Genomic DNA, 57,671 nt, shown 5'->3' on the forward strand with positions numbered 1-57,671 from the left:
GCGATAGGTGAAAATATTCAAGCCAGTATTTTAACGACCTTGATGCTGAAAGAAATCGGCGTAAAGAAAATTACCGTAAAAGCGCAAAATGACTACCATGCCAAAGTATTGAATAAAATCGGCGCAGATAAAGTGGTCCACCCGGAACGTGATATGGGAATACGAATTGCCCATAATATCCTTTCTAATAACGTACTGGATTATTTGGAGCTGTCTGATGAACATTCCATAATGGAAATCAAGGCGAACCACAAGCTCGCCGGTTATACATTGATCGGCCTCGACATTCGAGCACGCTATGGCATCAACATTGTGGCTATAAAAAGAGGGGAAGATATTATTGTATCTCCTCAAGCGGACATGGAAATCGAGCAGGAAGACATATTGATTATTATCGGTTCCGATGCAGACATCAATCGCTTTGAGAAAAAAATGATGAATTAAAAAAAACACTGTCGGCTAGTTTTCGGCAGCAGAGAAGTCCTGTGGGAGAAATCAGTTCCAGTACAGGGCTCTCTTTTTATTAGATGAGAAAATAACAAAAAAGGTGCATCGGATTTCAATCCGATGCACCTTTTTGACAGCCAATAAAGGCATTAGTATTAAACTTCCATAATCACTGGCAAAATCATAGGACGGCGTTTTGTTTTCTCATACAAATACGGTCCAAGAACGTCAGAAATATCATTTTTCAATTCTGCCCATTCTGTATTTTTGCTATGAATTTTTTTGTTGAGATGGCGATTCAGCATTTGCTGTGCCTCGTAAATCATTGTCCCAGACTCTCGCATATAAACAAAACCGCGAGAAATGATATCTGGTCCCGAGACCATCTTATTCTTCTGCATATCAACACTTACGACTACGATAACCAAACCTTCTTCAGAAAGTACACGGCGGTCACGCAGGACGATGTTGCCGATATCGCCGATGCCACTGCCGTCGATGTAAACATCACCAGAAGGGATGCGTCCTGCAACAGAAGCTTCGTCCTGCCCAAGAGCAAGAACTTCACCGTTCTCCATGATAAATGTGTTTTCGAGTGGAACATCACATTCCACTGCCAAACCTGCATGAGTTTTTAACATACGGTACTCACCGTGTATCGGCATGAAGAATTTCGGTTTGATCAAACGAAGCATCAATTTATTTTCTGGCTCAGAGCCGTGACCGGATGTATGGATGTTGTTAAGTGATCCATGAATTACATCTGCGCCGGCACGGAATAATAAGTTGATCGTCCGATTGACGCTGCTCGTATTGCCCGGAATTGGGGAAGACGAGAAAACAACTGTATCATTTGGCTGAATCTGGATTTGGCGGTGAGTTCCGCTGGCGATTCTGGAAAGAGCAGCCATCGGTTCACCTTGTGAACCTGTGCAAAGAATTAAGACTTCGTTTGCAGGCAAGCGATTCAAAGTTTGAGTATCTACGAATGCATCTTCCGGAGCGTTAATGTAACCAAGCTCACGGCCGATTGTCATGGCATTGTCCATGCTGCGTCCAAAGACAGCAATCTTACGTCCTTGTGCGACTGCTTCATCGGTCACTTGCTGCAGGCGATAGATATTCGAAGCAAATGTCGCGAAAATCAAACGGCCATCAACTTTTCTCATAATATCTTTGATCGAATCGCCGACTTTCCGCTCTGACATCGTGAAGTCAGGAACTTCTGCATTGGTGCTGTCGGAAAGAAGACACAATACGCCTTCGCTTCCGATCTGAGCCATTTTCAACAAGTTGGCAGGTTCGCCTACTGGAGTGAAATCAAATTTGAAATCTCCTGTATGGACAATATTGCCGGGTGGAGTTTTTACCACAACACCAAACGCATCTGGAATACTGTGGGTGGTGCGGAAAAAGCTGACGGCTGTCTTACGGAACTTGATCACGTCTTCTTCTTCGATTTCCGTCATCTTCGTTTGACGCAATAAACCGTGTTCTTCCAATTTTTTGCGCAAAAGGCCAAGAGCCAATTTTCCACCGTAGACAGGAATATTAATCTTTTTAAGCAAGTAAGGAATACCGCCAATATGATCTTCATGGCCATGAGTAATAAAAAGGCCTTTGATCTTATCAACATTTTTTACTAAGTATGTGTAATCCGGAATAACATAATCGATTCCGAGCAAATCGTCTTCCGGGAATTTAATGCCTGCATCAATAAGGATGATTTCATCCTGGAATTGGACACCATACGTGTTTTTGCCGATTTCACCCAGTCCGCCTAGGGCGAAAACAGCTGTTTGGTCGTTCTTAACGAATTTCATCGTTATTCGATGCTCTCAACTTCATAATTTTGGCTCGCTTGTTCATACTCGAGGTGATTGCCTTCTAGCAATTGAACAAGTTCAATATTGTAGTTGCGGTCTTTTAAGTGGTGTCGGACTTCGCGCTCGGATGCTGCTTCCACATAAAGAGTTTGAGTATTTTCACGAACTGGTACTTCAAAACGGTTTTCTTGGTAGTATACTTTAAAAATCATTGTTTGCTCTCCTTTTTCCACGCTCAAATAAATGCACTTCCTTTATATTATCATGTCATTGTACTAAAATAAAGAATAGCCCTCCTTATTTATAAAGAAGGGCTAAAACGTTTATGCAATTTTCTTTTTGTTCATGATGCCATTGAGCTGTCTGAGAAGCTTTCTTTTCAAACGTTTCAGCATGGCTAACCACTCCTTATGGCAAGTATACTGCGTTTTCTGATAATTGTAAAGGAATCGGTCCCTATATGTGGGCCTTATCACACAGATTGGAGACTACAAAATGCCTAAATTATTATTACTGGATATTGATGGAACTTTATTGGATTCACACAAGAAATTGCCAGCTTCTGCAAAAGAAGCATTACAACAAGCTCGCTTAAATGGCCACGATTTGGCAATTGCTACTGGACGCGGCCCATTTATGATTACAAAAATTTTGGAAGAACTGAATATTGATACTTATATAACATTCAATGGACAGTATATCGCCCATAAAGGGCAAGCTATCCATAAACAGGCGATTGATTCGGATCTGCTTAATAAAATTTTTGAGTTTGCTGATCAGCGTAATCATCCGATCGTTTTCATGAATGAAATGAAAATGGTTTCTTCTATTGATTTTCATCCTGACATCGATGAAAGCATCAAGACTTTGAAAATGCCGCATCCAGAAGTGGAAAAAGATTTTTATTTGAACAATGATATTTACCAGGCATTGGTGTTCTGCGAAAAGGAAGAAGAACAGCAATACCATGATGCGTTTAAGCAAGTGGATTTTGTCCGGTGGCATCGGGTATCGTGTGACATCACACCAAAAGGCGGAACGAAGGCAAGCGGGATCAAACATTTGATTAAAGCTACCGGCCATTCAATTGATGACACGATTGCTTTCGGCGATGGCTTGAACGATTTGCAGATGATGGACATTGCAGGATATAGTGTGGCGATGGAGAATGGTCACGAAGAAACAAAAAAACGTGCATCATATGTGACAGAACACGTAGATAATGATGGCTTGGCAAAAGCTTTCAAGCATTTGAAATTGATTTAAAAAAAGAGACTCAGCTTAATCAGCTGAGTCTCTTTCAATTGCAATGGCATTTTCAATTTCCGCGAACGGGTTTTTCGAATCAATGTGGTCAAAAAACATGATGCCATTCAAGTGGTCAAGCTCATGCTGAAAAGCAATTGCAGGAAGACCTTTTAAACGCATTTTAATTTCTTCTCCATCTAAATTGAATGCTTTGATGGTGATTCGTGCGTATCTTGGTACATAACCCGGAATGGCACGGTCTACAGACAAGCAGCCTTCTCCGGCCGCCAGGTAAGCTTTTTCGACCGAATGGCTGACAATTTTCGGGTTGATTGCGATTAAGCTGAGGTTTTCTCCCGTACTTTCATCAAAATGCAGGGCGAAAATTCGCTTTGCTTCATTTACCTGAGGTGCGGCAATTCCGACTCCAGGGCGCAAATCATATTTTTCAGCCAGTTCATCATCCTGGCTATTTATTACATATTCTAAAAGGTCCTCACCCAGCTTCCGATCTTCTTCAGAAAGTGGGAATTTCACTTCTTCTGAGCGTTTTCTGAGTGTAGGATGACCTTCACGTATAATGTCTTTCATTCGTATCAAGTGATTTCATCCTTTCAATTGGCTTGCTATAAAGTCTAGTATAGCGCAAATCAGTAAGTTTGAAAAAAGAAAAAGCTGTCTAGATGGAGTTGTGTTTTCTGCATTCACATACTATAGTTAATTCATGGTAATTAAGGGGTGAATTAGATGAAAAAAGTGGGGTTAGCCGTCAGCTTTGCGGTTCTTCTATTATTAGCTGCCTGTTCAGGAACAGGCATTCGAGAAGATTTGGATCAGGTATTGAACGATACCTTTGACGCAGAAGAAGATTACCGCGCAGTGCAGGATGATCTGGAAGAACGTGAAAAAGCAGAACAACAATTGTTTGAAGAGATTATGGCATTGACACAAGAACAGCAGGATCAAGTAGCTGAGCAAGCAGAAGAAGCGATTGCTTCGGCAGATGAACGCCTCGAATTCCTGCAAACCGAGAAAGAGTCGATGCAATCGGCTGAAGAGAATTTTGCCGATATCGATGGAGTGATCGAAGCGGCTGAAGAAGAATCTGTGAAGGCAGATTTGGAAGCGTTAAAAGCAAAAATGCAGGAACGTTTTGCAGCTCATGATGAATTTGCGAATGCCTACGAAGAGTTAATCAGCCAACAGAAGGAACTGTATGAAATGCTTAAAGATGAAGAAAGCAACTTACAGATGCTTCAGGAAAAAGCTGCAGAAGTAAACGAACAAAACGAGCAAGTGCAGCAAGCTGTTACAGAGTTCAATCAGTTAACCCAACAGGTTAATGAAGTGAAAGATCAAACGGTAGAAACTTTAAATGAAAGCGAAGAATAGGCGGCCTTTATGGCCGCTTTTTCTGTGCTATAAAAGAAGAGGGATATCAATTCTGTATTATAATACAGGGATAGAAATTAACTAATACAGTTTAGAAAATTTGAATTATCTCGCAATTACTATTGTCCAAAAATGTTAGGTTCTCTATGATTGACCGAGTTATTCTTGTAACGTATACTAAAAGGGAATGCGAAATTGTATCATAAATTATATGTAATTATTTTAATACAGATAAAAAGGAGAGTTGCTTTTATGGCTGCGAAAAAATTACAGCAGTTCGATCCAGTGGAAACGCTTAACGCAATCGAAGAAAAGTTTGAAATGGTTCAGATACTGAACGAAGAAGGCGAAATCGTAAACGAAGAGGCAGATCCGAAACTTTCGGATGAAGATCTTCAAGAATTGATGAACCGGATGGTGTACACCCGAATCCTAGATCAGCGTTCAATTTCGTTGAACCGTCAGGGACGTCTTGGCTTCTACGCTCCAACAGCAGGGCAGGAAGCTTCTCAATTGGCTTCTCACTTTGCCTTGTCGAAAGAAGATTTCATTTTGCCGGGCTATCGTGACGTTCCGCAATTGATTTGGCACGGATGGCCGCTTCATCAGGCATTCTTGTTCTCCCGCGGACATTTCATGGGGAACCAAATGGCTGAAGGCTTGAACGTTCTGCCTCCACAAATCATCATCGGTGCTCAGTTCATCCAAGCTACCGGTGTTGCCCTTGGTATGCAAAAACGCAAAAAAGAAGCAGTTGCTGTGACTTACACAGGCGACGGCGGTTCTTCGCAGGGTGATTTCTATGAAGGAATCAACTTTGCAGGTGCATTCCGCGCACCAGCTATTTTCATCGTGCAGAATAACCAATATGCAATTTCAACGCCTCGTGAACTTCAGACTTCAGCAAAAACTATTGCTCAAAAAGCAGTTTCTGCCGGAATTCCAGGAGTTCTTGTAGACGGTATGGATCCACTAGCAGTTTACGCAGTTACTCGTGATGCGCGCGAACGTGCGATTAAAGGCGACGGACCGACATTGATCGAAACACTTTGCTACCGTTACGGACCTCATACGATGGCCGGTGATGATCCAACACGCTACCGTACTTCAGATATCGACAGCGAATGGGAAAAGAAAGATCCGCTTGTCCGTTTCCGTAAATACCTGGAAGCTAAAGGCATCTGGGATGAATCGAAAGAAAATGAAGTAATTGAAAGAGCTAAAGAAGAAATTAAAGCAGCAATCAAAAAAGCTGACGGCGCTCCAAAACAGAAAGTATCAGACCTGTTGGAGATTATGTACGAAGACGTGCCGTTTAATGTTCAGGAACAGTTGGATATTTATAAAGCAAAGGAGTCGAAGTAAGCCATGGCACAATTAACAATGATCCAAGCGATTACCGACGCTCTGAAAACAGAGATGAAGAACGATGAAAACGTTCTTGTTTTCGGTGAAGATGTAGGAAATAACGGCGGTGTATTCCGTGCAACAGAAGGTCTTCAAAAAGAATTTGGAGAAGACCGCGTATTTGATACGCCTTTGGCAGAGTCAGGAATCGGCGGCTTGGCCATCGGTTTGGCTTTGCAGGGATACCGTCCAGTTCCGGAAATTCAGTTTTTCGGATTTGTCTTTGAAGTAATGGATTCGATCAGCGGACAGATGGCGCGTATGCGTTTCCGCAGCGGCGGCAGCTTGAGCTCACCCGTAACAATCCGCTCTCCATTCGGCGGCGGCGTTCATACACCTGAAATGCATGCCGATTCATTAGAAGGATTAATGGCAGCACAGCCTGGCTTGAAAGTAGTTATTCCTTCAACACCTTACGATGCAAAAGGCTTGTTGATTTCAGCCATTCGCGATAACGACCCAGTCATCTTCCTTGAGCACATGAAGCTTTACCGTTCATTCCGCCAGGAAGTGCCGGAAGAAGAGTATACGATTCCTCTTGGCAAAGCTGATGTAAAACGTGAAGGCAAGGACTTGACCATCGTTGCTTATGGCGCCATGGTTCAGGAAAGCATCAAAGCAGCAGAAGAACTTGAAAAAGAAAATTATTCGGTTGAAGTGGTCGATCTTCGCACGATCCAACCGCTTGATATTGAAACAATTATTGCTTCAGTAGAAAAAACAGGACGCGCAATGGTTGTTCAGGAAGCTCAAAAACAAGCAGGAATTGCAGCAGGCGTCGTAGCTGAAATTACGGACCGCGCAATCCTTACATTAGAAGCGCCTGTTCTTCGCGTTACTGCACCAGACTCTGTCTTCCCATTCTCGCAAGCCGAGCAAGTTTGGCTGCCGAATTCGAAGGATATAGTAGAAACAGCGAAGAAAGTACTTACGTTTTAATTAGACAGAACCGAAAGGGTGATATATATGGCTTTTGAATTTCGTTTACCGGATATCGGTGAAGGTATCCATGAAGGTGAAATTGTAAAATGGTTTGTAAAAGCGGGAGATACAATCGAAGAAGACGATATTCTTGTTGAAGTACAAAATGACAAGGCCGTCGTCGAGATTCCCTCACCGGTTTCAGGAACAGTTGAAGAGGTATTGGTTGAAGAAGGAACCGTTGCTGTAGTGGGCGATATTTTGGTCCGCATCGATGCGCCTGACGCTGAAGAAATGAACTTCAAAGGAGATCATGGCGACAAACAAGAAGCCGCTCCTGAAGTGAAAGAAGAAACAGAAGAGCTAGTGCAATCCGGTACTGCTGAAGCAGGCCAGGACGTTGACAAAGCACCTGCTAAAGAAGAAGAGCCGAAAGAACAGACGGGCGCTGGAGCTCAGCCGCAAGCTGATGCAACAGAAGAATCTGATCCGAACGCACGCGTCATCTCGATGCCGTCTGTCCGCAAATTTGCACGCGACAACGACGTTAACATTAAACAAGTGACAGGTTCAGGCAATAATGGCCGGGTACTAAAAGAAGACGTAGAAGCCTTCATGAATGGCGACCAGAAAACGGCAACTGCTGCAGCTTCTGAAGAAGCACCGCAGGAAGCAGCAGAGGAAACTACTGATAAAGCGGCAGCTGCACCAAAAGCACCAGCAGCGCCTGAAGGTGAATTCCCTGAAACTCGCGAGAAGATTTCCGGTATCCGAAAAGCGATTGCTAAAGCGATGGTTCATTCAAAACATACCGCTCCTCACGTAACGTTGATGGACGAAGTGGATGTCACGGAATTGGTTGCTCACCGCAAAAAATTCAAGGACATTGCAGCAGAAAAAGAAATCAAGCTTACTTATTTGCCGTATGTGGTAAAAGCTTTGGTTAGCACATTGCGTGAATTCCCAGCCTTGAACACATCATTTGATGATGAAACAAGTGAAATTATTCAGAAGCATTACTTTAATATCGGTATTGCAGCTGATACTGAAAAAGGTTTGATGGTTCCAGTCATCAAAAACGCAGACCGCAAGTCGGTATTTGCAATTTCTGATGAAATCAACGGCCTAGCTACAAAAGCACGTGATGGCAAATTATCTGCAGCTGAAATGAAGGGTGCTTCATGCTCGATTACAAACATTGGTTCTGCCGGTGGACAATGGTTTACACCGGTCATCAATCATCCGGAAGTTGCCATTCTCGGAATTGGCCGAATTGCGGAGAAGCCAGTAATTAAAAATGGTGAAATTGTGGCGGCACCTGTGTTAGCATTATCATTGAGCTTCGATCACCGAATGATCGATGGTGCAACGGCACAGCATGCATTAAATCATATTAAACGTTTATTAAGTCAACCTGAATTACTATTAATGGAGGCGTAAAACTTATGGTAGTAGGAGATTTCCCAATCGAAACAGACACGCTCGTAATCGGCTCAGGCCCTGGCGGTTATGTTGCAGCTATTCGTGCAGCACAAACTGGCCAAAAAGTAACAATCGTTGAAAAGGAATATATTGGCGGCGTTTGTTTGAATGTCGGTTGTATCCCTTCGAAAGCGATGATTTCTGTTGGGCACCGTTTTGAGGAAGCTCAGCATTCAGAAGACATGGGAATTGTCGCAAAAGAAGTTTCGCTCAACTTTGAAAAAGCACAAGCGTTCAAAGATGGCGTCGTGAAGAAATTGACTGGCGGCGTTGAGTCTCTTCTAAAAGGCAATAAAGTCGAAATTTTACGCGGTGAAGCTTATTTCGTTGATGAAAACACTGTACGCATCATGGATGATAATTCTGCACAGACGTATAAATTCAAAAATGCAATTATCGCAACAGGATCACGTCCTGTAGAAATCCCGACTTTTAAATTTACAAAACGCGTGATTAATTCAACTGGAGCTTTGGCACTCACTGAGCTTCCTAAAAAACTTGTCGTTATCGGCGGCGGGTATATCGGTACAGAGCTTGGTACTGCATTTGCAAATATGGGTTCTGAAGTAACGATCCTTGAAGGCGCTCCGGATATCCTTGCTGGATTTGAAAAGCAAATGACAGCCATCGTCAAAAAAGGATTGAAGAAAAAAGGCGTTGAAGTTATCACTAAAGCATCTGCTAAAGGTGTAGAAGAATCTGATTCAGGAGTTAAAGTATCATACGAAGCAGGCGGAGAAGAAAAAACGCTTGAAGCTGACTATGTACTAGTAACTGTTGGCCGTCGTCCAAATACAGACGAGATGGGCCTTGAAGAATTGAACTTGAACATGTCTGACCGTGGCTTGATCGAAGTCGACAAACAATGCCGCACAAACATCTCCAACATTTATGCAATCGGTGATGTGGTAGCTGGCCTTCAATTGGCTCATAAAGCTTCATATGAAGGTAAAGTTGCTGCAGAAGCAATTGCAGGCGAAAAGTCTGAAGTTGATTATATGGCTATTCCGGCGGTCTGCTTTACAGATCCGGAACTTGCTAGCGTTGGCTTGTCTGAAGAACAGGCAAAAGAAGAAGGATTCGAAGCTGCGGCTGCGAAATTCCCATTCGCTGCAAACGGCCGTGCTCTTTCCTTAAACGCAACTGAAGGATTCGTGAAACTGGTTTCACGTAAATCTGACGGCTTGCTGTTAGGTGCACAAATTGTTGGAGCAGGCGCATCAGACATGATCGCTGAGCTTGGTCTTGCTATCGAAGCAGGAATGACAGTGGAAGATATCGCAATGACAATTCATGCTCACCCAACACTTGCTGAAATTACAATGGAAGCTGCAGAAGTAGCTCTTGGAACACCAATTCATATTGTTAAATAATTAAGTAGAAGTCGCTTATGGCGGCTTCTTTTTTTTGGAAACTATCAGATGGTCATGGTAAGATTTGTTTAGAAAAGAGGTGTTTGTGTTGATACATAGAAAATGGATAGCTTTTGCAGCTGTCACGTTATTATTAACAGCATGTACAGATCAAAATACTGCTACTTCAGACGAGAAAGAACCGGCAGAAGAACAGGCAGTAAGCAAAGAAGAGCAAGAAACCGAGGAAGTTAAAAAAGAAGAAGCTGCGAAAGAAGAAGCGGAAGCGGAGGAAAAGCCAGAAGAAGTTGCGGCGGCCGACCCCCAATACCGCATCAATTCGGCTAATTGGTCCGCACAACCGATAACAGATGCTTCGGAAAAAGTAGTGCTGGTGACGATCGATGATGCACCTGATAAACATGCGATGGAGATGGCGGAAACCTTAAAAAGCCAAAATGTGCCTGCAATCTTTTTCGTCAATGGCCACTTCTTGGATACGGATGAAGAAAAGCAACAGTTGAAAAAAATTCACGAGATGGGCTTTGCAATTGGCAATCATACCAATAGCCATCCAAACTTAAGGGATTTGACCGAGGAGCAGCAAACAGATGAAATTCTACAGCTGAATGAGACCATTGAACAAATTATCGGAGAAAAGCCGAAATTTTTCCGGGCACCGCATGGAGCAAATACGGATTTCAGCAAACAGCTTGTCCAAGATCAGGGAATGGTCCTCATGAATTGGACTTACGGATATGATTGGGAACAGCAGTATCAGAATGCCCAATCATTGACGAATATCATGATCAATACGGAATTCTTGAACAATGGAGCCAATCTATTAATGCACGACCGTGAATGGACGTCAGAAGCACTTCCAGACATCATCCAAGGGCTAAAGGACAAAGGCTACGGCTTTGTAGACCCGGAAGCTATAGAAGGCATATAAAAACGATCCGCAGGCAATCTGCGGATCGTTTTTTCAACTTGTAAGAAAAACTTGAAAACTTCAAGCACTCTCACCTATCTTTTTTATCTTATCGCTTGCTGCTCTTTGATGACGCGCAGCATCTGCAACGTATCATCTTCAGGCCCTTGTACAGGCAAACCGGCAGCTACGTTCATATGGATATAATTGATATTTTCTTCTGTGATAATTTCACCAGGAATAAAAATAGGAATGCCTGGAGGGTAGACCATAATGAATTCAGCCGAAATGCGGCCGACAGCATCATTAATTGACACGACTTCAGTTGTCGCATAGAAAGCATCGCGCGGTGTCATGGCAAGCTTAGGTATATCCGGCAGCAAGACAACCGGTTCAATGACAGCAGCCTCGCTATCCAATGCTTCACTCATGCGTTGAAGAGCGTTAATAAGCAAATTCAATTCTTTGCGCGTATCGCCGATCGTGACAAGGCACAAGATATTATATAAATCGGAAAGCTCTATTTCAATATTGGCGTTTTCTCTTAGCCATTCTTCAGCTTGGTGGCCAGTAATGCCCAAGTTCTTCACGCTAATCAATAGTTTTGTCGGGTCCATGTCAAAAGTGGCCGAGGAATTCAGCAATTCCTTGCCGACACAATGCAAGTGAGGTATTTTATTGATGCGTTTTCGGGCGTCCTGCGCCAACCGAATAGCCTGGTCAATCAAGTCATAGCCGTGAATCGCCAACTGGCGGCGCGCTGTATCAAGTGAAGCCAGAATCGGATATGACGTTGATGTAGTGGTTAACATGGATAAAGTGGACTGAACGCGTTTTGGCGATACAAGTCCTTCCCTTACATTTAATACGGAACTTTGGGTCATAGATCCTCCTAGCTTATGGACAGAAGTGGCTGCCATATCGGCTCCTGCAGCCATGGCTGAAACAGGTAACGATTTATGAAAATGAATATGGACGCCATGTGCTTCGTCCACCAGAACAGGCACGCTGCGTGAATGTGCAATGTCAACAATCCGTTTCAAGTCAGCAGCTACGCCGAAATATGTTGGATTGATGACCAGTACCGCTTTAGCATCGGGATATTCGCTCAATGCTTTTTCGACCGCTTCTGCAGAGATGCCGTGCGAGATGCCAAGTTCAGGATCTACTTCCGGATGGATGAAAACAGGAATGGCACCTGCAAAGACGATAGCGGACATGATAGACTTATGGACATTTCGAGGCACCAAAATTTTGTCGTTGGGACCGACCACGCTCAAGATCATCGTCATGATGGCGCCGCTTGTGCCTTGTACGGAAAAGAATGTATAGTCTGCGCCAAATGCTTCGGCAGCTAGCTCCTGTGCATCTTTAATGGCGCCTTTTGGAGAATGCAAATCGTCCAGAGGAGCGATATTGATCAAATCGATGGATAGAACATTATCGCCGACAAATTCCCGAAAAGCGGGATCGACGCCTTGGCCTTTTTTATGGCCTGGTATGTGGAATTGGATCGGGTGCCGGTTTCGATGCTTTAAAAGCGCATCAAATAACGGAGTTTCTAATTGAGACAATGATAAGCCCACCTCACTAAATAAAATGAAAACAAAAAGAATTATAGCATGATGCTAACCGCTATAGTATAAAAATAAAAGGATTTAACCTTATGAAAGCGAATACATGATATACAGAGATAAAAAGGAGTGAGTTCATGGAATTTAAGACGAGAGTGACTGAGTTATTAGAAATCCGCTATCCCATAATTCAGGGAGGCTTAGCTTATTTAGCCTATGCAGAACTGGCAGCTGCTGTTTCAAATGCCGGCGGGCTCGGACAAATCACTGCAATGAGTCTGTCCACCCCTGAAGAACTTCGGGAAGAAATTCGAAAAGTAAGAAAATTGACGGATAAGCCTTTTGGTGTTAATTTTGCGATCGGCGATCACGGCCGTGCATTTTCTCATATGCTGGATGTAGCGATTGAAGAAAAAGTTTCGGTCGTCTCCATGACTGGGGGGAATCCGACACCGATATTCGAACAGTTAAAAGGGACGGATATCAAGAAGCTGGTGCTGGTGGCTGCCAGAAGACAAGCTCAAAAAGCAGAGAGCTTGGGAGCTGACGCTGTAATGGTGGTAGGCCATGAAGGCGGCGGCCATTTAGGCCGTGATGACATCGGGACAATGGTATTGATCCCGCAAGTGGTTGATGCCGTAAAAATACCGGTGATTGCATCAGGCGGAATCGGGGATGGGCGTGGATGGATGGCTGCTCATGCGCTGGGAGCTGAAGGGATTGAAATGGGCACACGCTTTATTGCGACCAAAGAATGTGTCCACGCATCTGATGCTTATAAAGAACAGTTAATCAACAGCACGGAGAACGATACAGTCATCATTAAGCGCAGCATTGGCGCTCCTGCGCGGACATTGCGCAGCAACTGGACTGATCGGATTTTAGAGATTGAGAGCCAGACACCTACCTATGAAGCTTTAAAAGAATACATTAGCGGTGAAGCCAATAAGCGTTTCATTTATAATGGAGAAAAGGACCAGGGCTTTGGCTGGGCTGGACAAGTGACGGGATTGATCAAAGATGTACCAACAGTCCAGGAACTGATTGAGGATATGGTCAATCAGGCTTATGAAATCCGAAAGAAATGGTCTATCACTGAATGAAAAGAGGGATGAAGAATGGATTATTCCTATCCATTTTCAATTGAATGGTCGACGGAAGAAATTATTGATGTCGTAAGTTTTTTTGAAGGAATCGAAATGGCTTATGAAAAGGGTATCAACAGACAAGAATTGATGACGCGTTACCGAAAATTTAAGCAGGTCGTTCCTGCCATATCGGAGGAAAAAACGTACTTCCGCGAATTTGAGGAAGAAAGCGGATACGCCAGTTTTCCGGTCATTAAAGCGATGAAAGCCGGGAACGGCAATGACATCATCAAAATGAATAAAAAGTGACAAAAAGAACCTGCAGCCTTTAGCGGCTGACAGGTTCTTTTATCGGTTGAAGCAAAGTATGGTAAACAGGCAGCAAAGCAGAAAACGTTTCTTCTGCAAATTGCAGAAACTGTTCCTTATTTAAACGGGAGGCCTGTTCTTTCTTTAAATGGCGGCCGATAACGAATTCACCTTTTTTCACATCACGCAAGCGGATCAGTAATTTCTCTAGACCTTCCTCACCCAATTCAATCAAGGCGTCGGACTGAGGTTTCATATGATCTCCCGAAGCGACAAAATCGTCCGGTAATTGGCTGAGTACATCAGACTGCAGCAGATTATTAGCCATTGCAGTTTTATTCGGTGCTTCGTAAATTACCGCCAATATGACAAAAACATGGCTTTCCCACATGCCGATTTGAAAATGGGGAACAGCTTTGTATCCTCTTTTATAAGGAGCAAAAGCCACCCAACTGTCATTTGGTGGATTCACGGTTCTTCGCATATGCTTGGCGACATGCGGAAAAAACTCATCTCCGGTTTTTCCAGAGAAAAAAGATGAGAATTCAGTGCCCAGTTCCTCGAACTTCGGACGGACATATTCGGTTAATGCAGACATCCTGGCATCAAGGCCAGGAGTGTTGAAAACTTCGAAATCTTGCTCACTCCAATAAGGCGTCAAATAAATATCCTCCTTTAATTTAGGTATACAGGTTTCATTTTAACGAAGTTTGGGAAAAAAGAATATAAATACGATTTTGCCAATGGATTTCATTTGAATAAAGTGGTATTATAATAATTGTAACACGATTAGTCAGAATTTTCGGAGTATGATGAGAAAGGGGTGCTCATTATGAAACAGATGATTCAGATAATCCGCAAAGCGGATGTAGAGAAGGAATACGTACATGTATTAAAATTAGAACTAGATTATGAACTCGCTTCATTGTATGATGCCATGCAACAGAAAGACGATCATCAAATATCTAAAAGCAAGCAGCGGCTTCAAGAGATACACGTAGAACTGGAGGCCCTTCATGCGCTCTAATCCTTCTATACATTAAAGGCATCTGCTGAAGTAAGACAGCAGATGCCTTTTTCGTTATACTGAAACAAATGAGGAGGGATACCTATATGGATTTACACGCTATGGATCTGTACATAAAATCGTTGATTAAAGAAGCGGGGCATCGAATCCGCAATTCTTTTTTAACGGATATCACCATCGAATCAAAATCGAATGCCAATGATTTGGTCACAAACATTGATAAGGAAATTGAGCAATTCTTTATTGCTCGAATCCGCAAAGATTTTCCGGAGCATCGAATTTTCGGAGAAGAAGGATTTGGGGATGACATCCAAAGTTCAGAAGGTGTTATTTGGATGCTAGATCCGATTGACGGTACCATGAATTTCGTTCACCAAAAACGCAATTTTGCCATTTCACTCGGTGTGTTTCAAGATGGTGTGGGTCAGCTGGGCTATATTTACGATGTCGTGAATGATGATCTATACCACGGCGTCAAAGACAACGGAGCCTATTATAATGATGAGCAGTTAAAGCCGTTGATGGAAACAGCAATTTCGGAATCAATCGTTGCGATGAATGCAACATGGGCAGTTCCGAATCGTTACCTGGATCACGAAGGAACTATTCAGTTGATTCGTGATGTCCGAGGAATGCGCTCTTACGGTTCAGCAGCTCTCGAGCTTGCCTACTTGGCAAGCGGACGTGTCGATGCCTATATCTCCATGAGACTCTCGCCCTGGGATATTGCCGGCGGAATGGTCATAGCACAGGAAGTAGGAGCGGTGACAACGAATTTTAAAGGCGAACCTGCTAATCTATTGGAGCAGGATACTTTTATAGCAGCCAATCCCGCCATCCACCAGGAACTTTTAGAAAAATATATACGGTTCAAGTAAAAAAAGATGCGGAATTCCGCATCTTTTTTTATAATTATAATAATCCGGCTTCCCGCATCTCTTTTTTCTTCTTGAACCCCATGCCCATGATGAGACACAATGCCAAAATCGCCGCTAAAATGCCCGGTACACTACGCAGGCCAACAGCCAAGCCGATTCCGACCATCGCTAATATTGCTGCCAGGGAATACAGTACAAAAATCCATTTGGTGTTTTTTATCATGCTTATCAATCGAATTTCCTCCTGTAGCTTACTGCCTGAAATAAAATCTTAGGGTTTTACACCTATATGTGCTATACTAGCACAGTTATAGACATGAAAAAAGAATATTGGAGTGAAAACATGACTAACTTACGTAACGACTTAAGAAACATTGCAATTATTGCCCACGTTGACCATGGCAAAACGACTTTAGTGGATCAACTTCTACAACAATCCGGAACTTTCCGTTCAAATGAACACGTTGATGAACGTGCCATGGACTCGAATGATATTGAAAGAGAACGCGGAATCACAATTCTCGCGAAAAATACTGCAATCCAGTACAAAGACGCAAAAATTAACATTTTGGATACTCCTGGACACGCAGATTTCGGCGGAGAAGTGGAACGTATCATGAAAATGGTTGATGGTGTTCTTTTAGTAGTTGATGCTTATGAAGGCTGTATGCCACAAACACGTTTTGTTTTGAAAAAAGCTCTTGAGCAAAACTTGAAACCAATCGTTGTTGTTAACAAAATTGACCGTGACTTCGCACGTCCTGAAGAAGTGGTTGACGAAGTCATCGAATTGTTCATCGAGCTGGAAGCAAATGACGACCAATTGGAATTCCCAGTTATCTTTGCCTCAGGTATGAATGGAACAGCCAGCCTTTCAGCTGATCCTGCTGATCAGGAAGAAAACATGCAGGTCATTTATGATGCGATCATGGACCACGTACCAGCACCAATCGATAACAGAGATGAGCCACTTCAGTTCCAGGTTGCTCTACTTGACTACAATGACTATGTTGGACGTATTGGTATCGGCCGCGTATTCCGCGGGACGATCGAAGTTGGACAATCTGTAGCATTGATGAAACTTGACGGAACTGTGAAAAATTTCCGAGTAACTAAAATTCATGGTTTCATGGGACTTAAACGCATTGAAATCCAAAAAGCTGAAGCTGGCGATTTGATTGCTGTCTCAGGTATGGAAGATATCAATGTAGGGGAAACCGTATGTCCTGCAAATCATCAAGAAGCATTGCCGATCCTGCGCATCGATGAGCCAACCTTGCAAATGACTTTCCTTGTCAACAACAGCCCATTTGCTGGTAAAGAAGGTAAGTGGATCACGTCAAGAAAAATTCAGGAACGCCTGGATGCTCAATTGGAAACAGACGTTTCCTTGCGTGTAGATCCAACAGATTCGCCTGATGCTTGGGTTGTTTCTGGACGCGGAGAGCTACATTTGTCGATTTTGATCGAAAACATGCGCCGTGAAGGATTTGAAATTCAAGTTTCAAAACCTGAAGTTATTGTACGTATGGTTGACGGAGTTCGCTGTGAACCAGTAGAACGCGTTCAAGTAGATGTACCAGAAGAATATACAGGAAACATCATCGAATCATTGGGTGAGCGTAAAGGCGAAATGCTGGATATGATCAATAACGGAAGCGGACAAGTCCGTATGGTATTTAATGTACCGGCTCGTGGATTGATCGGTTACACAACTGAATTCCTGACACAGACTCGTGGGTACGGAATCATTAACCATACATTCGACAGCTACCAGCCAGTTGCTTCTGGCCGTGTTGGCGGACGTCGCCAAGGTGTATTGGTTTCTATGGAGCGCGGAAAAGTTTCGACTTACGGCTTAATGGGGATTGAAGACCGTGGAACTTCATTTGTTGAAGTCGGTGCTGAAATCTATGAAGGAATGATCGTCGGTGAACATAACCGCGATAGCGATCTGACCGTAAACATCGTAAAAATCAAAGCTGCAACAAACATCCGTTCAGCTAACAAAGATCAGACAACGACAATGAAAAAAGCACGTTTGATGAGTCTTGAAGAAGCGCTTGAGTACTTGAATGATGATGAGTATTGCGAAATCACACCACAAACGATTCGTTTGCGTAAAAAAATTCTTGATAAAAATGAACGTGAACGTATGGCTAAGAAAAAGAAAGTTGCCATCGAAGAATAAGTGAATAGGAAGGATGTATAGCCCGTGGACGATCAAGCTTTTGTCTATGACAATATGTATCCGGTAGCCCGAATTCTATACCAGAGTCTGCCGAGTTTTGAAGCGGCAGGATACGCATTATTTGCGGTTATTTTCCTGCTCTCGGCATTCGTTTATAAATTAGGGTTTGCTAAAAAGTTATCACTTGGAAAAAATGCAATGATTGGCCTGTTTCTGGCAGTCGGCGGTTTAGGGCTTACGTTTCTTGCCTTCTTCCTGCCGATTGTAGAAGGGCTTGTTATTGCGGCGCTCATACTGATTCTTTATAAAATCCGCCTATGGCGCGAAAAACGCGAAAACGCTGTATCTCATTGAGATACAGCGTTTTTGCGTTCAAAGGTTTTGTATAGAATCGGTAACAGCAAAGAATAAGTGAGATGGGCGAAAACCCAATAAAGAAAGGCTCCCCAATCAGTAACAGCTGGAACATTGGCTTCAACTGCTAACCAAGACAATAGGAAAAAGAGAAATGGGAAAGGCACTGAAAGCAACAAGCTGATGATTACCAATTGGCCAAATGAGTAATTGCGCCGTTTCGATATATATACAAATACCACTCCAATAATCAACGAGATGCTCATGTGAAAAATGAATTCTGTGACCTCGGACCACTGCACATTTCCGATTATCGGAATAAAATCAACATTCAATAGTAGGGTATATACTTGTTCGCCAGTGACGGATTGAATCCACTTTAGTAAAAGCCCTAAAATCAATCCACTCCAGAAGCCGATCCAGATGCCTTTTAAGAGCTTCATCAGAAGTCATCCTCAATGCTGCGGGAACTGCGGTAAAAGCGGAAAGAACCGGTTGCTAAGCGTTCTTTGGTCCTTTCTGTGATTCGGTCATGGCATTCATTGCACATATGGGTGTGGATAGGTCTATTGCGCAGGCGTTTGGCCTGCAGTGTGTCATCCACTAATTCCTCAATCTTATCGCAGATTACGCATTGTACACGCATGGTGAATCACTCCTATTCAAATCGGATGGCTTGGATATCAGTAATCGGATTTTCCTGGTTGGAACCATCCGGAAGAAGAACGTGTACAGGACCGTCTTCTTTAAGGGGTTGGCCTTTTTCGCTGAATTTGAAGATTAATTGTTCAGCGTGTTCAATCGGAAACTCGAATTCGCCGTGTAAGGTTTCAAAAACTACACGTTTTGTGTGTTCATAAGGTTCTGCATTCCATAGAAATGGCTTAAACACGATGCCGAATGTTCCTGTAAGCATTTCTTTTTTTTCTTTGCTCTTATAGGTTTTTTCTGAATTCAAGGTCGGCGGAACTGTATTGCCTTCCATGATTTCACGGGACCAATGTTCACCCATCCCGCGCTTGTATTCTTCAAGTTCGTCTTTTTCGATTCGCTCTTCCTGAAAATACGTTTCCAAATTCAATTTACGATCATCAAAAATCCATACTGTTGGATCTAATATCAGTTTAAATTTCACTTCACCTTTAAAAGGTACGATAAATTCCATGGGTAAACCCTCCATTTAAATAATCACTCTCTTAACAGTATACCTTTTTGTGTCAAGTTGCTAAAGGGATTCATCTCTTTCGTCATAGAGGCTTGCATTTTCCCTCCTTAAAAGATACACTTTAAACAGGAAAATAGAGAAGAAAACTCATAAAATGGGGGAGTCCTCATGGAACATACAGAAGAACAAACATACCATCTAAAGGCTTTAGAACTCCTCAAAGCTGATGCAGAAAAAATCGAGCAATTGATCAAGGTGCAAATGGATCATCTGACGTTGCCATCTTGTCCTTTATATGAAGAGGTGCTTGACACCCAAATGTTCGGTCTTTCACGCGAAATCGACTTTGCGGTTAAGCTGGGACTCATCGAACGTGAGGCTGGAAAAAATTTAATGGATACGCTGGAAAAGAAACTTTCTATTCTACATGAAGCGTATACAAATAAATGATCTAAAACTCAAACGAATTTTGTTTGAGTTTTTTTTACAATGTAATAAGTAAAGAGTTTTATTGTCTATATTCCAGTGCTCAGATTCGAGGATCATAAGCCATTCTGGCTGTGAGGCTGGGAACATGCGACTTCGCCAGTACGTCTTATGCCCGTCGAGGGTTAGCAGGATGAGGATCAGCTAACCGCTGCAGGAGGAAGTCGCGTTTTAGGTTAGCTTCTGCTTTCCTTATTGTCCAGCTCCAGCAGCCAGCCCTTCGAGTCGCTTCAGTTTTTCCAGCAATGGCTGAAGAACGCCATTGCCGTTAAAACTTCCAGCGCTTGTCGGGGCTACAAGGCTGCTTCTGCTTTTCTTCTTATCCAGCTCCAGCGCCCAGATTCGAGGGTCATAAGCCACTCTGGCTGTGCGGCTGAAGAAACGCCGCTTCGACAGTGCGTCTTATGCCCGTCAAATCTAACAGGGCGCTTTCGCTTTTATTAACAATCCATCAAACAAAACGAGGTATGAAAATGAAATCTTACATCAAGAAATACGCAAAGTTTTTCGACTATCCTTTATTCTTTACTTATTTGGCCTTAACGATATTCGGCTTGATCATGATTTACAGTTCAAGCATGGCTTGGTCGGTCAATTATTATGGCTCTGAGCCCAACCGCTTTTACATACAGCAATTAATAAACTTAGCAATTGCGTTCCCTATGTTTGCTATTGGAGCTGTGTTTCCGTATAAGCATTTTAAAAAACGCTGGATGATGGTTACAATTCTAGCGGTAGTCTTTTCCGGACTGATCGCTGTTCACTTTGTCGGTTTTGCAGCCGGTGGTGCAAGAAGCTGGATCAGCGTCGGTTTTGCCAACATCCAGCCTTCTGAAGTGGCGAAAGTCGGCATGATTCTCTATTTGGCCGGTGTTTTTTCAAATAAATACAATAACGGCACAATCAATAAATTAAATGAATCCATTATACCGCCAGTGATAATTTTGACGCTGGTATTGTTTTCGGTATTCCTTGAACCGGATCTAGGGTCGATGCTGATCATTGGCGCAGTCGGATTATCTGTCATGTCCGCAAGCGGGGTCCGTCTAAAACCATTTATCCGGCTTGCAACTGTCTTTGTAGCAGCGGCTTCGGTCATTATCGTACCTTTTATGATTTTTGCCGGTGATTTAATTTTCACTGAAAAACGTCTCGGCCGTCTGGATGCTTTCTTTAATCCATTTTCAGATGAATTAGGATTCGGTTTTCAAATTGTCAACGGATATCTGGCTATCGGATCCGGGGGCTTAAGTGGGTTAGGGCTTGGACAATCCATTCAAAAATTAGGTTATCTGCCGGAACCCCATACCGATTTCATCATGTCGGTCATCGCTGAGGAGCTCGGTGTACTTGGTGTAGTCTTTGTTTTGGGCGGTTTAGGATTTATTGTGCTTCGGGGACTTTGGATTGCCATGACGACCCATGACCCGTTGGCTAGAATGCTTGCAGCGGGGGTTTCCAGCATGATTGGAATTCAATCTTTTGTGAATTTGGGCGGCTTGACCGGCATTATTCCGTTAACTGGAGTAACACTTCCATTTATAAGCTATGGCGGAACGTCTGTAATTTTGTTATCTTTAGCTATGGGAGTATTAATGAATGTTTCCATGTTCAACAAATACGAAAAAACGAAAAAGTAAAGGGTGTGCTGCGGTGTGAAGGAGATTAACAAAATCTTGGTGGCCAACCGCGGAGAAATCGCTATTCGGGTTTTCCGCGCTTGTACAGAACTGAAAATTCAAACAGTTGCAATTTACTCTCAGGAAGACAGTGGTTCATATCACCGCTATAAAGCGGATGAATCCTATTTAGTGGGGAAAGGCAAAAAACCAATCGATGCATATTTGGATATTGAAGACATCATCCGCATCGCAAAAGATTCAAACGTGGACGCAATTCATCCGGGTTATGGTTTCTTGTCTGAAAACGTCCATTTTGCAAGGCGCTGTGAAGAAGAAGGGATCGTCTTTATCGGCCCGACCTCTCAGCACTTGGATATGTTCGGCGATAAAGTAAAAGCGCGGACGCAAGCAATTAACGCGGGTATTCCCGTAATACCTGGAACAGATGGTCCAGTAGAGTCATTGGAAGAAGTTGAAGAGTTCAGCAGAACAGCAGGGTTTCCGTTAATGATCAAAGCATCTCTTGGCGGCGGAGGACGCGGTATGCGAATCGTCAGATCCCAGGAAGAATTGGCTTCTTCATATGAACGGGCTAAGTCTGAGGCGAAAGCTGCTTTTGGATCAGATGAAATGTATGTCGAAAAATTCGTCGAGAAGCCAAAGCATATTGAAGTCCAGATTCTGGGTGATTCAGACGGAAATGTCATCCATTTATACGAAAGAGATTGTTCGATTCAGCGCCGTCATCAAAAAGTCGTAGAAATCGCTCCTTCCAATTCAATCAGTAATGAATTGCGCAATGAAATTTGTGATGCCGCAGTAAAATTGATGAAAAACATTAACTACATAAATGCCGGCACAGTCGAATTTCTTGTAGCCAATGATGAATTTTACTTTATTGAGGTAAATCCACGCATACAGGTGGAACATACAATTACAGAAATGATTACAGGAATTGATATTGTCCATTCACAGATTCATATTGCCAGAGGGCATATGATACATAGTGAAGAAGTGGGAATTCCACAGCAAAGTGAAATACCCCTATTCGGTTTTGCAATCCAATCCCGTGTAACTACGGAAGATCCTTTGAACGATTTCATGCCGGATGCGGGAAAATTGATGGTTTACCGCTCGGGTGGTGGATTCGGGGTGCGTTTGGATGCAGGTAACGGCTTCCAGGGAGCTGTCATATCACCTTATTATGATTCGCTTTTGGTCAAGGTTTCAACTTGGGCAGTAACGTTCAAAGAAGCAGCTGCTAAAATGGACCGCAACCTCCAGGAATTCCGTATTCGCGGAATCAAAACTAATATTCCTTTCCTTGAAAATGTAGTGAAACATAAGAACTTCATTAAAGGTGAATTTGATACAAGCTTTATCGATACAACTCCAGAATTGTTCATATTCCCAGTTCGGAAAGACCGGGGGACGAAGTTATTGAGCTATATCGGCAATGTAACGGTCAATGGCTTCCCTGGAATTGAAAAGAAAAATAAACCGATTTATGCAGCTCCGCGGAAACCGGAAGTGGATCTTTTATCTCAAGCACCAATCGGTACGAAGCAAATCTTTGATCAGCAGGGTGCCGAAGGGTTAACAAAATGGATTCATGAACAAAAAGACGTGTTATTGACCGATACAACATTCCGCGATGCACACCAATCGCTATTGGCTACCCGCGTCCGTTCACACGACTTATTTGAAATTGCGAAAGAAACAGCACGTTTGCAAAATGATCTATTTTCATTGGAAATGTGGGGAGGCGCAACTTTTGACGTATCCTACAGATTCTTGAAAGAAGATCCATGGGAACGCCTGATCAAACTTCGCAAGGAAATTCCGAATGTATTGTTCCAAATGCTGTTCCGTGGGGCTAATGCTGTTGGATACAAAAATTATCCGGATAATGTCATTCGTGAATTCGTTCGTAAATCCGGCGATGCGGGAATCGACGTATTCCGTATCTTCGATAGCTTGAACTGGATCAAAGGAATGGAAGTAGCGATTGATGAAGTTCGCCAGTCAGGTAAAATCGCAGAAGCAGCGATTTGCTACACTGGAGATATTCTGGACCCGAGCCGTGACAAATATACGGTTCAATATTACAAGGATATGGCAAAAGAATTAGAAGCGGCAGGTGCTCATATTTTGGCCATCAAAGATATGGCTGGCCTCTTGAAGCCTGAAGCAGCGTATCGTTTGGTATCCGAATTAAAAGATACCGTTTCATTGCCAATCCATCTTCATACACATGATACGAGCGGCAATGGCATCTACTTGTATTCAAAAGCTATTGAAGCTGGTGTGGATATCGTCGATACGGCTCTCGGATCGATGGCAGGTCTAACATCGCAGCCTAGCGCCAATTCGCTTTACTATGCGACAAGCGGCACTGGACGCCAAGTCAGAGCGGATGTTAACGGGCTTGAAAAATTGTCCCATTATTGGGAAGATGTCCGCAAATACTATGTCGACTTTGAAAGTGGCATGAACAGTCCTCATTCTGAGGTCTATGTTCACGAAATGCCGGGCGGGCAGTACAGCAATCTTCAGCAACAGTCAAAATCTGTAGGTCTTGGAATGCGTTGGGAAGAAGTTAAAGCCATGTATTCTCGTGTCAATTTATTATTTGGGGATGTAGTAAAAGTTACACCTTCTTCGAAAGTAGTAGGAGACATGGCATTGTTTATGGTCCAAAATGAATTGGATGAAAAAACGGTGATTTCCCGCGGGAAAACAATTGATTTCCCAGAATCAGTCATTGAATTTTTTGAGGGATATATTGGCCAGCCTCATGGCGGTTTTCCGGAAGAACTTCAGAAAGTCATCTTAAAAGAGCGTAAGCCAATTACGGTCCGTCCTGGTGAACTTTTGGAACCGGTAGATTTTGATGAAATTCAAAAGACCTTGTATGATAAACTGGAGCGCCCGGTAACAAGTCATGAGATTCTTGCTTATGCGCTTTACCCGAAAGTGTTCGAGGAATATACAGCCACGAATGTCCAGTTTGGTAATGTGTCTGTTCTCGATACCTTAACCTTCTTATATGGAATGAGATTAGGCGAAGAAATTGAAGTGGAAATCGAAAAAGGCAAAACCTTAATGGTTAAAATGGTATCGATCGGTGAACCGCAAAAAGACGGAACACGCATCATCTACTTTGAGTTGAATGGTCAACCTCGTGAAGTCAGCATTCAAGACATGACCGTGGAAACAGACAGTTCAGCTAAACCGAAAGCAAATCCTACAAATGAAAGCCATATTGCGGCGACCATGCCTGGTACTGTGTTAAAAGTGCTTACAGAAAAAGGGGCAAAAGTAAACCGTGGAGATCATTTGCTGGTAACTGAAGCAATGAAGATGGAAACAACTGTGCAAGCTCCGTTCGATGGAACAATTCAGGATATCCATGTAGTTGCCAACGACGGCATTTCTACAGGCGACCTGTTGATTGAACTGGAGAAAAAATAAGAAAAAGGGCTGGCGCCTTTGCGCCAGCCCTTTTTCTTATGAAGATTTTTTAATTCGGCTGCGAGAAACGAGCAGCACCATGTAACAAAGTAAACCGAATAGCATGGAAATCAGCAATGAATGCAGCAAAGCTACAAACAAGTTCAGTTTTGTCAAGACAACCAGCATGCCGGTTGTCGCTTGAAGCAAGACAATGATGAAAGCGATTGTCCAGCCCCAGTAGATGACGCGCTGATCTTTGTAATGCTTGATGGCATGCCAAGCGATATATCCTAGCCATATAACGATCAACCCGGCTGCAGTACGATGACCCATTTGGACCCATTCGTACATATTGCTCGGCAACGCAAAATTGTCGTTTCGGCATAACGGCCAATCTGAACAAATCAGACTTGACTTCGTATGGCGAACCAGGGCACCGGTGTAAACAACAATATAGGAATACAAGGTAACACCTAAGGTATGGAAGCGTAATTTTTTGCCGATTCGCAACCGGTCGGCATCAAATTTACGATCCACTTCAAAAATCAATAGTGTCAAAAGCAGTATGGAAGCGAACGACAGGAGGGAAATTCCGAAATGAAGAGCTAAGATGAAATCACCTTGTCCCCAAAGAACCTGTGCTGCGCCAATTAATGCCTGCAGTATCAAAAAGAATACGGCCATGATTGCCAAAAACTTGGTTTCTCGTACATGTCCGAATCTTCTCCAAGCCCAAACAGCCAAAACGACAATCAATATGCCGACGACTCCGGTAACAAGCCGGTGGGAAAATTCAATTAAGACTTCAGTTGTAATATTATCTGGAATCAGTTTGCCATTACAATCGGGCCAATTACGGCCGCAACCTAATCCGCTATCGGTCTTAGTGACAAGCGCGCCGCCCAAAAGAATCAATAACATACCTATGGTAGCCGCAACGGCAAACCATTTTATATATCTATTCTGCTGCAAAATACCACCTACTTTTTCTATAGAAAACTTTTCAACGTCCATCTACCTGCATACTCGATAATAGCGAATGTTTCTTGAAAATACAACGAGAAATCAACAATAGTGGAAACTTTCAAGATTTGGACATAATAAATGGAGCTTCACAAACTGTTCAAAAACTATTATTTTTCTATCTTAAAATAGTGTGATCGTTGAGGTATGATAGGAGGTGGATATTTGTGAGACCAATTGCGTGAAAATCATCTCTTTTATCAGGAAATTTCAGTTATATGTAGAAAAAAAGCTGGAATTTAGATATAGTTATGGTTAGCGGAATATGCTTACAACTTTGAAAGGAGGGACTTATATGTCAAACGGCCGGGCAATGTCTGCAGAGACACATGCAGCACCGGAAGCGACGACATTCCTGAAAGACTTTTTGGCACTTATAAAAATTGGAATCGTTAACTCCAATTTGATTACTGTCTTTACAGGATTGTGGCTCGCATTCCAGTTTTCAGACAGACATTTTCTGAACGAGCTGGACATCCTTGTCTATACCATAGTTGGTTCTGCACTGATCATTGCGGGTTCTGCAGCTATGAATAACTATATTGATACGGATATAGACCCCTTGATGGAAAGTAAGAAAGCACGTCCGACAGTGACAGGAAGATTCAAGCCATCGGCTGTATTGGCACTAGCTGTTTCTTTCATCGTTATAGGCGAATTGTTTTTGTTTTCCGCTTCTGTATCAGCTGGTGTATTGGGGATTGCCGGAGTTTTAGCTTATGTCGTCTTATATTCCATGTGGTCAAAAAGACGCCATGTCAGCAATACGATTGTGGGGAGCATCTCTGGTGCAATTCCGCCGCTAATCGGATGGGCTGCCGTGGAACCGGCACTCGGTATGGGTGCTTGGGCATTATTCCTGATTATGTTCATTTGGCAGCCACCGCATTTTTATGCTTTGGCTATGAAACGAACGGAAGAGTATCGGGCAGCAGGTATTCCGATGCTACCGGTAATTAAAGGTTTTCACCGAACCAAAAAATCGATGCTTGCATGGGTTGTAATGCTTTTCCCTCTGCCATTCCTGTTAATGGAACTCGGGACAGGCTTCATCATCTTAGCGACACTTTTGAATATCGGCTGGCTTGTACTCGCCATTCGTGGATTTAAAGTGACTGATGACTTGAAATGGGCGAAGACGATGTTCATTTATTCATTGAACTATATGACCATCCTATTTGTTTCAATGATCATTTTTGCTGTCTTCATCTAATGACCATTTCTAAAGAGAAACTATTTAAATGAGAGAGGGGTATGAAAAGCTATGATGAAAGGAATAAAAAAATGGCGGCTTTTCGCATTGATGACCGCATTATTGGTTTTTCTTGCGGGATGTGGACGCGAAGAAATTTCGACCTTAATACCAGCAGGCGAAGTTGCCCAAGATCAATTTAACTTATTGATTTTATCATCAATCGTTATGCTATTTGTCATTATTGTTGTATCGATTATTTTCGTTTTAGCAATCGTGAAGTTCCGCCGTTCTAAAATGGGGGAAGACATGATTCCCGAACAGGTTGAAGGAAGTGCAAGACTGGAATTTTTATGGACAGCTGTACCGATTGTCCTTCTTTTGATTCTTGCTGTTCCAACTGTGTATTCAACATTCGATTTGGCTGACGTTTCAACGATGGACGTACAGGCAGAGGATGGCACTTCAACTCACTTGACAGTCAATGTAACTGGAAAACTTTACTGGTGGGAATTTGAATACCCTGAACAGGGAATTGTAACTGCACAGGAATTGGTCGTACCGACTGATGAACGCGTTTACTTTAACTTGATTTCAGCAGACATCAAACACTCTTTTTGGATTCCATCCGTTGGCGGTAAATTGGACGTCAACCCTGAAAACGTCAACACTTTCTACTTAACATTCAACCAGGAATCATCGGAACTTGATGACGGTGTATTCTATGGTAAATGTGCTGAACTTTGCGGACCTTCGCACGCTTTGATGGATTTCAAAGTGAAAACAGTGGACCGTGAAGAGTTTGATCAATGGGTTACTGCGATGCAGTCTGAAGAACCGCCTGTTGCTGAAGGCGATCTTGCTCAGCAAGGTGAAGAATTGTTTGGACCTGATGGCTTAGCCTGTATCCAATGCCACGCCATTTCTGGTTCTGGCGGTACAGGAGGAATCGGACCTAACTTGGCAACATTCGGTGACCGCAACCGCGTTGCAGGATACTTAGAACATAACGAAGAGAATCTTAAAAACTGGATTCAAGATCCACAGGAATACAAGCCAGGCAACTTAATGCCTGATGCGTCTTCATTAAACAACGGTGAAGAATTGTCAGAACAAGAACTCGATGCTCTTGCAGCTTATCTAATGGGCTTAACAGTTGAAGAGTAGAAAAAAAGCTTAAAAAAGGGAGGTATACAGTGTGAGTTCTATTGCTCAAAAAAAGGGCTTCGGCGCTACAATTTGGGACTTCATGACGACGGTCGACCATAAGAAGATCGCTATCCTCTATCTCATCTCAGGTGGTTTCTTCTTCCTGGTTGGTGGTATAGAAGCAATGATGATCCGTATCCAGTTGGCGAAAGCAGGAAATGATTTCCTGAGTGCTGGACTATATAACGAAATTATTACAATGCACGGTACTACTATGATTTTCTTGGCGTCAATGCCGATACTACTGGCTTTCATGAACGCTATTATGCCTTTGCAAATCGGGGCGCGTGATGTAGCATTCCCATTCTTGAATTCACTAGGTTTCTGGCTATTCTTCTTTGGTGGTATTTTCTTGAACCTTTCTTGGTTCATGGGAGGCGCGCCGGATGCAGGTTGGACGAACTATGCTTCGTTGGCACTTGCATCAGAAGGGCACGGAATTGACTTCTATACATTGGGATTAACAATTTCCGGTTTTGGTACCTTGATCGCAGGTATTAACTTCCTGGTTACGATCATCAATATGCGTGCACCGGGTATGACTTATATGAGAATGCCATTGTTCACATGGACAACTTTTGTTGCTTCTGCTTTGATCTTATTGGCGTTCCCACCACTTACAGTCGGACTTTTCTTCATGGTTTTTGACCGTTTGTTCGGTGCTAGTTTCTTTGCAGTTGAAATGGGCGGTAACACGATCATTTGGGAGCATTTATTCTGGATTTTCGGCCACCCCGAAGTTTACATTTTGATTTTGCCGGCTTTCGGTATTTTCTCCGAAATCTTTGCAATCTTCTCTCGTAAACGTCTTTTCGGATACACTGCACTTGTTTTCGCAACAATTCTAATTGGTTTCTACGGATTCATGGTATGGGCTCACCATATGTTCACAGTCGGCTTAGGGCCAACAGCTAATGCTGTATTCGCTCTTGCCACAATGATCATTGCTGTCCCAACAGGAATTAAGATCTTCAACTGGTTGTTAACGATTTGGGGAGGAAGCATTTCCTTTACAACTCCAATGATCTATGCTGTAGCTTTCATTCCGTCATTCGTTGCGGGTGGGGTTACAGGTGTAATGCAGGCGATTGCGCCTTTGGATTACCAATTGCACGATTCTTACTTTATCGTAGCTCACTTCCACTACGTTATCGTTGGTGGTGTTGTACTAGCGATCCTTGCAGGTACACATTTATACTGGCCAAAAATGTTCGGAACGATGCTTAGTGAAAAACTTGGAAAATGGACTTTCTGGTTCTTCTTCATCGGATTCCATTTGACTTTCTTTATCCAGCATTTCCTAGGATTAATGGGTATGCCTCGCCGCGTCTACACGTTCGGAGCTGATCAAGGATGGGATCTATTCAATGCCATCAGTTCAGCCGGCGCTATCTTCATGGCGATCGGTGTCATCATTCTTCTAGTCAACGTTGTAATGACTACTATTAAAAATGAGCGCGTTGGCAACGACCCATGGGGCGACGGCCGTACATTAGAATGGGCAATCCCATCTCCACCGCCATTTTATAACTTTGCACAAACTCCATTAGTTCGTGGTCTTGATTCTTTCTGGATCGAAAAAATGGAAGGCAACAAAAAAGGAATGATTTTTGCAGAACCACTCGGAGATATCCATATGCCGAATAATTCCTTTATTCCTTTTGTAATGTCTCTTGGTATGTTCGTTGCATCATTCGGAGCTTTGTACTTCCTGGATGGCGACAAGCCATGGGCATTAGCAGTATTGGTCATCGGTTTATTGATCACATTCGGTTCGATGCTCGTTCGTTCATTGAAAGATGATTTAGGTTTCCACATTACGAAAGCAGAATTACTGAAAGATGCGAAAGGAGGCAACACCGATGGACATTAATCAACGATATACTCCTCAATCTTGGCCGGAACATCCTGAGACGGCAACGATGGAAGGGAAAAATAAGTTTATTGGCTTCTGGTTGCTTCTTGCTGCGGAGACAGTAACATTTGCTTCGCTTTTCGCAACATACCTTGCATTAAAAGATAAAGGGCCAAGCGGCATGGAATTTTCTGCCGCTGGACTTTTTGAACTGCCGCTTGTCTTTGCAATGACAATGATTCTTTTGACATCTTCATTGACTAGTGTCTACGCTATGTATCATATGAAAAATCATAACTTTAAAGCGATGCAGGCTTGGTTAGGAATTACAGTCCTGCTTGGTGCAACTTTCCTTGGCTTGGAGATTTATGAGTTTAACCACTATGTCCACTTAGGATTCGGTTATACGAACAGTGCATTCAGTTCTGCGTTTTATACATTAGTTGGAACGCACGGTGCTCACGTACTTTTTGGACTTAGCTGGTTTATTGCATTGATGCTCCGCAACGCAAAACGTGGATTGAATATGTACAATGCACCTAAATTCTATCTTGCTTCGTTATACTGGCATTTCATTGACGTCGTATGGGTATTCATCTTTACTGTCGTCTATTTGATGGGAGTGATCGGATAATGGCACACGATACACATATTCATGTAAGATCGAAAGCAGAATTCGAATATGCGAAGAAAAAAAGAGCGGATGAGATGCGAGGCCATTTAGCAACTTTTGCAATTATGATCTTTTTGACATTAATTGCTTTTACAATGGTTGCTGCTGGATTTTCAGCTTACCTAATCGTCCCAATCATCCTTTTGTTGGCTGGAATTCAAGTCATTCTTCAACTTTACTATTTCATGCACATGAGCGGTAAAGGACATGGCATGGTCGCGTTCTTCATGTTCTGTGGTATGTTCGTAGCTTTCATCACAGTTCTTGCATTAGTAACAATTGTTTGGTGGTAGGCTTCCTGTAAAACCCCTTACCTTTCGAGGTAAGGGGTTTTATCTTTTCACTATTCCTGAATAAACAAACCTTCTGCCGTTTTGCAGATAGGATTTAGAACGTTCTTCAAATAAGGCGCTTCTGCATTTCGGATTGTCCAGACTTCAGCGCCCAGATTCTAGGGTTTTAAGCCACTCTGACTAAGCGGCTGGAGAAATGCCGCTACGCCAGAGCGTCCTATGCCCGTCGAATCTATACGGGCGCTTCCGCATTTCGGATTGTCTAGACTTCAGCGCCCAGATTCTAGGGTTTTAAGCCACTCTGACTAAGCGGCTGGAGAAATGCCGCTACGCGAGAGCGTCCTATGCCTGTCGAATCTATGACGGGCACAGAAGCATTTCAGATTGTTCATAGTTCGTTCATTGATATAGTTTGCAAGCCGCTATATAATGAGGGTACTTGAGGAAAAGGAGGTCCCGTTACATGCCGATCAGTATCTTCGGGTTTCAAGCATTATGGAGTCCCGTCTACTTAGCAGTCCTTGTTATGGTGACGATTCTATATTTTTTAATCACTATAAAATGGCGCGGAAAGTTTAAAGGCAACCAGCCGCTTAGCATACGAGAAGCTGCACTATTTGTATCAGGCATCGTCCTGCTTTATATTATCAAAGGTTCGCCTGTGGATTTATACGGACATATCCTGTTTACCATGCACATGGTTCAGATGGCGTTATTACTTTTACTAATACCGCCATTATTGATTATGGGGATCCCGACATATCTTTGGAGAGCGTTCATTGACTTGCCGGTAATCAAACCACTCTTTCTTTTCTTTACAAAACCAATGCTTGCATTAATCTTGTTCGGAATGGTTTTTTCGTTTTACCATATCCCTATGGTTTTTGATTTCGTGAAACAAGATGCTTTGATTCATGGTGCCGTCAATATCATACTGTTTACATCTGCTATTTTCTATTGGTGGCCAGTCGTTAATAATTTGGAAGGCATGCACAAATTCCATGGTTTGAGTAAACTGGCGTATTTATTCGGTCTTAGTGTTCTAATGACGCCTGCGTGCGCATTGATCATCTTCAGCGGTAACCCTTTTTACGCGACCTATACGGACGGAGAAGCATGGCTGCAGGCAATGGCATTATGTGTCCCTGCTGGAACACTGTCACAATTGAACCTATCAGGTCCTGAACTGTTCTCTACCATGTCAGCGATAGAAGATCAGCGTACCGGTGGAATTACCATGAAAGTTCTTCAGGAGCTTGTTTTTACCGTATTCCTATGGTTGGTGTTCTATGAATGGCTGCGAAATGAAACAGACAATGCTGATGAAATTACGGCAAAAGTTTTGCAGGATCGCAAAGATATGGCTTATCACAGACATAATGCTTAATGAATCACAAAGGAGAATAATTTAAATGAATTTGCCGCTATTGCCGACTATCAGTACTTTTTTTATCGTTTTAAGCGCAATTTTGGTAGCAATTGGCTGGAACTTGGTCCGTCGCCGCAAAATTGAAGCTCATAAGAAAGTGATGGTGGGAGCAGGTGCTGCGGCCCTGACTTTCTTCATCATCTACATGTCCCGTACCATCTTCGTCGGAAATACCGCGTTTGGCGGCCCTGACGAATTAAAGCTCTTTTATACCATTTTCTTGATTTTTCATATTACATTAGCAACTACAGGTGGAATCATGGGTCTCATTACCATCTACTGGGGTTGGAAAAATCAATTGCTGAAGCACCGTAAGATTGGACCGATTACCAGTGTCATTTGGTTCTTTACTGCTATAACCGGTGTAATGGTCTATTTGCTGCTTTATGTTTTCTACGAAGGCGGTCATACAACTTCTGTATTTAAAGCTATTTTAGGCGGATAAAAAAAGAACCCAAGTTATTGGGTTCTTTTTTTTATACTTTAAAATCAATTTTGATCATTCCGGCTTCACGTGCTGATGTAAAGAGGATGACGATCAATGGTCCGACAAAGAATCCGAGAAAGCCGATTAATTGTAGGCCGATGAACATAGCGATTAACGTCGCTAGAGGTGAAAGGCCGATTTGAGTGCCCATGACCTTCGGTTCTACTGTCCGTCGAATAATCAACAGCACAAGCGCCAGTATAGCCAATTGTGTTCCTTGGACGATATCCCCTGTTATGAATTCGTATACAAACCATGGCGTTAAAACGATGATCGATCCCAATATTGGAATAAAATCAATAATCCAAATCACCAACGACATGACAAATGCATACTCCGGTGTGATAAAGGCTAAAGAAACGAGCGAGACGATAAATATAATGCAGCTGACCAGGAACTGCGCTTTCAAAAAGCCGAAAATTACTTTATTCAATCGAGCAAACATAAAACGCACTTTTTCGGCTGTTGAATCCTTCAACCGGTTAAATAGCATGATTTTCAAATCAGGCAAATCCAGCATGAACAAGAACAATGCAATCAAGAATACAATAAAGCTCACCAGGAAAGAGGGGATGCCAGTCAACAAATTGGAGACGGTATCGTAATTGACTATTGTCAGTATCCAACTGCGGATCCCTTCCATAAAGCCAGCAAGTTCGGTTTCAAATGAAGAAACCACTTCGACCGGCATATCTTCCGTTGATCGGAAGAAAAACCGCTGGAATTCATCCCACATAACGGATAAAGTGTTGATGTATTCAGGGACCATTTTAGAAAATTGAATGATCTGCCCAATCAATTGTGTAACGATCCAATACAGCAGGCCGGAAACTACTACCAAGAAAAGTATGAAAACCGATATTACAGCAGACTTCCTATGCCATTTGAACCTTTTATGTATAAAATTTACAATTGGTTCTAAAAAAATAGCTGTGATCAAAGCGATGATCAAAGGGATGGAAACCGGCAATATGTAAATCGAAATTAAAATTAAGACCGCAATGACAACAGCGATCGTTATTGTCTTTTTCGTCAACCACTTCACTGATTGAATCCTCCTTATGAAGTTGAAATTATTATGGTTGTTTAAAAAAACCGCAGTTCAATTACTGAACTGCGGGATTTTTATACACTGATTTCGAAAGCTTGGATTTCCTTTTTGATGGATTCCAATAAACCGATACACGTTTTAACTAAGTGTTCCGGGAATTCTTCATCTTCACCATATTCAACACCATGCGGATAGTAATGTTTGCCAAGTGCTGGCTTCATGACGCGCATAGTGGCATCATTTGAATCGACGTCACCGTCAGTAGCATATGCGAATACACGTAAGTAATAAGTGCCTTCACGTATGATGAATTTGCGGTCGTATGTGACACGCTCGTAATCCCACTGGCCTTCTTTAGTTAAGCCATGTTTGTTCATGATGCTTTCAAGTAATGCGATATCTACGTGAATGTTTTCAAGTCCTGTATTTTCAAAATACATAGGATCTCTCCTCCTCTATAACAAAAAAGACTACATGCTCCTTTAATAATAGATCATATTTTAAGTTGTTGCAATGGCTAGATTGTGTCAGTGTAGAGGCGGCTGTTATAATAATGAGAATACAATAGTAAAGGAGCTGTTCGATTGAAAGACTTGCTGCGCATAATGATTTTTCTATCGATAGTCCTTATCGGTTTATTTTATTTGGATCCAACCATTAGTGAAAATGACGTGCTGGAAGCCCCGCGGACAGTAGATCCATTGCCAAGCGAAGAAATAACAGATGATTCCTTGGACATCGACCGCCCAGCAACGGGTATTTCAACTTATATAGGCAAATCCAGTGAAGAATGGATTGGAGCCTACGGAGAACCTATACGGATAGAACCGTCTGCCTTTGGCTATGACTGGTGGATCTATAACGCCAGCTACGCACACTTTATGATGACGGGGGTCAAAGATGGCAAAGTGGTCCAAGTATATACAGCAGGTGTCGCTGCAGATGCAGCTCCCTATAAGATAGGGCAGAACCTTGATGACTTATATCGCTTTACAATTTTGGAAAATGAGGTAACCGTTAAATACGGCGAAACGATCTATACCTTCAATGTAACTGCTGAAGATATGGACAAGCGTATCCTGGTTAAATTTGATGGCGTCTATGCTCAGCTTTATATCGATTCTTTAGATCGGGCATTAGAAGCAGTCCGGTTCATGGATGCCGAGACCCTAGTTCGCCATCAGCCCTATGACATGATGTTTTCTGGTGAATTAATGCCGATAGAGATGCCTTCTTCGAAAATGCAGCAATCAATTGATGACGCAAATGCTAAGCAGATTGTCGATTTAGTGAATGTTTATCGTCTTCATCATCAAACAAAGCCTTTAAACCTTAATCCGCCGACAAGCGCAGTTGCAGCTGCGAACAGTGAAGACATGGCTAAGCAAAATTTTTCATCCGAAGAACTGGAATTTAAAGATTTGCATGCACGCCTGGAAGAGGGCAATATCGCCTTTGAACAGGCAGCCGTTAATACAGCCGCACGCTATTTTGATGCAGCCGAAACTGTCCATGGATGGATCAATTCAGATGTCCACCGGAAGACGCTGCTGAGTGATCAGTACAACCAGACGGGCGTTGGAGTGTTCGGGAAATATTATACTCAGATCTTTCTTGAAAAAGAGCCTGTTATTGCTTCACCGCAATAACAGGCTCTGTCTTTTTAGGTACGATAAAAAAAGAACCTGTGGCGGTTGCAATATGCTTGCCGTCGTCTTGAAAGATATTTCCTTCAAGGACCATGGTGTGTCTGCCGCTGCGGATAATTTGTGCTTTTGCGGTTATTTTTTCTTCATCTGCTACAGTGAGGTAATGTATGGTAAGATTTGTGGTCACAGCGCCGAATCCAGTGGGACACTGACTGTTTGCAAGAGTTCCCATCGCTGTGTCTAGTAGAACAGCAAGAATACCGCCATGCGGAATATTTACATTATTATGGATGAACGGAGTATTAGGAATAGACACATGGGAAGACTCTTCATCGGTAACCCGTGTCATGTTCAGCCCAGCACTCAAATAAGTAGTAAATTCACCTTGTTGTTTTTTCTCGAAATTTTTCAGATAGTCGGTTAGAATCTCAAGGTCTTCGGTACTGGCGTTTTTAATAAGGCGGGTAAATTGATCGGTTAAACTATTCATGTTGACAATCCCTTCAAGTCTGTAGTGAAATACAAAAATATCTGCTATGATTAAAAGCGTAAAGGAGGAAAATGCTATGATTATGACCTATGAATGGGCTGAAATAACTGACTTTGCAGATGAGTTAAGCCAAATGATCCTACAATCGGAGCAAGCTGATCTTTACAAGGAAGCTTATGCCTCTGTCTATAACGATAAAAATCTTGCCAATGAAATACTTGCATTTGCCAGATTAAAAGAGCAATACGAAGAAGTACAGCGGTTTGGAAAATACCATCCCGAATATTCTCGAGTGATGAAGCAGATACGTGTCGATAAACGCCGTTTGGACCTGAATGAGAAAGTGGCCAACCTGCGTTTAGCTGAAAATGAACTGCAGGATCTCATGGATCAGGTAAGTTTTATAATTGGCAGATCGGTATCAGAGGCAGTTAAAATTCCCTCCACCAATCCGTTTTTCTCATCGGATTCCTCCTGCGGGGGAAGCTGTGGCACTGGCGGAGGATGCTCTTGTTCAGCGTGACAGATTAAACTCAAAATATATCCATAAAAAAAGTGCAACGTTTTCGTTGCACTTTTTTTATGTCCATTATTCTTCCAGTTCTGAGAGGAGTGCCAACGCCAAATCAGGACGATCAGTTATGATGCCTTTTGCTCCCGCATTAATTAATGCACGCATAGCTTCCGGCTCATCAATGATCCAATAATGTACGGGTATATTCAAATTCTCCAAGAATGCGATAAAGCGCGGGGAATCCAATCGAAATACAGATGACTTAACGGGAATCTGGAAAACATCTGCCCGCGGCTGATACAAATGGCCAAATTGGCTGTTATAGGAAGTATATGCTTTTCTGACTTCGTTTTCACCTGCGCCGATAGCTACCCGGTTTTGGGCATACAAGTTGAAGCGGTCGATTTGTTCATCATAAAAAGAAGTTACAGCCACCCGATCTTGAACGCCAAGTGAGTCGATCAGCCGCCATAGCTTCGAAGGCACTAAACTGCCTTCATATGTTTCAGGGTCGTCCTTGATGTCGATATTGATATACATCTGTGGAAATTTTTCAATCAGTTCACGCAACAGTACGACTCTTTCATTTTTTCCGCGGTACGAATGTTGACCTTCAGTATCGATAAAATGATAGCCAAGATCGAAGGCTTTTAACTGTTCAAGAGACATATCGGCTACTCTTCCAGCTCCATCTGTTGTCCGGTCAATAAATTCATCATGAAAAACCAAAATTTCTTCATCACTTGTCATCCGGATATCAATTTCAAAACCGTGGACGCCAAGTTCAGCTGACCGGTTAAATGCAGCTAAAGTGTTTTCAGGTGCCAATTTGGCGCCGCCGCGATGTGCAAGAACAATAGGTCGTTCATAATTCAATACCTCTTTGGCTGGGCGCTGCTGTGGATTCGCCAAGGCTTTAGAGCCAGCCCAAGCAGCTGCCCCGACGGCAGCGGCAGCTAAGCCGATTTTTGTCTTTTTTCCCATATTCTGTTTTACCTCCCTGAAATTCTGTAATAAAAACAGTATAGCGAATTGAATGTTGTCCTGTCAGTTTATTCGGTTGCGGCTTTTTTCTTTCCTATGGTATTCTAGAAGCTAAGAAAAGAGGGATACTTATGCATGATCGCCAAGGCCTCATTGTCTATGTGCATCATTTGAAACAAGCTAAATCGCTGCGGAAATTCGGACATGTCCACTATATTTCCCGTAAGTTGAAATATGTAGTCCTTTACATGGATCAGGATATCATCGAAACCACCAAGACGAAGTTAAATAAATTACCTTATGTAAAACAGGTGCTTGAATCCTACCGCCCATTCCTAAAAACAGAATATGAAAATGCCAAACCAGATAAAGCGAAGGAATACGATTATAAAATCGGCCTTTGATTATTGCATAGGCGGAATATAATGATTTAATCTCAAAACTGAAATCAGGTGGCTATGGTAGAATTTTCTATCTGCGTACACTGACGAGTGTTTGACTTCCATCTTGATCGGGCTATGTCCAAGCGTTGCAACGGCCTGTTCAAAAACTTCCAAACGCTTGGAATTGACTGGAATTCCTTCGCGGCATAGATAAATCGGCATGAAATTACCTTCTGAAGCTGGTTTGAATACAGCCGCCAGCGAAAGGACATTCTGGCCCTGAGGATTCGTGGAAATAAATACAAATCCATGCATAAAGCGTTGTTGGTTGCTTGTGATGAGTTCACGGAGCTCATAAATATCTCCGTACCCTTCTCCGAGTTCAATAAAACGTTGAATCATCATTTCACGTCCTTTCCAGTCTTCATTTTACCATTATGTAACTAAAATGCATCAAGAAAATCATTTAAGTTAGAGGCGATAATATGCGTGTTGTAGCAGGCTCTGTTAAAGGAATTCCATTGAAAGCGGTGCCTGGCAATTCGACCAGACCGACAACAGACAAAGTAAAAGAATCCATATTTAATATGATTGGTCCGTTTTTTGACGGCGGGTATGCACTGGATCTTTTTGCTGGGAGCGGCGGACTTGGCATTGAAGCCCTTAGCCGCGGCATCGATCAGGTTATCTTCACAGATAAAGACCGGCGGGCTGTCGAAACGATTCAAGCCAATCTGGAAAAAACACGCTTGACTGACCGTGCTGAAGTTTATCGGGCAGATGCAGAGCGTGCAGTGAAAGCCATCAAGAAAAACGGTGTACAGGCAAGACTGCTCTTCCTGGATCCTCCTTATCATATGAAAAAATCCTATGACTTGATGGATAAAGCGGGAGAATTGGAAATTGTTACGAAAGATGCGATTATAGTTTGTGAACACGATCGGGATGTGGAACTTCCCGGTCGAACCAAGTACTTTGAACGTTACAAAAAAGAGCTTTACGGAGGCACAATTATTTCAATTTACCGCTATCTGGGGGAAGAGGGAGAACGCATTGACTAAAATTGCTGTAGTTCCAGGGAGTTTCGACCCGATTACAATGGGCCATCTGGATATTATTAAACGAGCCTCAACTATTTTTGACGAAGTAAAAGTGGTTGTGATGAATAATTCTTCGAAAAACCCATTATTCGATGTTGATGAACGAATGGATTTGATAGCGGAAGTGACGCAATCCATTCCAAACGTCAAAGTGGATTCATTTTCCGGTTTACTGATCGATTACTCGGTAGAAGTCAAAGCCAACGCCATCATCCGAGGATTACGCGCTGTAAGTGATTTTGAATACGAAATGCAGATCACCTCGATGAATCGATTTTTAAATGAAAACATAGAAACGCTATTTATGGTTTCAAATAACCAGTATTCATTCCTTAGTTCAAGCATTGTCAAAGAAGTGGCGAAATACAAAGGAAACATTACAGGTCTGGTTCCTGAAGCTGTTGAAAAAGCTCTTTATTTAAAATTTCAATAAGTCACGAATCTCGTGGCTTTTTCTTTTGTGAAATTTAAAGGGAGCCTAAGATTTCACACGATGAAAGGAAGAACAGCATGAAAAACAAACGATTATTCATTTTCGTCATCGTGATGGCGCTTGTCGTCTTTTTGTCTTCTTATCGATTGGATGCTTATATCACCAAACCCGGAGGCGCTTACGAATTGTCGCCGCTGGTGGAAGTGGCCGGGGGCGATAAAGATGATCAAGGAAGCCTTAGTTTGATGACGGTCTCCATGCTGACAGCGACTCCTGCTCTGTATGTCTGGGCAAAAATTCAGGATGGTTATAAGTTTTTGCCACCAGAACAAGTTCGAAGCCCTCATGAGAGCGACGAAGAATACAATGTGCGCCAGTTAAAGCTGATGTCTGATTCACAGGTCAATGCTCTTCAGATTGCATTTGAACAAGCAGATCTGCCCTACGAGATTAACAACAATGGTGTCTTTGTCTTGAATGTACTGACAGGGGGAGCGGCAGATGGTATTTTGTCTCCGGGAGACCGTGTTTTGGAAGTGGACGGCAACAACTTTACTGAAATGCAGGAACTCATCGATTACTTAAGCGAAAAAGAAGATGGTGAAACGGTGGAAGTACTTTATGAGCGGAAAGAGCGTGAAATCAGTACTGACATCAAGTTGGCTCCACTGCCAACGAATCCAGAACGGGTTGGCTTGGGAATTTCATTTGTAGAGGATAAAAGCATCGAAACGACACCTAAAGTGGATATCGATTCCGATACAATAGGTGGTCCCTCAGCCGGACTGATGTTCACGCTTGAAATTCTCAATCAATTAGTGGATGACGATATAACAAAAGGCTATAACATAGCCGGCACCGGCACGATGGAAAGCGATGGTTCTGTTGGTAGAATCGGCGGGATTGATCAAAAGATTATGGCAGCTGATTCTGCAGACATCGATATTTTCTTCGCGCCAAGCGAACCGGTGGAGGGCGGAGGCGACAGCAATTATGCAGTCGCTGTTGAAACCGCAGAAAAAATTGGGACAACGATGGAAATTGTTCCCGTGGAAACCATCGAAGACGCTATGAGTTTCCTTGAAGAACTTCAGCCCCAATAAATGGGCGGCATCGTGTATTCTTTCTTCAAATCAATTGAGCCCATTCCCTGCAAGTACATCGCAGTGGCATGAATATCAAGTTGTCCCATCGTGTCGTTCAAGTCGGCTGCACGGCTTACCACGGGAAGCTTGATATTCTTTTTTTTATGATTTAAATATCTTCTTCCGATACCCGACATGCCGAGAAGCCTGATGTAGCTTGGGGAGTCAAAAGAACGCAGTTGCTCCCACGTAAAGCCTGTATAAATATGCGTCAGCATTCGTTGAATGCGTGTACGTGTAAAACGTTTTGACTTGATCAGTGAAATAAAGGCTTCGAAGTCGTCTGCTCTTTTCGCTGACTGGTAAATTAGATTTTCGATGCCTTCTGTTATTTCGGCGAAGCGTTTCAGGTTTTCTGGACCTTCCCTCAAGACCGTAAAGCGAAGCAAAGGATAAAACTGCTCCCAACTGCCAAAACCGCCATATTGCTTCTCTACTTTCTTTAATGAAGCAATTGAAGCTTCGGGCATATAAGAGGACAGATCTTCGACAGATTCCCCTTTGAAAAAAGCATTGCGAATGCCGCTGGCGCTGGCAATCGGCAGCCCTGCTTCAATCGGATCATGGAAATTAGCCCCGATTCGTTGGATGGTCAGTGGTTCCATGGATGAGCCCGCCTTGTGTGCGGCTTCTATATAATGGAATCCCAAAATGTTATTAGGCTGTGTTAAATCAGCGAAATCCTGTTGAGTGCCGATAAGGGACTGGTACGCATTGTTTAAGGCTTTGGGGTAGCTGATGCCAGTCTGAATGGCTTCATGGATAAGACGCTGGTAATCAACGGAACGCTCAGTCAACAATTGATGCGAATTCACAAAAGGACCAATCGATCCCTGTTCACTGCCGAAGCAAAAAGAATCACAGCCGAGTGCATCAAGCAGCGCAATCCCGCCTTTAGCAAAATCGGAAGCTTGCGCCGTCGCATAAACATATGGAAGTTCGATCACAAGGTCTATCCCAGCAGCGAGCGCCATTTGTGTGCGTGCCCATTTATCAGCAAATGCAGGTTCTCCGCGCTGCAGAAACTGGCCGCTCATTACCGCAATGACCAGATCCGCATTTGACTCCGCACGTGCCTGCTTTGCGTGATGGAGATGGCCATTGTGGAAAGGGTTGTATTCAACAATAATTCCTACAGCTTTCAATCCGATCACCTCTTTGGTAGAATTAACTTAAGTATACCGATGTTTGAAATAGTGTGACAAGATTTTTTCTTGACATCTTTTTCTGTGCATTATATAATCAACTTTGTTGTCTTGAGGTGATTACTTATGAAAATAGCGATTCAACAGCTTCAAAAGCATCGCAGAGACGGACTGCCAATTGATCAAATCGTTCATTTGGATGCAGTGAAATTACGGAATAGCGATATTCGGGAAATTTCGCCTGTACATGTCACTGGACATTGCACAATTGGTTCGCAACAGTTAACGTGTCAACTCCATCTCGAAGGCATGCTCACGCTGCCTTGTGCCAGAACTTGGGAGGATGTTGAGTTTCCGATTAACGTCGATTCGGTTGAAGTCTTCGATTGGTCTGAAGAGGCCGGAGAAGACAAGCTTAGTGATGTTCACGCAGTAGAGACGGAGATCATTGATTTTCAGCCCATACTGGAAGAACTAGTTTTGCTTGAGATACCGATGCAGGTGTTTAAGGAAGACGCCGATCAAACCGTTATTAAAGGCGGAAATGATTGGTCGTATTCAACAGACGAAGAGTACGAAGCCGAGAAAGAAGCGGCACCACCAAAACCGGATCCAAGACTTGCTGATTTAGCAAAGTATTTTGATCAGTCAGATGAATAGAATTAGTGTAAGGAGGTGTCACCAATGGCTGTACCAGCTAGAAGAACGTCCAAAACCGCTAAAAGAAAGCGCCGTACGCATTTTAAATTGTCAGTGCCGGGCATGGTAATTTGCCCAAGCTGTGGCGAAAGTAAATTGGCTCACCACGTCTGCAAAGCATGTGGATCATACAAAGGGAAAGAAGTAGTAGCAAGCAAATAAAACAGTATTTGCTGCTGAAAGGCTATTGAGAGGCCATGGCTCTCGATAGCCTTTTTCTCTATACATAAGCAAGTGGCGGATTTGTTCCGTATGCAGGAAAACCAGCAGAAGAGAGGGATTCTATTGTCTTATACAATTAACCTTACTGATGGCATCATGACGTTCACGATTGATCGGCCCCATATCCGCAACGCCATCAACGATGAAGTGACAGCGGGTCTCGAAAAACTGGTGGAAAAGGCACGGCAGCCTTCTGTCCAGGCGGTCATCATCACAGCGTCGGGTAAACAGGCTTTTTGTTCAGGCGGTGATCTTTCCGTATTTCACGCCCTTCGAACAGAGGAACAGGCGTACGGTATGCTGAAACGAATGAGCGATGTGCTGTATTCGATCAAAACACTGCCCGTGCCGGTAGTTGCGGTGGTCAATGGCACTGCTGTCGGTGGAGGGTGTGAAATCGCTACAGCGTGTGATTATAGGCTCGTATGGGATCATGCGAAATGCGGATTCATTCAAGGCACCCTTGCCATTACCAGTGGCTGGGGCGGCGGCACATACCTAATGGAAACTCTGCAGCATGACAAAGCCTTAAAAATGCTCAGTGAAGCTAAAGTTTACACTGCTGCGGAGCTGCTGGAAATCGGTTGGGCATCTGCTATTGTTCACGACAACCAGGACATTGAAGCATTTTTCAGTTCAATGAAAAAAGTGCATCCCGATGTTCATCGTGCTTACAAGGAAATAGCAATGCGTACATGGGAGAAGACCGGCCTGCAGGAACGCGTCGAACAGGAAGTTAGAAGATGCGCCATCCTGTGGGAGAAAGATGCACACCACGAGGCAGTCGACAACTTTCTTAATAAAATAAAAAAATGAAATCCCTTTTCGAAGGGATTTTTTTATTTTGTTGAATCGAAAAAAAATTTAGTGCTTATGAAAAAAAGGCCTCCTTTTTCTGGTTCCGTTGCTCCGGGAATTGTGAAAAAGCCGCAGGACAAGAACTTTTGAAGCTTTGTAAAAACTTTTTCCTAGCAGTGCAGCTTATTGGGCGAGGCTTCTGCTAGGAGCTATGTCCAAGCCAATTTAAAGAATTGGATATCGCAGTTCGATCTTCTTTAAAAGAAATATTTCAAGGAATAGTTGAAATCGCTTACAAAATTCGTATATGCTATAGAAGGGAGAAAACATAGGGGGTATTTCAAATATGAAAAAAGTCCTGATTGCGAACCGGGGAGAGATCGCACGCCGAATTATTCGGACATGCGAGCGCCTTGGAATCGAAACGGTTGCTATTCATTCTGAGGCAGATGGGGATCTGCCTTACGTCAGTGAAGCGACTGAAGCTGTACTGATCGGTCCAAATCCGGTCGTACAGTCTTACTTGCAAAGTGAAAAAATTATTGAAGAAGCTAAAAAACGTGGTGTAGATGCTATCCATCCCGGATATGGTTTGTTATCGGAAAATGCCGATTTCGCACGCAAGGTGGCGGAAGCCGGAATGGTCTTCATCGGACCGTCGAGCGACATCATTGAAAAGATGGGGGACAAAATCGAATCTCGCAGAACCATGATTCAGGCTGAGGTACCGGTTGTTCCAGGTACAGAAGAAGGCGTGACGACGCTTGAAGAGGCATTGCAGGAGGCTGAAGAGATCGGCTATCCATTGATGTTGAAAGCCAGTGCTGGCGGCGGGGGAATCGGCATGGTGCGCTGTGAAAGTGAGCAAGCGCTCACTCAGCAGTTTGTTTCGATCAAAAATCGAGCCAAAGCCTATTTCGGAGACGATGTCGTTTATTTGGAAAAGTTTATTGGAGATGCTCGTCATATCGAAGTGCAAATTTTTGGTGATCATCATGGCAATCTTGTCCATTTATACGAACGCAATTGTTCGGTCCAGCGTCGTAACCAGAAAGTGATTGAAGAATCACCTTCACCGAATTTACCGCAGAAAGTGCGGGAGCAACTATGTTTAGCCGCACTGCAGGCTGCAAAAGCAGTTGATTATACGAATGCTGGAACTGTAGAGTTTATTGTCGATCCGGATAATAATTTTTATTTCCTTGAAATGAATACGCGTCTGCAGGTGGAACACCCTGTCACCGAAGAAGTGACAGGCTTTGATTTGGTTGAATGGCAATTGACTGTAGCTGCTGGTGGCAAACTGCCGGCTCAAGACAGCATACAAACTAAAGGCCATGCCATTGAGTACCGTGTTTATGCTGAAGATCCAAAGACTTTTTTTCCTTCGCCTGGAAAGCTGGAAAAGCTTCAGTGGGGAGAAGGAGCGCGCATTGAAACTGGGTATGAAGAAGGCAATCAAGTAACGCCTTTTTATGATCCGATGATTTCAAAAATCATCATTTACGGCACCGATCGTGTTGATGCATTATCCAAATCCCAGAGTTTTTTCAATCATGTTACAATTAATGGAGTAAAAACCAATATTTCGTTATTTAAAGAATTTATTAAGTCAGAAGAATTTATCTCTGGCGAATATGCTACAGCGGTATTGCCGCAATGGATGGAAAAAACAAAGGAGGAACATACATTATGAAAGAATTGAAAGCGTCTATGGCAGGAACTGTATTAAATGTATTGGCAGCTGAAGGAGAAGCAATAACGCCTGGGCAGGCCGTTTTAACAATCGAATCCATGAAAATGGAAATCCCGGTGGAAGCTGAATTTGGCGGAAAAGTGGAAAAAATTCACGTAGAAGTTGGCGGTTTTGTCAACGAAGGAGATCTATTACTAACTGTCGGTGAATAATTGACTTCAAGCAAAGGGGACAGTGAAATGACGAAAACGACTGAAACAACGGGGTACAACGAACGTCTCGAACAAAAGCTTGCAAAAATTTTTGCTGGGGGGCAGCAAAAATATCATGAAAAAATGAAAGAAAGCAATAAGCTTTTTGTCCGTGACCGGTTAAAACTATTGTTTGATGATGAAAATTATGCGGAAGACGGCCGCTTTGCTAATGTGGAAGCGGAAGACCTGCCTGCAGATGGTGTAGTGACGGCTATTGGTAAAATTAATGGGGAAACGGTCTGTGTAATGGCCAATGATTCAACGGTCAAAGCAGGGTCGTGGGGATCCCGTACTGTCGAAAAGATCATCCGCATCCAGGAAACTGCTGAAAAAATGCAGGTGCCTATGCTGTATCTTGTCGATTCGGCTGGAGCCCGCATTACAGATCAGCTTGACATGTTCCCGAATCGCAGAGGAGCAGGCAAAATTTTTCACAACCAGGTCAGAATGTCTGGCATGGTGCCGCAGGTATGTCTCTTATTCGGTCCTTCAGCTGCCGGAGGTGCTTATATTCCGGCGTTTTGTGACATCGTGATCATGGTAGACGGCAATGCCTCGATGTATCTTGGATCACCTCGAATGGCGGAAAAGGTCATCGGTGAAAAAGTGACGCTCGAAGAGATGGGCGGAGCCCGTATGCATTGTACAGTCAGCGGTGTCGGCGATGTATTGGTTGCGACAGAAGAAGAAGCCATTTCAGAAGCGCGCCGCTATTTGACGAATTTCCCATCAAATTTTGCCATCAAACCTGAAAAGATTGAAGCAAAAGCTGCAAAAGCAGGACGCTCGCTGGAAGCAATTATTCCGGAAAACCAGAACGCGCCATTTGACATGTATGAATTGATCGATCAATTGGTCGATGAAGGCAGTTTCTTCGATATCAAAAAGCTGTTCGCCGGTGAATTGATTACAGGGATTGCACGCATTGACGGGCAAGTGGTCGGTATTCTTGCCAACCAGCCGAAGGTCAAGGGCGGTGTCTTGTTCGGTGATTCAGCTGACAAAGGTGCGAAATTCATTAATCTTTGCGACGCCTTCTCGATTCCGTTGCTGTTTTTGGCCGACGTTCCGGGCTTCATGATCGGAACAAAAGTCGAGCGCGCTGGAATCATCCGCCACGGAGCTAAGTTTATCGCGGCTATGAGTTCGGCGACAGTCCCGAAAATTTCTGTCATTGTGCGCAAAGCTTACGGAGCCGGTCTTTATGCGATGGCGGGACCTGCCTTTGAACCGGATGTCTGCATCGCTTTGCCGACAGCACAGATTGCGGTGATGGGGCCTGAAGCAGCAGTAAATGCCGTCTATTCGAATAAAATCGAAGCGATTGAAGATCCGAAAGAACGTCTTCAGTATGTGCAGCAAAAACATCAGGAATACAAAGAGGAAATCGATATTTACCGTCTGGCATCCGAATTGATCGTCGATGAAATTGTGGCGCCTCATCAATTGCGTTCAGTGCTTTCCCAGCGTCTCTCTTTTTATGAAACAAAAGATTTGCCGTTGCCATATCGAAAACATCCGATTTATCCTGTATAATAAAGAATATTATTGGAAGTCTGCCTAATATGGGCAGGCTTCTTTTTTAAGAAAAATTGTGGCACTGTAAGGAGTGATACCGTGAAATATGCAATTATCGGAACTGGAGCGAATGGACTGCTGCCAGCCTATCTATTAAAAAAAGCGGGGCATGACGTGCAAGTAGTTGCGCAGAATAAAGAACAAGCCGCATTGCTTAACGACCAAGGAATTATTCATGAAGGAAATCGCCAGCAGATAAAAGCCTATACGAATGTTGAGCAAATCGACCCGGAGGCCATTATCATTCTAACAGTCAATTACGATGAGTTGCCGCCTATATTAAGGCTCTTGAAAATCCGCTGTGCAAGCAACAGAATCATTTTCCTGCAGCAGGGTATGCTTTTTTTGGAAAAGGCAAGAACCTTGTCACATCGTCATATTGCAGCCGCCATATTGGAAACAGATTGCGTCAAATTGAGTGATGCCGAGATCAGCTTCAGTAAAGCCACTCAAGTTACGTTCGGATTAGTCAAAGGGAATGCCGAAGAATTCCAGCCTATCCTTGAAACGGCTGCCTGGAAGGGAAGTTGGGTGGATAATCTGGAAGAACAGCTTTATGAAACCTTGCTTTTTAACAGCTTGATCGATCCATTGACAGCAGTAACGAAAACTCGCAACGGTGAACTGATCACCAATCCTCATGCCTACGAATTGTTCAGAAATCTTTACAATGAATTGTATTTGGCATTTCCTGAAATTGAATGGCTGCAGCCTATTGAAAAAGTGGCAGCAGTGTGTGCGGCAGAGCCTAATAGGGCATCGGCCATGTTAGCAGATCGATTGGCTGGGGATCCTATGGAAATTGATGGTCTAATGCTATATGTACTAAACCGCTCGAATCTGGATTTACCTTTATTCAAAGCTTTCTATCATCTATTAAAAACGGTTGAGGTAGAAAAATGACAATATTACATACAATAGGAACTGTCTTCCTCTATGTCCCATTTCTCTTATTTGTCTTTATTTATTTTATTTCACTAAAAAGAAAGAAAAGAAAAGCACTGGTTTTAGCATCTGACATCACAACGTTTTTATTGTTTTTTTCTGTACCGGCTTCTGTAGAATTTCTATGGGGCTATTCTGTGACGGCTTATATCTATTTTGTCGCTCTTGTACTGGCGATCATCCTATTAGTCATTGAGTGGAGAACCGCAAAGGAAATAGAAATCATTCCATTTTTCCGGAAACTTTGGAGAATCTACTTTTTGCTGTTAGCCGCTGCATATGCTCTCGTGTGGCTAGTCGGTCTTGTGATTGTTTTCATAAAATCAGTTTAGCAGGCGTATTTTTTTTCTTTAAGGGATGCGTTTGATATAGTAGATTTTAAATGTAAAGGGAAAAGGGGACTTTTTTTCATGAAGGTAGAGGAACAATACGTAGAACCAGCCAGTAAATTGATGAGTGATTATATAAATGGCAAATCCGAAATCCGTCAATATTTCTCATATGATCCGAAATTGCAGTCATTTGATGAGCGGGTGAAGAAACTTCAAAGCCATTCTGTCGACCGTCCTAAATTGGCAGGCATAATCCGTGATTATATGGCACGTCATGGATTGTCAGATGCAGCAAAAGAGAATTTAGCGAGTTTCGAAAAAGGTGCTCCAGTAGTTGTTACAGGTCAACAGGCTGGTTTATTAACAGGTCCCTTATATACGGTACATAAAGCAATTTCTGTCATTATACTGGCGAAACAGGCTTCAGCGCAGCTGCAAACGAAAGTGGTGCCGGTCTTTTGGATAGCCGGGGAAGACCACGATTTGGCTGAAATCAGTCATTTATACCGCGAAGTCAACGGACGGGTGGACAAATTGAATATCCCCCATGCCGAATACGGCAAACACTCAGCTTCTTCCGCAAAGCTCAATACATCGAAAATCGCTTCTTTTCTGGAAGAGTATTTCCGCAGCCTGCCCGAGACTGAGCATTCAAAAGAAATCCATGACTTAGCTTTTAATCTGCTGGAACACTCCATTTCCTTTACCGATTTTTTTGCTTCGCTTCTTCATTATTTCTTCCAGGAAGAAGGGCTGCTTTATATTGATGCAGCAGATCGTGAATTTCGCAACTACGAATCGCCGTATTTTAAGCAGATGATTGAACATGCAGCAGAAATCGCAGAAACAGTGTCAGCTACTGAAAGGCTGCTTGTTGAAGACGGATACTCTGCAGTGATCGGAGCAGAAGAGAATGCAGCCAATCTGTTTATTACGGTAAAAGGTGAAAGGTTGCTGTTGGAACGTCGGGATGATGAGTTTTTAGCTAGTAATGGCGCGATCCGCTATACGAAACAGCAGCTCTTGGACATAGCGCAAAAGAACCCTGAACTCTTGAGCAACAATGTAGTGACGCGCCCCTTGATGCAGGAAATGGTTTTTCCGGTTCTGGCTTTTGTTGGAGGACCGGGAGAAATTGCATATTGGGCCGCATTAAAAGGAGCATTTGAGCTATTTGATATGGAATTGCCGGTTATAATGCCGCGTTTAAGTCTCACTCTGGTGAACCGTCAAACTCAACGGTTGCTGAATAAGTATGAATTGGATGTCTCAGCTGTTTTGAATGATCATAAAATTACAGAGATAAGAAACGAATTGACGGAGTCAATCCGGGAACAGGAAGCCGAAGCGGTAATCGAAGAGCTTCAGAACCAGATGGAAGCAGCCTACGTCAAAATTGATCAGCAGTTTTCTTCCATTAGTAAAGGGCTGACACCGATAGTCGAAAAAAATCTGCAATTGCATATTAAGCAATTAAAGTTCTTGAAGAACAAGCTTCAGGATGAAGTAATGCTTCAAAACAGCATCGAGTTCGGCCACTACGATTCTATTGAAAACGAGCTATTGCCAAATGGAGGGTTTCAAGAACGTATTTACAGCCCCTTTGTCTACATGAATCAGTATGGTACAGAGCTTGTAAAAGATCTTTTGGCACTTCCGCTGCATTATGACAAAAATCATAAAATTATTTATTTTTAACCCTTAAAGCCTGCCTTCGCAGGCTTTTTTTATGTCAAAATAACTTGTTGAGATTTTTTATTGTAACAAACGTGAAATATTTCAAAAACAAGTGGTGACAAGTGGGGGATTGTGGTACATTTATTACAATAAGTGGGGTGAAGGGCATGTTCATGGGCGAATATCAACATAGCGTTGATGCAAAGGGACGGTTAATCATACCGGCTAAGTTTCGTGAACTATTGGGTGACAATTTTGTCATAACCAGAGGCCTAGATCAATGCTTATTTGGCTACACAATGGACGAATGGCAGAAAATTGAAGAAAAGCTGAAAGAGCTGCCGGTCACAAAAAAAGACGCTCGTGCTTTTACACGCTTCTTTTTTTCAGGTGCTACGGAAGTGGAACTTGATAAGCAGGGACGCGTCAATATACCGACGACATTAATTTCTTACGCGAAACTTGAAAAAGAATGCATTATTCTAGGTGTGTCCAACCGTTTTGAAATATGGGCAAAAGATTCATGGGAAAGCTATTTTGCAGCATCCGAAGATTCCTTTAATGAAATCGCGGAAAATTTAACTGATTTTGACTTTTAAAAGTGAACGGGGGGAATGGATTGTTCAATCACACCACGGTTTTACTGCATGAAACTGTCGATGGTCTGAACATTCGCCCTGACGGCATATACGTGGATTGCACGCTGGGCGGAGCAGGACACAGCGAATATTTGGTGCAGCAGTTATCTGACGAAGGTCATTTGTATTGTTTCGACCAAGACGCAACGGCACTGGCTCATGCTAGGGAAAAACTACAAGATTACTTACCTAGAATTACATTTATCCATGCTAACTTTAAATTTTTAAAAGAAGAATTGGAAAAGCATGGAGTAGAAAAAGTCGATGGCATTCTATACGACCTTGGCGTTTCTTCTCCACAATTGGATACACCGGAACGGGGCTTCAGTTATCACAATGATGCTCCTCTGGATATGCGGATGGACCAAAGCGCCGAGTTAAGCGCCTATCACGTAGTCAATGAATGGTCATTTGAAGATTTGGTGAGAATCTTTTATCGCTACGGCGAAGAGAAATTCTCTAAACAAATCGTTCGTAAAATTGAAGCTGCAAGAGAAAAGCATCCCATTGAAACAACCGGCCAACTGGTAGAATGCATCAAAGATGGCATTCCTGCTTTTGCTCGACGAAAGGGCGGCCACCCTGCAAAGCGTGTGTTCCAAGCGATTCGAATTGCAGTCAATGACGAGCTTGGTGCTGCAGAAACTTCTCTGCAGGATGCAATTGATCTATTGGCTATTGGAGGAAGAATTAGTGTCATCACCTTCCATTCACTTGAAGACCGGCTTTGTAAAGCGATATTCAAAGAAGCTTCGTCGCTTCCCGAGTTGCCGCCCAACTTACCGGTAATTCCAGAAGGAATGGAGCCAATCTTAAAATTAATTACTCGAAAACCAATCCTGCCTTCGGAAGAAGAGCTGGCGCATAACAATCGGTCAAGATCCGCAAAACTGCGGATTGCAGAAAAAATAAACGAATAAGGACGTGTTCAGATGGCGTTGAATGCAAGAACTGAAACCTATATCCAACAGCCGGCCGTTCCTCAAAATCCGAGTCGGCAGCCGGCAAGAAAAAAAAGTTTAATCACTAAAGGCGAAAAAATACTGTATTTATCTTTTGTAGCAGTCTGTATCATGTGTGCATTGCTGATTTTGCAGAATCAATCAACGATTCAGGCATCTACTCAAGAAATTCAAACAATTGAACAATCAGTCAATGAAAAAACGAAGCAAAATACAGATTTGTCGGTACAGGTAAGTGAGCTGTCTTCATATGAGCGCATTTGGGCAAAAGCAAAAGAACTTGGCCTTAAATTAAATGAGCAAAATGTAAAGGTAGTGCCTGGACAATGAAAAAAAAGTTTCGATTTCAAGGGGGAGCCTTTCTGCTGTTTTTGTTATTTGCAGGGCTCTTTTTCCTTTTATTGACTAGAATTGTGACCATCCAAGCGACAGGAAAAGTGGAAGGGCAAGAACTCGCTGCCAGAGCCGCAGCGAAGTATAGCCAAGAAGAAGTGCTGACTGCTGAACGCGGTCGCATCATTGACCGTAACGGAGAAGTAATTGCGGAAGATACATTGACCTATAAACTGGTTGCTGTACTTGATGAATCTGCAACTCAAAAAGCCAGTGATCCACGACATGTTGTGGATGTAGAAGAAACTGCTGAAAAATTGGCTGGCTATTTAGATGTCCCTGAAGAAAACATTTTGAAAACATTAAAACAGGGTGTGGAAAAAGACCGTTATCAGGTGGAGTTCGGTGCTGCTGGCCGCGAAATCAGCCACACGCAGATGCTTGAAATGAAAGAAGCCAACATTCCAGGTCTGTTGTTTGTCCGGGATTTGAAGAGATTGTATCCGAACGGTGTCTTTGCTTCTCATTTGATCGGCTATGCCATGAAAGAAGAGCTGAAGGACGGAGAAACTAAAACGACAGGAAGAATGGGGCTTGAATCCATACACAATGACGTATTAACAGGCCAAAACGGTAAGATTGAGTTTGATACTGACAAATGGGGCTTCCTGCTGCCAAACAGTGAATCTGCAGTTACTCCGGCAGTAAACGGCTCAGATGTCCAATTGACATTGGACAAAACCCTCCAGAACTTTTTGGAAGATGCTATGTCAGGCGTCCAGGAAGAATACGATCCGACACGGATGATTGCAGTAATTGCAGATCCGAAGACGGGAGAAATCTTGGCAATGTCGCAGCGTCCAACGTTTAACCCGAATACAAGGGAAGGTTTATCGGATAATTGGCTGAATGAAAGTGTCCAATTGACGATTGAGCCTGGATCTCCCATGAAAATGTTTACACTTGCTGCTGCAATCGAAGAAGGAAAATGGGATCCAAACGCCAGCTATAATTCCGGAACTTATACGCTGCTGGATAGTACAATCGGTGATCATAACAGCGGGCGCGGATGGGGAACTATTTCGTTCCTTGAAGGTTTCCAGCGTTCATCCAATGTCTCGATGGCTTACTTGTTGGAGCGCCTAGGTCCGGATACCTTTATGAACTATGTGGATGCTTTTGGATTTGGTGAACCGACAGGCATTGACTTGCCAAAAGAGGCATCAGGCAAAATACTTGATCAATACCCCATTAATAAATTAACAACGGCATATGGACAGGGATCGACTGTCACACCTATTCAAATGATCCAAGCTGCCTCTGCAATTGCCAATGGCGGCGTCATGATGAAGCCTTATGTCATTGATCAAATCAAAAATGCCGACACCGGTAAAGTTACGGTGGAGAGTGAACCTGAAGAAGCCGGACAGCCTATTTCAGCCGAAACAGCTGAAAAAGTCAAAGAAGTACTGGCTTCAACCGTCACTTCCGAAGTCGGTTCTGCTAGAGGATTCGCACTTCAGGATTATACAATAGCCGGCAAAACCGGTACTGCTCAAGTTCCAAAAGAAGGCGGCGGTTATCTGAAGGGAAGAAACAACTACCTTTTCTCCTTCCTTGGGATGGCTCCTGCAGACGATCCGGAACTCCTGATTTATATTGGCGTTCAACAGCCTAATTTGCCAGCTGATGAGTATGGTTCTGTACCGGTAGCAAAAATCTTTACTTCAGTTATGGAAAACAGTTTGAAGTATTTGAACATTGAACCGGAAAATATGGCGGTTGCAACGACTATGCCAGTGGAAGATTACACCGGCAAATCAGCAACTGAAAGCTCTGAAGAATTGGAAGGATTGGGTCTTGAAGCGGTAATCGCAGGAGAAGGTGGAGAAGTTGTCTCCCAATATCCAGCAGCAGGCGATACGGTGCTTGAAGGTGGACGAGTCTTTTTGAAGACATCGGGAGATACCACATTGCCTGATTTTACAGGATGGTCTAAGCGCGAGCTGCTCGCCTATCAATCTTTAAGCGACTTAGCACTTGAAATTGCCGGGCAAGGATATGTCTTGACGCAAAGTATTGAAGAAGGTGAAGTGGTGGCGAATAATGTGCCTGTAGTAATCGAGCTTCACCCACCTGAAATCTACTATCCTGCGCGAGCAGAAGCAGAAGAAAATGAACAACAAGAACAGATTGAGCAGGGAGCTTTGGAAGATATCGCTCCTGAAACCGATGCTGAAGAAACCGAGCTTGAAATACAAGCAGAAACAGAAATACAAATGGAAACAGAAACAGACGCGGAAACAGAAACACAAACAGACGCGGAAACAGAAATACAAACAGATGAAACAACCGACTAATCTCGTGTTTAAAGGAGCTCTCTAAATGAACGTTTATACAATTATGGGTCTCGGAATTGCTTTATTATTAACAGTTATACTGATGCCGATTTTTATTCCGCTGCTAAAACGGATGAAATTCGGACAGAGCATCCGAGAAGAAGGACCTGAATCTCACATGAAGAAAACCGGTACTCCTACCATGGGCGGCCTGGTTTTCTTGATTTCTATCATCATCACCGTCTTACTGGTTGCCTGGTTTGCCGATTTGTTAAACGCCAAAGTTCTGATTTTATTGTTGGTGCTTTTCGGATATGGACTAATCGGTTTCCTGGATGACTTTATCAAAGTTGTTTTAAAACGTAATCTGGGCTTGACGTCCTTACAGAAATTACTGGCTCAAATTGTCATAGCGGTCATTTCGTTCTTAGTTTTAAACAGTGTTGATTTTGAAACAGGTGTTAATATTCCCTTTACAGATATTTCAATTGAGTTATCATGGCTGTATGTGTTCTTTATTGTCTTTTGGTTGGTTGGATTTTCCAATGCAGTCAATTTGACGGATGGCCTTGACGGTCTGGTTGCCGGTACTGCCTCTATTGCATTTGCTGCATTTGGAACGTTGGCAATTTATCAAGATGAAATCGGAATAGCAATATTTACATTTTCCGTAACAGGTGGTTTGCTTGGATTTTTGATCTTTAATAAATATCCTGCAAAAGTCTTTATGGGCGACACAGGTTCACTGGCTTTGGGCGGCGCATTGGCTATGGTTTCGATCCTATTGAAACAAGAGCTGTTGTTGTTGCTGATTGGACTTGTCTTTGTCCTTGAAACAGCATCGGTCATTTTACAAGTAGGCAGTTTTAAACTGCGTCAAAAACGAATCTTTAAAATGAGCCCAATTCATCATCATTTCGAATTGAGCGGATGGTCAGAATGGAAAGTAGTACTTGTTTTCTGGTCAGTCGGTCTTATCAGTGCGGCAATCGCAGTCTTTTTGGAGGTAATGTAAATGAAAGAGGCTCCACAATTATATCAAAAGAAAGTCTTGGTCCTTGGGCTCGCGAAAAGCGGTTTTACAGCTGCCCGTATCTTGCATAAGCTTGGTGCATTCGTGACGGTCAATGATTCTAAGCCTTTTGAAGAGAATCCGGAAGCACAGGAATTATTGAATATGGGTGTTACCGTTATTTGCGGCAGACATCCTGAAGACTTATTGGATGAAGGTTTTGAACTGGTTGTCAAAAACCCGGGTATCCCTTACACCAATGTATTAATTGAATCAGCATTGCAGAAAAAAATTCCGGTCTGGACTGAAATTGAGCTGGCTTATTTGATCAGTGAAGCGCCATTTATCGGCATCACCGGTTCCAACGGAAAAACCACGACAACCACTTTATTGTTCCATATGCTAAATCAGGACAACAAGAAACCATTGATAGCCGGTAACATTGGAACGGTGGCAAGCGGAGTAGCAGAAAAAGCGAAAGCCGAAAATGTTATTGTGACCGAATTGTCTTCATTCCAACTGAAAGGCACCGTTTCTTTCCGGCCGGAAATCGCCATCATCACGAATTTGTATGAGGCACATTTGGATTATCATGGCACGATCGAAGACTACCGGGCTTCTAAGATGAAGTTGACTGAAAATCAGACAGTTGAAGATTATTTTATCTACAACGCGGACCAGCCCTTGTTAGTTAAACATGCGAAAAACTGTAAAGCGCAGCTGGTTCCATTCACACTGAAAGGACGCACAGCGACCAGCATCAGTGCAGACAATGAGTTTATTTACTGGCAAGGCGAAAAGCTGATTGAACGGTCAAAAATCATGTTAGGTGGGCAACACAATTTAGAAAACATATTAGCCGCTACAGCAGCTACTTTAATTAAAGGCGGAACTAAAGAAACGATTACACGTGTTCTGACTTCGTTTACAGGCGTCAAGCATCGCTCACAATTTATTGTTGAATGGCAAGGCCGTAAATTCTATAACGATTCAAAAGCCACCAACGCTTTAGCAACAAAGAGCGCATTGGAAGCTTTTCCTGAAAATATTATTTTGCTGGCCGGTGGTTTAGAGCGTAATCATTCTTTGGAAGAAATTCGTCCGTTTATGGACCGAGTCAAAGTATTGGTGACTTTCGGTGAGACAGCCCAACGGTTTACTGCGTTTGCAGAAGACTGTGGCGTACCGACAATTGTCCAGGCAGGTAGAATGGACGATGCGGTTAAGAAAGCAATCCGCCAGTCTTCCAGCGGCGATACGATCCTGTTATCACCTGCATGTGCAAGCTGGGATCAATACGATAGTTTTGAAATTCGAGGAGATGCTTTCATCACTGCAGTCCAGCAAATGACGGAAGCAAACGAATAAAAGATAAGGGGCAGCAATTATGGACAAAGTGATTGACATCGAAGAACGCATCCCGACGCTACGCGAGCGCCGGAAAAAAAGAACCAATCGCAAGTTCGTGGCACTGCTGTTCATTTTTCTCACTTTGCTTGCCATACTTTTATACAGTCAATCAAAGTACAGTGAAATCCGGACCATTACTATTGAAGGTGCTGTTTTATTTGAACAGGAAAGCTACCAGGCAGCAAGTGGATTAAACCTTGGAGACTCAATGTGGTCTTTTGATGCCAAAGCAGTTGCAGAGCAACTGGAAAAGCTTGAATGGGTAGAAGAAGCATCGGTCAAAAAAAATTGGTTGACTGGCGTCGAAATTAGTTTAAAGGAATATATTCAAATGGGGTATCTGGATCGCGGCAACAGCTACCAGATTGTCCTGTCGAATAACCTGGCTTTGGAACAGCCGGTTACTGAAGTGGATGGTCCAATTTACTCGAACTTTGAAAATGAAGAGAAACGGGAAAATTTGATTGACCAATTGCTTGAAGTTGATCCTGAAGTTCTTCAGCTGATTTCACAAGTAATTCTGGATCCGGAGCAGGATGACGCGGATTACGTAACTCTTTACATG

63 protein-coding genes (2 of these 63 cut by a window edge) are annotated in these 57,671 nt (G+C 43.0%); 46 read left to right on the forward strand and 17 right to left on the reverse strand.

Annotation, left to right across the window (positions count from 1 at the left end):
- Positions 1-444 carry the 3' portion of a potassium channel family protein gene (locus FQV26_RS06080; protein ID WP_146556466.1) on the forward strand. It extends 216 nt beyond the left edge of the window, so the window shows 444 of its 660 coding nt (coding positions 217-660); the start codon falls outside the window, past its left edge; its stop codon occupies positions 442-444.
- Positions 445-602: 158 nt separating this feature from the next.
- On the opposite strand, the gene rnjA is transcribed toward FQV26_RS06080, so the two are convergent.
- Together rnjA and FQV26_RS06090 are read right to left on the reverse strand one after the other, a co-directional pair.
- Positions 603-2,270, reverse strand: a complete 1,668-nt coding sequence (rnjA, locus tag FQV26_RS06085) for a ribonuclease J1 (protein WP_146556467.1) — start codon at positions 2,268-2,270, stop codon at positions 603-605.
- Positions 2,271-2,272: 2 nt separating this feature from the next.
- Positions 2,273-2,485, reverse strand: a complete 213-nt coding sequence (locus FQV26_RS06090) for a DNA-dependent RNA polymerase subunit epsilon (protein ID WP_146556468.1) — start codon at positions 2,483-2,485, stop codon at positions 2,273-2,275.
- A gap of 283 nt (positions 2,486-2,768) precedes the next feature.
- On the opposite strand from FQV26_RS06090, the gene FQV26_RS06095 reads away from it, so the two are divergent.
- Positions 2,769-3,539, forward strand: coding sequence for a Cof-type HAD-IIB family hydrolase (locus FQV26_RS06095; RefSeq protein ID WP_146556469.1), 771 nt, complete (start codon positions 2,769-2,771; stop codon positions 3,537-3,539).
- Positions 3,540-3,554: 15 nt separating this feature from the next.
- On the opposite strand, the gene def is transcribed toward FQV26_RS06095, so the two are convergent.
- Positions 3,555-4,121 carry a peptide deformylase gene (gene def / locus FQV26_RS06100; RefSeq protein WP_146556470.1) on the reverse strand — a complete coding sequence of 189 codons (567 nt, stop codon included), beginning with the start codon at positions 4,119-4,121 and terminating at the stop codon, positions 3,555-3,557.
- 147 nt (positions 4,122-4,268) lie between these two features.
- Between def and FQV26_RS06105 the strand changes: the two genes are divergently transcribed.
- The 6 genes from FQV26_RS06105 (at position 4,269) to FQV26_RS06130 (ending at position 11,027) form a co-directional block, all read left to right on the forward strand.
- Positions 4,269-4,913, forward strand: a complete 645-nt coding sequence (locus tag FQV26_RS06105; protein WP_146556471.1) for a YkyA family protein — start codon at positions 4,269-4,271, stop codon at positions 4,911-4,913.
- 252 nt (positions 4,914-5,165) lie between these two features.
- Positions 5,166-6,278, forward strand: a complete 1,113-nt coding sequence (pdhA, locus tag FQV26_RS06110; protein WP_146556472.1) for a pyruvate dehydrogenase (acetyl-transferring) E1 component subunit alpha — start codon at positions 5,166-5,168, stop codon at positions 6,276-6,278.
- A gap of 3 nt (positions 6,279-6,281) precedes the next feature.
- Complete coding sequence (locus FQV26_RS06115; RefSeq protein ID WP_146556473.1) at positions 6,282-7,259, forward strand: alpha-ketoacid dehydrogenase subunit beta; 978 nt, start codon at positions 6,282-6,284, stop codon at positions 7,257-7,259.
- Positions 7,260-7,286: 27 nt separating this feature from the next.
- Positions 7,287-8,681 (forward strand): dihydrolipoamide acetyltransferase family protein, encoded by a 1,395-nt coding sequence (locus FQV26_RS06120; protein WP_146556474.1) that lies wholly within the window; start codon positions 7,287-7,289, stop codon positions 8,679-8,681.
- A gap of 5 nt (positions 8,682-8,686) precedes the next feature.
- Complete coding sequence (gene lpdA / locus FQV26_RS06125; protein ID WP_146556475.1) at positions 8,687-10,096, forward strand: dihydrolipoyl dehydrogenase; 1,410 nt, start codon at positions 8,687-8,689, stop codon at positions 10,094-10,096.
- Between the two features lie 88 nt (positions 10,097-10,184).
- Entirely contained in the window at positions 10,185-11,027 is an 843-nt protein-coding gene (locus FQV26_RS06130; protein ID WP_146556476.1) for a polysaccharide deacetylase family protein, read from the forward strand.
- An 83-nt stretch (positions 11,028-11,110) separates the two neighbouring features.
- Here FQV26_RS06130 and FQV26_RS06135 read toward each other — a convergent pair whose 3' ends face one another.
- Entirely contained in the window at positions 11,111-12,580 is a 1,470-nt protein-coding gene (locus FQV26_RS06135) for an aminotransferase class I/II-fold pyridoxal phosphate-dependent enzyme (RefSeq protein ID WP_146556477.1), read from the reverse strand.
- 137 nt (positions 12,581-12,717) lie between these two features.
- Between FQV26_RS06135 and FQV26_RS06140 the strand changes: the two genes are divergently transcribed.
- Together FQV26_RS06140 and FQV26_RS06145 are read left to right on the forward strand one after the other, a co-directional pair.
- Positions 12,718-13,683 (forward strand): NAD(P)H-dependent flavin oxidoreductase, encoded by a 966-nt coding sequence (locus FQV26_RS06140; protein ID WP_146556478.1) that lies wholly within the window; start codon positions 12,718-12,720, stop codon positions 13,681-13,683.
- A 15-nt stretch (positions 13,684-13,698) separates the two neighbouring features.
- Positions 13,699-13,977 carry a UPF0223 family protein gene (locus FQV26_RS06145; protein WP_146556479.1) on the forward strand — a complete coding sequence of 93 codons (279 nt, stop codon included), beginning with the start codon at positions 13,699-13,701 and terminating at the stop codon, positions 13,975-13,977.
- 19 nt (positions 13,978-13,996) lie between these two features.
- Here the strand turns inward: FQV26_RS06145 and FQV26_RS06150 are convergent, their stop codons facing one another.
- Positions 13,997-14,638 carry a YktB family protein gene (locus tag FQV26_RS06150; RefSeq protein ID WP_146556480.1) on the reverse strand — a complete coding sequence of 214 codons (642 nt, stop codon included), beginning with the start codon at positions 14,636-14,638 and terminating at the stop codon, positions 13,997-13,999.
- 171 nt (positions 14,639-14,809) lie between these two features.
- Between FQV26_RS06150 and FQV26_RS06155 the strand changes: the two genes are divergently transcribed.
- Together FQV26_RS06155 and FQV26_RS06160 are read left to right on the forward strand one after the other, a co-directional pair.
- On the forward strand, positions 14,810-15,004 hold the full coding sequence (locus FQV26_RS06155) for a hypothetical protein (protein ID WP_146556481.1): 195 nt from the start codon (positions 14,810-14,812) through the stop codon (positions 15,002-15,004).
- Positions 15,005-15,090: 86 nt separating this feature from the next.
- Positions 15,091-15,882: an inositol monophosphatase family protein gene (locus FQV26_RS06160; protein ID WP_146556482.1), complete on the forward strand. Its 792-nt coding sequence runs from the start codon at positions 15,091-15,093 to the stop codon at positions 15,880-15,882.
- Positions 15,883-15,916: 34 nt separating this feature from the next.
- Here the strand turns inward: FQV26_RS06160 and FQV26_RS06165 are convergent, their stop codons facing one another.
- Entirely contained in the window at positions 15,917-16,114 is a 198-nt protein-coding gene (locus FQV26_RS06165; protein ID WP_397430565.1) for a YlaF family protein, read from the reverse strand.
- A 111-nt stretch (positions 16,115-16,225) separates the two neighbouring features.
- Here FQV26_RS06165 and typA point away from each other — a divergent pair, with 111 nt between their 5' ends.
- The gene (gene typA / locus FQV26_RS06170; protein WP_146556483.1) at positions 16,226-18,073 is read left to right on the forward strand and encodes a translational GTPase TypA; all 1,848 of its coding nucleotides are present in this window, start codon (positions 16,226-16,228) and stop codon (positions 18,071-18,073) included.
- Positions 18,074-18,097: 24 nt separating this feature from the next.
- Positions 18,098-18,427 carry a YlaH-like family protein gene (locus tag FQV26_RS06175; RefSeq protein WP_146556484.1) on the forward strand — a complete coding sequence of 110 codons (330 nt, stop codon included), beginning with the start codon at positions 18,098-18,100 and terminating at the stop codon, positions 18,425-18,427.
- Here FQV26_RS06175 and FQV26_RS06180 read toward each other — a convergent pair.
- From FQV26_RS06180 to FQV26_RS06190, 3 genes are read right to left on the reverse strand one after another with little or no spacing between them, the layout of a single operon-like run.
- On the reverse strand, positions 18,421-18,870 hold the full coding sequence (locus tag FQV26_RS06180) for a hypothetical protein (protein ID WP_146556485.1): 450 nt from the start codon (positions 18,868-18,870) through the stop codon (positions 18,421-18,423). The two genes, FQV26_RS06175 and FQV26_RS06180, sit on opposite strands and share 7 nt — an antisense overlap.
- Complete coding sequence (locus tag FQV26_RS06185) at positions 18,870-19,073, reverse strand: YlaI family protein (protein WP_146556486.1); 204 nt, start codon at positions 19,071-19,073, stop codon at positions 18,870-18,872. Before FQV26_RS06185 ends, FQV26_RS06180 begins: the two co-directional genes overlap by 1 nt.
- Positions 19,074-19,085: 12 nt before the next feature.
- Positions 19,086-19,592 (reverse strand): peptidyl-prolyl cis-trans isomerase, encoded by a 507-nt coding sequence (locus FQV26_RS06190; RefSeq protein WP_146556487.1) that lies wholly within the window; start codon positions 19,590-19,592, stop codon positions 19,086-19,088.
- A 168-nt stretch (positions 19,593-19,760) separates the two neighbouring features.
- Between FQV26_RS06190 and FQV26_RS06195 the strand changes: the two genes are divergently transcribed.
- The gene (locus FQV26_RS06195) at positions 19,761-20,042 is read left to right on the forward strand and encodes an Fpa/YlaN family protein (protein ID WP_058384833.1); all 282 of its coding nucleotides are present in this window, start codon (positions 19,761-19,763) and stop codon (positions 20,040-20,042) included.
- 228 nt (positions 20,043-20,270) lie between these two features.
- Here the strand turns inward: FQV26_RS06195 and FQV26_RS18720 are convergent, their stop codons facing one another.
- Positions 20,271-20,438 carry a hypothetical protein gene (locus FQV26_RS18720; RefSeq protein ID WP_186759643.1) on the reverse strand — a complete coding sequence of 56 codons (168 nt, stop codon included), beginning with the start codon at positions 20,436-20,438 and terminating at the stop codon, positions 20,271-20,273.
- Between the two features lie 113 nt (positions 20,439-20,551).
- On the opposite strand from FQV26_RS18720, the gene FQV26_RS06200 reads away from it, so the two are divergent.
- Positions 20,552-21,718: an FtsW/RodA/SpoVE family cell cycle protein gene (locus FQV26_RS06200; protein ID WP_146556488.1), complete on the forward strand. Its 1,167-nt coding sequence runs from the start codon at positions 20,552-20,554 to the stop codon at positions 21,716-21,718.
- 15 nt (positions 21,719-21,733) lie between these two features.
- A complete protein-coding gene (gene pyc, locus FQV26_RS06205; RefSeq protein WP_146556489.1) occupies positions 21,734-25,174 on the forward strand; it encodes a pyruvate carboxylase in 3,441 nt (1,146 codons plus the stop codon).
- 36 nt (positions 25,175-25,210) lie between these two features.
- On the opposite strand, the gene FQV26_RS06210 is transcribed toward pyc, so the two are convergent.
- Positions 25,211-26,128: a COX15/CtaA family protein gene (locus FQV26_RS06210; protein WP_315898434.1), complete on the reverse strand. Its 918-nt coding sequence runs from the start codon at positions 26,126-26,128 to the stop codon at positions 25,211-25,213.
- Between the two features lie 346 nt (positions 26,129-26,474).
- Between FQV26_RS06210 and cyoE the strand changes: the two genes are divergently transcribed.
- The 7 genes from cyoE (at position 26,475) to FQV26_RS06245 (ending at position 33,275) form a co-directional block, all read left to right on the forward strand.
- Complete coding sequence (gene cyoE / locus FQV26_RS06215) at positions 26,475-27,392, forward strand: heme o synthase (RefSeq protein ID WP_146556491.1); 918 nt, start codon at positions 26,475-26,477, stop codon at positions 27,390-27,392.
- 51 nt (positions 27,393-27,443) lie between these two features.
- Positions 27,444-28,538 carry a cytochrome c oxidase subunit II gene (gene coxB, locus FQV26_RS06220; RefSeq protein ID WP_146556492.1) on the forward strand — a complete coding sequence of 365 codons (1,095 nt, stop codon included), beginning with the start codon at positions 27,444-27,446 and terminating at the stop codon, positions 28,536-28,538.
- A 31-nt stretch (positions 28,539-28,569) separates the two neighbouring features.
- Positions 28,570-30,453 carry a cytochrome c oxidase subunit I gene (locus FQV26_RS06225; protein ID WP_146556493.1) on the forward strand — a complete coding sequence of 628 codons (1,884 nt, stop codon included), beginning with the start codon at positions 28,570-28,572 and terminating at the stop codon, positions 30,451-30,453.
- Positions 30,443-31,069, forward strand: a complete 627-nt coding sequence (locus FQV26_RS06230) for a cytochrome (ubi)quinol oxidase subunit III (protein WP_146556494.1) — start codon at positions 30,443-30,445, stop codon at positions 31,067-31,069. The genes FQV26_RS06225 and FQV26_RS06230 overlap by 11 nt, the downstream gene beginning before the upstream one ends.
- A complete protein-coding gene (ctaF, locus tag FQV26_RS06235; protein WP_146556495.1) occupies positions 31,069-31,401 on the forward strand; it encodes a cytochrome c oxidase subunit IVB in 333 nt (110 codons plus the stop codon). The genes FQV26_RS06230 and ctaF overlap by 1 nt, the downstream gene beginning before the upstream one ends.
- Before the next feature lie 463 nt (positions 31,402-31,864).
- Positions 31,865-32,788, forward strand: coding sequence for a cytochrome c oxidase assembly factor CtaG (gene ctaG, locus FQV26_RS06240; RefSeq protein ID WP_146556496.1), 924 nt, complete (start codon positions 31,865-31,867; stop codon positions 32,786-32,788).
- A gap of 25 nt (positions 32,789-32,813) precedes the next feature.
- Entirely contained in the window at positions 32,814-33,275 is a 462-nt protein-coding gene (locus FQV26_RS06245) for a DUF420 domain-containing protein (protein ID WP_146556497.1), read from the forward strand.
- A gap of 31 nt (positions 33,276-33,306) precedes the next feature.
- Here the strand turns inward: FQV26_RS06245 and ytvI are convergent, their stop codons facing one another.
- Both ytvI and FQV26_RS06255 read right to left on the reverse strand, forming a co-directional pair.
- Positions 33,307-34,362, reverse strand: coding sequence for a sporulation integral membrane protein YtvI (gene ytvI, locus FQV26_RS06250; RefSeq protein WP_146556498.1), 1,056 nt, complete (start codon positions 34,360-34,362; stop codon positions 33,307-33,309).
- A gap of 80 nt (positions 34,363-34,442) precedes the next feature.
- The gene (locus tag FQV26_RS06255) at positions 34,443-34,808 is read right to left on the reverse strand and encodes a YugN family protein (protein ID WP_146556499.1); all 366 of its coding nucleotides are present in this window, start codon (positions 34,806-34,808) and stop codon (positions 34,443-34,445) included.
- Between the two features lie 144 nt (positions 34,809-34,952).
- Between FQV26_RS06255 and FQV26_RS06260 the strand changes: the two genes are divergently transcribed.
- Positions 34,953-36,017, forward strand: coding sequence for a CAP domain-containing protein (locus FQV26_RS06260; RefSeq protein WP_146556500.1), 1,065 nt, complete (start codon positions 34,953-34,955; stop codon positions 36,015-36,017).
- On the opposite strand, the gene FQV26_RS06265 is transcribed toward FQV26_RS06260, so the two are convergent.
- On the reverse strand, positions 35,998-36,507 hold the full coding sequence (locus tag FQV26_RS06265) for a PaaI family thioesterase (protein ID WP_146556501.1): 510 nt from the start codon (positions 36,505-36,507) through the stop codon (positions 35,998-36,000). The two genes, FQV26_RS06260 and FQV26_RS06265, sit on opposite strands and share 20 nt — an antisense overlap.
- Before the next feature lie 76 nt (positions 36,508-36,583).
- Between FQV26_RS06265 and FQV26_RS06270 the strand changes: the two genes are divergently transcribed.
- A complete protein-coding gene (locus FQV26_RS06270; protein ID WP_146556502.1) occupies positions 36,584-37,030 on the forward strand; it encodes a YlbF/YmcA family competence regulator in 447 nt (148 codons plus the stop codon).
- A gap of 66 nt (positions 37,031-37,096) precedes the next feature.
- On the opposite strand, the gene FQV26_RS06275 is transcribed toward FQV26_RS06270, so the two are convergent.
- Positions 37,097-38,005, reverse strand: a complete 909-nt coding sequence (locus FQV26_RS06275; protein ID WP_146556503.1) for a glycerophosphodiester phosphodiesterase family protein — start codon at positions 38,003-38,005, stop codon at positions 37,097-37,099.
- A gap of 131 nt (positions 38,006-38,136) precedes the next feature.
- Between FQV26_RS06275 and FQV26_RS06280 the strand changes: the two genes are divergently transcribed.
- Positions 38,137-38,409 (forward strand): YlbG family protein, encoded by a 273-nt coding sequence (locus FQV26_RS06280; RefSeq protein WP_146556504.1) that lies wholly within the window; start codon positions 38,137-38,139, stop codon positions 38,407-38,409.
- Here FQV26_RS06280 and FQV26_RS06285 read toward each other — a convergent pair whose 3' ends face one another.
- A complete protein-coding gene (locus FQV26_RS06285; protein ID WP_146556505.1) occupies positions 38,410-38,790 on the reverse strand; it encodes a DUF7147 family protein in 381 nt (126 codons plus the stop codon). It lies immediately after the preceding gene.
- Positions 38,791-38,873: 83 nt separating this feature from the next.
- On the opposite strand from FQV26_RS06285, the gene rsmD reads away from it, so the two are divergent.
- From rsmD to FQV26_RS06300, 3 genes are all read left to right on the forward strand, one after another.
- Positions 38,874-39,449, forward strand: a complete 576-nt coding sequence (gene rsmD, locus FQV26_RS06290) for a 16S rRNA (guanine(966)-N(2))-methyltransferase RsmD (RefSeq protein WP_146556506.1) — start codon at positions 38,874-38,876, stop codon at positions 39,447-39,449.
- Positions 39,442-39,921, forward strand: coding sequence for a pantetheine-phosphate adenylyltransferase (coaD, locus tag FQV26_RS06295; protein ID WP_146556507.1), 480 nt, complete (start codon positions 39,442-39,444; stop codon positions 39,919-39,921). The genes rsmD and coaD overlap by 8 nt, the downstream gene beginning before the upstream one ends.
- 77 nt (positions 39,922-39,998) lie before the next feature.
- A complete protein-coding gene (locus FQV26_RS06300; protein ID WP_146556508.1) occupies positions 39,999-41,024 on the forward strand; it encodes a SepM family pheromone-processing serine protease in 1,026 nt (341 codons plus the stop codon).
- Here the strand turns inward: FQV26_RS06300 and FQV26_RS06305 are convergent.
- The gene (locus FQV26_RS06305) at positions 41,012-42,211 is read right to left on the reverse strand and encodes a nucleotidyltransferase (RefSeq protein WP_146556509.1); all 1,200 of its coding nucleotides are present in this window, start codon (positions 42,209-42,211) and stop codon (positions 41,012-41,014) included. The two genes, FQV26_RS06300 and FQV26_RS06305, sit on opposite strands and share 13 nt — an antisense overlap.
- Positions 42,212-42,337: 126 nt before the next feature.
- Between FQV26_RS06305 and FQV26_RS06310 the strand changes: the two genes are divergently transcribed.
- The 16 genes from FQV26_RS06310 to FQV26_RS06385 form a co-directional block, all read left to right on the forward strand.
- Entirely contained in the window at positions 42,338-42,871 is a 534-nt protein-coding gene (locus FQV26_RS06310) for a YceD family protein (protein WP_146556510.1), read from the forward strand.
- Positions 42,872-42,895: 24 nt separating this feature from the next.
- A complete protein-coding gene (gene rpmF, locus FQV26_RS06315) occupies positions 42,896-43,072 on the forward strand; it encodes a 50S ribosomal protein L32 (protein WP_006828847.1) in 177 nt (58 codons plus the stop codon).
- A gap of 123 nt (positions 43,073-43,195) precedes the next feature.
- On the forward strand, positions 43,196-43,948 hold the full coding sequence (locus FQV26_RS06320) for an enoyl-CoA hydratase/isomerase family protein (RefSeq protein WP_186759823.1): 753 nt from the start codon (positions 43,196-43,198) through the stop codon (positions 43,946-43,948).
- A 328-nt stretch (positions 43,949-44,276) separates the two neighbouring features.
- Entirely contained in the window at positions 44,277-45,626 is a 1,350-nt protein-coding gene (locus FQV26_RS06325; RefSeq protein WP_146556512.1) for an acetyl-CoA carboxylase biotin carboxylase subunit, read from the forward strand.
- A complete protein-coding gene (locus tag FQV26_RS06330; RefSeq protein WP_146556513.1) occupies positions 45,623-45,838 on the forward strand; it encodes an acyl-CoA carboxylase biotin carboxyl carrier protein subunit in 216 nt (71 codons plus the stop codon). Before FQV26_RS06325 ends, FQV26_RS06330 begins: the two co-directional genes overlap by 4 nt.
- A gap of 27 nt (positions 45,839-45,865) precedes the next feature.
- Positions 45,866-47,416, forward strand: a complete 1,551-nt coding sequence (locus FQV26_RS06335; protein WP_146556514.1) for an acyl-CoA carboxylase subunit beta — start codon at positions 45,866-45,868, stop codon at positions 47,414-47,416.
- 81 nt (positions 47,417-47,497) lie between these two features.
- A complete protein-coding gene (locus FQV26_RS06340) occupies positions 47,498-48,361 on the forward strand; it encodes a ketopantoate reductase family protein (RefSeq protein WP_146556515.1) in 864 nt (287 codons plus the stop codon).
- Entirely contained in the window at positions 48,358-48,735 is a 378-nt protein-coding gene (locus FQV26_RS06345) for a DUF3397 family protein (RefSeq protein WP_146556516.1), read from the forward strand. Before FQV26_RS06340 ends, FQV26_RS06345 begins: the two co-directional genes overlap by 4 nt.
- A gap of 78 nt (positions 48,736-48,813) precedes the next feature.
- Positions 48,814-50,433 carry a bacillithiol biosynthesis cysteine-adding enzyme BshC gene (bshC, locus tag FQV26_RS06350; protein ID WP_146556517.1) on the forward strand — a complete coding sequence of 540 codons (1,620 nt, stop codon included), beginning with the start codon at positions 48,814-48,816 and terminating at the stop codon, positions 50,431-50,433.
- 146 nt (positions 50,434-50,579) lie between these two features.
- The gene (gene mraZ, locus FQV26_RS06355) at positions 50,580-51,011 is read left to right on the forward strand and encodes a division/cell wall cluster transcriptional repressor MraZ (RefSeq protein ID WP_146556518.1); all 432 of its coding nucleotides are present in this window, start codon (positions 50,580-50,582) and stop codon (positions 51,009-51,011) included.
- Positions 51,012-51,031: 20 nt separating this feature from the next.
- Positions 51,032-51,970: a 16S rRNA (cytosine(1402)-N(4))-methyltransferase RsmH gene (rsmH, locus tag FQV26_RS06360; RefSeq protein ID WP_146556519.1), complete on the forward strand. Its 939-nt coding sequence runs from the start codon at positions 51,032-51,034 to the stop codon at positions 51,968-51,970.
- Positions 51,971-51,982: 12 nt separating this feature from the next.
- A complete protein-coding gene (gene ftsL / locus FQV26_RS06365; protein ID WP_146556520.1) occupies positions 51,983-52,342 on the forward strand; it encodes a cell division protein FtsL in 360 nt (119 codons plus the stop codon).
- Positions 52,339-54,705, forward strand: coding sequence for a penicillin-binding protein (locus tag FQV26_RS06370; protein WP_146556521.1), 2,367 nt, complete (start codon positions 52,339-52,341; stop codon positions 54,703-54,705). The genes ftsL and FQV26_RS06370 overlap by 4 nt, the downstream gene beginning before the upstream one ends.
- 25 nt (positions 54,706-54,730) lie before the next feature.
- Positions 54,731-55,699 (forward strand): phospho-N-acetylmuramoyl-pentapeptide-transferase, encoded by a 969-nt coding sequence (gene mraY, locus FQV26_RS06375; RefSeq protein WP_146556522.1) that lies wholly within the window; start codon positions 54,731-54,733, stop codon positions 55,697-55,699.
- Positions 55,700-57,064: a UDP-N-acetylmuramoyl-L-alanine--D-glutamate ligase gene (gene murD / locus FQV26_RS06380; RefSeq protein WP_146556523.1), complete on the forward strand. Its 1,365-nt coding sequence runs from the start codon at positions 55,700-55,702 to the stop codon at positions 57,062-57,064.
- A gap of 19 nt (positions 57,065-57,083) precedes the next feature.
- Positions 57,084-57,671, forward strand: the 5' portion of a protein-coding gene (locus tag FQV26_RS06385; protein ID WP_146556524.1) for a cell division protein FtsQ/DivIB. The gene runs 198 nt beyond the window's last position; only the first 588 of its 786 coding nucleotides appear in the window; the start codon lies at positions 57,084-57,086; the stop codon falls past the right edge of the window.

Source organism: Planococcus sp. CPCC 101016, from assembly GCF_007859295.1.
Classification (GTDB): Bacteria; Bacillota; Bacilli; order Bacillales_A; family Planococcaceae; genus Planococcus.

Bases quoted from the DNA above. Each gene is read 5' to 3' on its own strand.
- rnjA (WP_146556467.1), bottom strand. From the start codon at position 2,270: ATGAAATTCGTTAAGAACGACCAAACAGCTGTTTTCGCCCTAGGCGGA.
- FQV26_RS06090 (WP_146556468.1), bottom strand. From the start codon at position 2,485: ATGATTTTTAAAGTATACTACCAAGAAAACCGTTTTGAAGTACCAGTT.
- FQV26_RS06095 (WP_146556469.1), top strand. From the start codon at position 2,769: ATGCCTAAATTATTATTACTGGATATTGATGGAACTTTATTGGATTCA.
- FQV26_RS06105 (WP_146556471.1), top strand. From the start codon at position 4,269: ATGAAAAAAGTGGGGTTAGCCGTCAGCTTTGCGGTTCTTCTATTATTA.
- pdhA (WP_146556472.1), top strand. From the start codon at position 5,166: ATGGCTGCGAAAAAATTACAGCAGTTCGATCCAGTGGAAACGCTTAAC.
- FQV26_RS06115 (WP_146556473.1), top strand. From the start codon at position 6,282: ATGGCACAATTAACAATGATCCAAGCGATTACCGACGCTCTGAAAACA.
- FQV26_RS06120 (WP_146556474.1), top strand. From the start codon at position 7,287: ATGGCTTTTGAATTTCGTTTACCGGATATCGGTGAAGGTATCCATGAA.
- lpdA (WP_146556475.1), top strand. From the start codon at position 8,687: ATGGTAGTAGGAGATTTCCCAATCGAAACAGACACGCTCGTAATCGGC.
- FQV26_RS06140 (WP_146556478.1), top strand. From the start codon at position 12,718: ATGGAATTTAAGACGAGAGTGACTGAGTTATTAGAAATCCGCTATCCC.
- FQV26_RS06145 (WP_146556479.1), top strand. From the start codon at position 13,699: ATGGATTATTCCTATCCATTTTCAATTGAATGGTCGACGGAAGAAATT.
- FQV26_RS06155 (WP_146556481.1), top strand. From the start codon at position 14,810: ATGAAACAGATGATTCAGATAATCCGCAAAGCGGATGTAGAGAAGGAA.
- FQV26_RS06160 (WP_146556482.1), top strand. From the start codon at position 15,091: ATGGATTTACACGCTATGGATCTGTACATAAAATCGTTGATTAAAGAA.
- typA (WP_146556483.1), top strand. From the start codon at position 16,226: ATGACTAACTTACGTAACGACTTAAGAAACATTGCAATTATTGCCCAC.
- FQV26_RS06180 (WP_146556485.1), bottom strand. From the start codon at position 18,870: ATGAAGCTCTTAAAAGGCATCTGGATCGGCTTCTGGAGTGGATTGATT.
- FQV26_RS06185 (WP_146556486.1), bottom strand. From the start codon at position 19,073: ATGCGTGTACAATGCGTAATCTGCGATAAGATTGAGGAATTAGTGGAT.
- FQV26_RS06190 (WP_146556487.1), bottom strand. From the start codon at position 19,592: ATGGAATTTATCGTACCTTTTAAAGGTGAAGTGAAATTTAAACTGATA.
- FQV26_RS06195 (WP_058384833.1), top strand. From the start codon at position 19,761: ATGGAACATACAGAAGAACAAACATACCATCTAAAGGCTTTAGAACTC.
- FQV26_RS06200 (WP_146556488.1), top strand. From the start codon at position 20,552: ATGAAATCTTACATCAAGAAATACGCAAAGTTTTTCGACTATCCTTTA.
- cyoE (WP_146556491.1), top strand. From the start codon at position 26,475: ATGTCAAACGGCCGGGCAATGTCTGCAGAGACACATGCAGCACCGGAA.
- coxB (WP_146556492.1), top strand. From the start codon at position 27,444: ATGATGAAAGGAATAAAAAAATGGCGGCTTTTCGCATTGATGACCGCA.
- FQV26_RS06230 (WP_146556494.1), top strand. From the start codon at position 30,443: ATGGACATTAATCAACGATATACTCCTCAATCTTGGCCGGAACATCCT.
- ctaF (WP_146556495.1), top strand. From the start codon at position 31,069: ATGGCACACGATACACATATTCATGTAAGATCGAAAGCAGAATTCGAA.
- ctaG (WP_146556496.1), top strand. From the start codon at position 31,865: ATGCCGATCAGTATCTTCGGGTTTCAAGCATTATGGAGTCCCGTCTAC.
- FQV26_RS06245 (WP_146556497.1), top strand. From the start codon at position 32,814: ATGAATTTGCCGCTATTGCCGACTATCAGTACTTTTTTTATCGTTTTA.
- FQV26_RS06255 (WP_146556499.1), bottom strand. From the start codon at position 34,808: ATGTATTTTGAAAATACAGGACTTGAAAACATTCACGTAGATATCGCA.
- FQV26_RS06265 (WP_146556501.1), bottom strand. From the start codon at position 36,507: ATGAATAGTTTAACCGATCAATTTACCCGCCTTATTAAAAACGCCAGT.
- FQV26_RS06270 (WP_146556502.1), top strand. From the start codon at position 36,584: ATGATTATGACCTATGAATGGGCTGAAATAACTGACTTTGCAGATGAG.
- FQV26_RS06275 (WP_146556503.1), bottom strand. From the start codon at position 38,005: ATGGGAAAAAAGACAAAAATCGGCTTAGCTGCCGCTGCCGTCGGGGCA.
- FQV26_RS06280 (WP_146556504.1), top strand. From the start codon at position 38,137: ATGCATGATCGCCAAGGCCTCATTGTCTATGTGCATCATTTGAAACAA.
- FQV26_RS06285 (WP_146556505.1), bottom strand. From the start codon at position 38,790: ATGATTCAACGTTTTATTGAACTCGGAGAAGGGTACGGAGATATTTAT.
- rsmD (WP_146556506.1), top strand. From the start codon at position 38,874: ATGCGTGTTGTAGCAGGCTCTGTTAAAGGAATTCCATTGAAAGCGGTG.
- FQV26_RS06300 (WP_146556508.1), top strand. From the start codon at position 39,999: ATGAAAAACAAACGATTATTCATTTTCGTCATCGTGATGGCGCTTGTC.
- FQV26_RS06310 (WP_146556510.1), top strand. From the start codon at position 42,338: ATGAAAATAGCGATTCAACAGCTTCAAAAGCATCGCAGAGACGGACTG.
- rpmF (WP_006828847.1), top strand. From the start codon at position 42,896: ATGGCTGTACCAGCTAGAAGAACGTCCAAAACCGCTAAAAGAAAGCGC.
- FQV26_RS06325 (WP_146556512.1), top strand. From the start codon at position 44,277: ATGAAAAAAGTCCTGATTGCGAACCGGGGAGAGATCGCACGCCGAATT.
- FQV26_RS06330 (WP_146556513.1), top strand. From the start codon at position 45,623: ATGAAAGAATTGAAAGCGTCTATGGCAGGAACTGTATTAAATGTATTG.
- FQV26_RS06335 (WP_146556514.1), top strand. From the start codon at position 45,866: ATGACGAAAACGACTGAAACAACGGGGTACAACGAACGTCTCGAACAA.
- FQV26_RS06345 (WP_146556516.1), top strand. From the start codon at position 48,358: ATGACAATATTACATACAATAGGAACTGTCTTCCTCTATGTCCCATTT.
- bshC (WP_146556517.1), top strand. From the start codon at position 48,814: ATGAAGGTAGAGGAACAATACGTAGAACCAGCCAGTAAATTGATGAGT.
- mraZ (WP_146556518.1), top strand. From the start codon at position 50,580: ATGTTCATGGGCGAATATCAACATAGCGTTGATGCAAAGGGACGGTTA.
- ftsL (WP_146556520.1), top strand. From the start codon at position 51,983: ATGGCGTTGAATGCAAGAACTGAAACCTATATCCAACAGCCGGCCGTT.
- FQV26_RS06370 (WP_146556521.1), top strand. From the start codon at position 52,339: ATGAAAAAAAAGTTTCGATTTCAAGGGGGAGCCTTTCTGCTGTTTTTG.
- mraY (WP_146556522.1), top strand. From the start codon at position 54,731: ATGAACGTTTATACAATTATGGGTCTCGGAATTGCTTTATTATTAACA.
- murD (WP_146556523.1), top strand. From the start codon at position 55,700: ATGAAAGAGGCTCCACAATTATATCAAAAGAAAGTCTTGGTCCTTGGG.